The 57,671-nt window shown below is 40.7% G+C and carries 47 protein-coding genes, 1 tRNA gene and 1 riboswitch (1 of these 49 running past the window's edge); of the genes, 18 read left to right on the forward strand and 30 right to left on the reverse strand.

The window, feature by feature from the left end:
* Positions 1 to 127: 127 nt before the first annotated feature.
* From EDC51_RS01415 to EDC51_RS01430, 4 genes are all read right to left on the reverse strand, one after another.
* Positions 128 to 204: transfer RNA gene (locus tag EDC51_RS01415), tRNA-Val, on the reverse strand.
* Positions 205 to 291: 87 nt separating this feature from the next.
* Complete coding sequence (gene apaH / locus EDC51_RS01420) at positions 292 to 1,107, reverse strand: bis(5'-nucleosyl)-tetraphosphatase (symmetrical) ApaH (protein WP_131927971.1); 816 nt, start codon at positions 1,105 to 1,107, stop codon at positions 292 to 294.
* A gap of 71 nt (positions 1,108 to 1,178) precedes the next feature.
* On the reverse strand, positions 1,179 to 2,594 hold the full coding sequence (locus EDC51_RS01425; RefSeq protein WP_131927972.1) for a surface lipoprotein assembly modifier: 1,416 nt from the start codon (positions 2,592 to 2,594) through the stop codon (positions 1,179 to 1,181).
* A gap of 56 nt (positions 2,595 to 2,650) precedes the next feature.
* Positions 2,651 to 3,901: an energy transducer TonB gene (locus EDC51_RS01430; RefSeq protein WP_131927973.1), complete on the reverse strand. Its 1,251-nt coding sequence runs from the start codon at positions 3,899 to 3,901 to the stop codon at positions 2,651 to 2,653.
* A gap of 161 nt (positions 3,902 to 4,062) precedes the next feature.
* Here EDC51_RS01430 and EDC51_RS01435 point away from each other — a divergent pair, with 161 nt between their 5' ends.
* Positions 4,063 to 6,435, forward strand: coding sequence for a TonB-dependent receptor (locus EDC51_RS01435; protein WP_131927974.1), 2,373 nt, complete (start codon positions 4,063 to 4,065; stop codon positions 6,433 to 6,435).
* Positions 6,436 to 6,482: 47 nt separating this feature from the next.
* Here the strand turns inward: EDC51_RS01435 and EDC51_RS01440 are convergent, their stop codons facing one another.
* On the reverse strand, positions 6,483 to 8,459 hold the full coding sequence (locus EDC51_RS01440; RefSeq protein WP_131927975.1) for an exoribonuclease II: 1,977 nt from the start codon (positions 8,457 to 8,459) through the stop codon (positions 6,483 to 6,485).
* A gap of 167 nt (positions 8,460 to 8,626) precedes the next feature.
* On the reverse strand, positions 8,627 to 9,409 hold the full coding sequence (locus EDC51_RS01445; RefSeq protein ID WP_015432505.1) for an SDR family oxidoreductase: 783 nt from the start codon (positions 9,407 to 9,409) through the stop codon (positions 8,627 to 8,629).
* A 209-nt stretch (positions 9,410 to 9,618) separates the two neighbouring features.
* On the opposite strand from EDC51_RS01445, the gene rlmE reads away from it, so the two are divergent.
* The 8 genes from rlmE to tsaB all read left to right on the forward strand — a co-directional run bounded on the left by rlmE (position 9,619) and on the right by tsaB (position 20,038).
* Positions 9,619 to 10,245, forward strand: a complete 627-nt coding sequence (rlmE, locus tag EDC51_RS01450; protein WP_131927976.1) for a 23S rRNA (uridine(2552)-2'-O)-methyltransferase RlmE — start codon at positions 9,619 to 9,621, stop codon at positions 10,243 to 10,245.
* A gap of 145 nt (positions 10,246 to 10,390) precedes the next feature.
* Positions 10,391 to 12,250: an ATP-dependent zinc metalloprotease FtsH gene (ftsH, locus tag EDC51_RS01455; RefSeq protein WP_249038455.1), complete on the forward strand. Its 1,860-nt coding sequence runs from the start codon at positions 10,391 to 10,393 to the stop codon at positions 12,248 to 12,250.
* A gap of 166 nt (positions 12,251 to 12,416) precedes the next feature.
* Complete coding sequence (locus EDC51_RS01460) at positions 12,417 to 13,625, forward strand: aromatic amino acid transporter (RefSeq protein ID WP_015432508.1); 1,209 nt, start codon at positions 12,417 to 12,419, stop codon at positions 13,623 to 13,625.
* A gap of 155 nt (positions 13,626 to 13,780) precedes the next feature.
* Positions 13,781 to 14,263: a leucine-responsive transcriptional regulator Lrp gene (gene lrp, locus EDC51_RS01465; RefSeq protein WP_015432509.1), complete on the forward strand. Its 483-nt coding sequence runs from the start codon at positions 13,781 to 13,783 to the stop codon at positions 14,261 to 14,263.
* Between the two features lie 9 nt (positions 14,264 to 14,272).
* Positions 14,273 to 17,104 carry a DNA translocase FtsK gene (locus EDC51_RS01470; RefSeq protein WP_131927978.1) on the forward strand — a complete coding sequence of 944 codons (2,832 nt, stop codon included), beginning with the start codon at positions 14,273 to 14,275 and terminating at the stop codon, positions 17,102 to 17,104.
* A gap of 52 nt (positions 17,105 to 17,156) precedes the next feature.
* Positions 17,157 to 18,014, forward strand: a complete 858-nt coding sequence (ypfJ, locus tag EDC51_RS01475; RefSeq protein WP_131927979.1) for a KPN_02809 family neutral zinc metallopeptidase — start codon at positions 17,157 to 17,159, stop codon at positions 18,012 to 18,014.
* Positions 18,015 to 18,130: 116 nt separating this feature from the next.
* On the forward strand, positions 18,131 to 19,204 hold the full coding sequence (aroG, locus tag EDC51_RS01480) for a 3-deoxy-7-phosphoheptulonate synthase AroG (protein ID WP_131927980.1): 1,074 nt from the start codon (positions 18,131 to 18,133) through the stop codon (positions 19,202 to 19,204).
* Positions 19,205 to 19,345: 141 nt separating this feature from the next.
* Positions 19,346 to 20,038 carry a tRNA (adenosine(37)-N6)-threonylcarbamoyltransferase complex dimerization subunit type 1 TsaB gene (tsaB, locus tag EDC51_RS01485; protein WP_131927981.1) on the forward strand — a complete coding sequence of 231 codons (693 nt, stop codon included), beginning with the start codon at positions 19,346 to 19,348 and terminating at the stop codon, positions 20,036 to 20,038.
* A 64-nt stretch (positions 20,039 to 20,102) separates the two neighbouring features.
* Here tsaB and lysC read toward each other — a convergent pair whose 3' ends face one another.
* Complete coding sequence (lysC, locus tag EDC51_RS01490) at positions 20,103 to 21,455, reverse strand: lysine-sensitive aspartokinase 3 (protein ID WP_131927982.1); 1,353 nt, start codon at positions 21,453 to 21,455, stop codon at positions 20,103 to 20,105.
* A 96-nt stretch (positions 21,456 to 21,551) separates the two neighbouring features.
* A riboswitch (Lysine riboswitch) is annotated at positions 21,552 to 21,741 on the reverse strand.
* 201 nt (positions 21,742 to 21,942) lie between these two features.
* On the opposite strand from lysC, the gene mepA reads away from it, so the two are divergent.
* The 5 genes from mepA (at position 21,943) to EDC51_RS01515 (ending at position 28,683) form a co-directional block, all read left to right on the forward strand.
* Positions 21,943 to 22,767, forward strand: coding sequence for a penicillin-insensitive murein endopeptidase (gene mepA, locus EDC51_RS01495; RefSeq protein ID WP_131927983.1), 825 nt, complete (start codon positions 21,943 to 21,945; stop codon positions 22,765 to 22,767).
* Positions 22,768 to 22,856: 89 nt separating this feature from the next.
* Positions 22,857 to 24,764: a DNA topoisomerase III gene (locus EDC51_RS01500; protein WP_131927984.1), complete on the forward strand. Its 1,908-nt coding sequence runs from the start codon at positions 22,857 to 22,859 to the stop codon at positions 24,762 to 24,764.
* A gap of 42 nt (positions 24,765 to 24,806) precedes the next feature.
* A complete protein-coding gene (gene pepP / locus EDC51_RS01505; RefSeq protein WP_131927985.1) occupies positions 24,807 to 26,135 on the forward strand; it encodes a Xaa-Pro aminopeptidase in 1,329 nt (442 codons plus the stop codon).
* A 190-nt stretch (positions 26,136 to 26,325) separates the two neighbouring features.
* Positions 26,326 to 27,408, forward strand: coding sequence for a 3-phosphoserine/phosphohydroxythreonine transaminase (gene serC / locus EDC51_RS01510; protein ID WP_131927986.1), 1,083 nt, complete (start codon positions 26,326 to 26,328; stop codon positions 27,406 to 27,408).
* Positions 27,409 to 27,465: 57 nt separating this feature from the next.
* The gene (locus EDC51_RS01515) at positions 27,466 to 28,683 is read left to right on the forward strand and encodes a DUF711 family protein (protein WP_131927987.1); all 1,218 of its coding nucleotides are present in this window, start codon (positions 27,466 to 27,468) and stop codon (positions 28,681 to 28,683) included.
* 52 nt (positions 28,684 to 28,735) lie between these two features.
* On the opposite strand, the gene purK is transcribed toward EDC51_RS01515, so the two are convergent.
* The 8 genes from purK to purC form a co-directional block, all read right to left on the reverse strand.
* Positions 28,736 to 29,872: a 5-(carboxyamino)imidazole ribonucleotide synthase gene (purK, locus tag EDC51_RS01520; RefSeq protein WP_131927988.1), complete on the reverse strand. Its 1,137-nt coding sequence runs from the start codon at positions 29,870 to 29,872 to the stop codon at positions 28,736 to 28,738.
* The gene (purE, locus tag EDC51_RS01525) at positions 29,865 to 30,356 is read right to left on the reverse strand and encodes a 5-(carboxyamino)imidazole ribonucleotide mutase (RefSeq protein WP_131927989.1); all 492 of its coding nucleotides are present in this window, start codon (positions 30,354 to 30,356) and stop codon (positions 29,865 to 29,867) included. Before purE ends, purK begins: the two co-directional genes overlap by 8 nt.
* 512 nt (positions 30,357 to 30,868) lie before the next feature.
* On the reverse strand, positions 30,869 to 32,128 hold the full coding sequence (gene purD / locus EDC51_RS01535; protein ID WP_131927991.1) for a phosphoribosylamine--glycine ligase: 1,260 nt from the start codon (positions 32,126 to 32,128) through the stop codon (positions 30,869 to 30,871).
* Positions 32,129 to 32,314: 186 nt separating this feature from the next.
* Positions 32,315 to 33,913 (reverse strand): bifunctional phosphoribosylaminoimidazolecarboxamide formyltransferase/IMP cyclohydrolase, encoded by a 1,599-nt coding sequence (gene purH / locus EDC51_RS01540; protein WP_131927992.1) that lies wholly within the window; start codon positions 33,911 to 33,913, stop codon positions 32,315 to 32,317.
* A 57-nt stretch (positions 33,914 to 33,970) separates the two neighbouring features.
* On the reverse strand, positions 33,971 to 34,537 hold the full coding sequence (purN, locus tag EDC51_RS01545) for a phosphoribosylglycinamide formyltransferase (protein ID WP_131927993.1): 567 nt from the start codon (positions 34,535 to 34,537) through the stop codon (positions 33,971 to 33,973).
* A gap of 156 nt (positions 34,538 to 34,693) precedes the next feature.
* Complete coding sequence (gene purM, locus EDC51_RS01550; protein ID WP_131927994.1) at positions 34,694 to 35,713, reverse strand: phosphoribosylformylglycinamidine cyclo-ligase; 1,020 nt, start codon at positions 35,711 to 35,713, stop codon at positions 34,694 to 34,696.
* Positions 35,706 to 37,187 (reverse strand): amidophosphoribosyltransferase, encoded by a 1,482-nt coding sequence (purF, locus tag EDC51_RS01555; RefSeq protein WP_131927995.1) that lies wholly within the window; start codon positions 37,185 to 37,187, stop codon positions 35,706 to 35,708. The genes purM and purF overlap by 8 nt, the downstream gene beginning before the upstream one ends.
* 88 nt (positions 37,188 to 37,275) lie before the next feature.
* Positions 37,276 to 37,986, reverse strand: coding sequence for a phosphoribosylaminoimidazolesuccinocarboxamide synthase (gene purC / locus EDC51_RS01560; protein ID WP_125134899.1), 711 nt, complete (start codon positions 37,984 to 37,986; stop codon positions 37,276 to 37,278).
* A 187-nt stretch (positions 37,987 to 38,173) separates the two neighbouring features.
* Here purC and hisC point away from each other — a divergent pair, with 187 nt between their 5' ends.
* Positions 38,174 to 39,271 carry a histidinol-phosphate transaminase gene (hisC, locus tag EDC51_RS01565; RefSeq protein ID WP_131927996.1) on the forward strand — a complete coding sequence of 366 codons (1,098 nt, stop codon included), beginning with the start codon at positions 38,174 to 38,176 and terminating at the stop codon, positions 39,269 to 39,271.
* A gap of 44 nt (positions 39,272 to 39,315) precedes the next feature.
* Positions 39,316 to 40,611, forward strand: coding sequence for a 3-phosphoshikimate 1-carboxyvinyltransferase (gene aroA / locus EDC51_RS01570; protein WP_131927997.1), 1,296 nt, complete (start codon positions 39,316 to 39,318; stop codon positions 40,609 to 40,611).
* Positions 40,612 to 40,647: 36 nt separating this feature from the next.
* On the opposite strand, the gene dld is transcribed toward aroA, so the two are convergent.
* The 4 genes from dld to rnd form a co-directional block, all read right to left on the reverse strand.
* Positions 40,648 to 42,342 (reverse strand): D-lactate dehydrogenase, encoded by a 1,695-nt coding sequence (gene dld, locus EDC51_RS01575; protein ID WP_131927998.1) that lies wholly within the window; start codon positions 42,340 to 42,342, stop codon positions 40,648 to 40,650.
* Positions 42,343 to 42,515: 173 nt separating this feature from the next.
* Positions 42,516 to 44,651 carry a phosphate acetyltransferase gene (gene pta / locus EDC51_RS01580; RefSeq protein ID WP_125134903.1) on the reverse strand — a complete coding sequence of 712 codons (2,136 nt, stop codon included), beginning with the start codon at positions 44,649 to 44,651 and terminating at the stop codon, positions 42,516 to 42,518.
* A 124-nt stretch (positions 44,652 to 44,775) separates the two neighbouring features.
* On the reverse strand, positions 44,776 to 45,975 hold the full coding sequence (locus tag EDC51_RS01585; protein WP_015432534.1) for an acetate kinase: 1,200 nt from the start codon (positions 45,973 to 45,975) through the stop codon (positions 44,776 to 44,778).
* Positions 45,976 to 46,246: 271 nt separating this feature from the next.
* The gene (gene rnd / locus EDC51_RS01590) at positions 46,247 to 47,377 is read right to left on the reverse strand and encodes a ribonuclease D (protein WP_131927999.1); all 1,131 of its coding nucleotides are present in this window, start codon (positions 47,375 to 47,377) and stop codon (positions 46,247 to 46,249) included.
* A 203-nt stretch (positions 47,378 to 47,580) separates the two neighbouring features.
* Here rnd and EDC51_RS01595 point away from each other — a divergent pair, with 203 nt between their 5' ends.
* Complete coding sequence (locus EDC51_RS01595) at positions 47,581 to 48,783, forward strand: ROK family protein (protein WP_131928000.1); 1,203 nt, start codon at positions 47,581 to 47,583, stop codon at positions 48,781 to 48,783.
* A gap of 141 nt (positions 48,784 to 48,924) precedes the next feature.
* A complete protein-coding gene (gene bioD / locus EDC51_RS01600) occupies positions 48,925 to 49,644 on the forward strand; it encodes a dethiobiotin synthase (RefSeq protein ID WP_015432537.1) in 720 nt (239 codons plus the stop codon).
* A 28-nt stretch (positions 49,645 to 49,672) separates the two neighbouring features.
* Here bioD and yciH read toward each other — a convergent pair whose 3' ends face one another.
* From yciH to alaS, 11 genes are all read right to left on the reverse strand, one after another.
* Positions 49,673 to 49,984: a stress response translation initiation inhibitor YciH gene (gene yciH / locus EDC51_RS01605; protein ID WP_015432538.1), complete on the reverse strand. Its 312-nt coding sequence runs from the start codon at positions 49,982 to 49,984 to the stop codon at positions 49,673 to 49,675.
* A 31-nt stretch (positions 49,985 to 50,015) separates the two neighbouring features.
* Positions 50,016 to 50,708 carry an orotidine-5'-phosphate decarboxylase gene (gene pyrF / locus EDC51_RS01610; RefSeq protein ID WP_025267053.1) on the reverse strand — a complete coding sequence of 231 codons (693 nt, stop codon included), beginning with the start codon at positions 50,706 to 50,708 and terminating at the stop codon, positions 50,016 to 50,018.
* Between the two features lie 14 nt (positions 50,709 to 50,722).
* Positions 50,723 to 51,907 (reverse strand): lipopolysaccharide assembly protein LapB, encoded by a 1,185-nt coding sequence (gene lapB, locus EDC51_RS01615; protein ID WP_015432540.1) that lies wholly within the window; start codon positions 51,905 to 51,907, stop codon positions 50,723 to 50,725.
* Positions 51,908 to 52,195, reverse strand: coding sequence for a LapA family protein (locus tag EDC51_RS01620; protein WP_015432541.1), 288 nt, complete (start codon positions 52,193 to 52,195; stop codon positions 51,908 to 51,910).
* A 37-nt stretch (positions 52,196 to 52,232) separates the two neighbouring features.
* Entirely contained in the window at positions 52,233 to 52,514 is a 282-nt protein-coding gene (locus EDC51_RS01625) for an integration host factor subunit beta (protein WP_015432542.1), read from the reverse strand.
* 63 nt (positions 52,515 to 52,577) lie between these two features.
* Complete coding sequence (rpsA, locus tag EDC51_RS01630; protein WP_015432543.1) at positions 52,578 to 54,224, reverse strand: 30S ribosomal protein S1; 1,647 nt, start codon at positions 54,222 to 54,224, stop codon at positions 52,578 to 52,580.
* 93 nt (positions 54,225 to 54,317) lie between these two features.
* Positions 54,318 to 54,986 carry a (d)CMP kinase gene (cmk, locus tag EDC51_RS01635; protein WP_015432544.1) on the reverse strand — a complete coding sequence of 223 codons (669 nt, stop codon included), beginning with the start codon at positions 54,984 to 54,986 and terminating at the stop codon, positions 54,318 to 54,320.
* Between the two features lie 8 nt (positions 54,987 to 54,994).
* Complete coding sequence (gene degS, locus EDC51_RS01640) at positions 54,995 to 56,029, reverse strand: outer membrane-stress sensor serine endopeptidase DegS (RefSeq protein WP_131928001.1); 1,035 nt, start codon at positions 56,027 to 56,029, stop codon at positions 54,995 to 54,997.
* A gap of 44 nt (positions 56,030 to 56,073) precedes the next feature.
* Positions 56,074 to 56,961 carry a UTP--glucose-1-phosphate uridylyltransferase GalU gene (gene galU, locus EDC51_RS01645; protein WP_015432546.1) on the reverse strand — a complete coding sequence of 296 codons (888 nt, stop codon included), beginning with the start codon at positions 56,959 to 56,961 and terminating at the stop codon, positions 56,074 to 56,076.
* 43 nt (positions 56,962 to 57,004) lie between these two features.
* The gene (csrA, locus tag EDC51_RS01650; RefSeq protein ID WP_015432547.1) at positions 57,005 to 57,187 is read right to left on the reverse strand and encodes a carbon storage regulator CsrA; all 183 of its coding nucleotides are present in this window, start codon (positions 57,185 to 57,187) and stop codon (positions 57,005 to 57,007) included.
* A gap of 51 nt (positions 57,188 to 57,238) precedes the next feature.
* Positions 57,239 to 57,671, reverse strand: the end of a protein-coding gene (alaS, locus tag EDC51_RS01655; RefSeq protein ID WP_131928002.1) for an alanine--tRNA ligase. It continues 2,195 nt past the right edge of the window; 433 of the gene's 2,628 nt are visible here — the last part of the coding sequence; its start codon lies beyond the right edge, outside the window; the stop codon is at positions 57,239 to 57,241.

A 57,671-nucleotide genomic window follows, 5' to 3' on the forward strand; every position in this document is an offset into this window, starting at 1 on the left:
TTCTCTTTATTGCATATGTATATTGGCAAGTATAGCAAATGAAAAGAAAATAATACAGGAACAGCGAAATATAATTAATGATTTTCTAAATAAATTTAGGGATGCATTAGAAGAGATAGTAAGATAATGGTGCGACTAGCTGGACTCGAACCAGTGACCCCCACCATGTCAAGGTGGTGCTCTAACCAACTGAGCTATAGTCGCACTGAAGAAGTGAAAACAAGCGCATTATAGAGAATGAAACTAAGATTAGCAAGATTCAGATTCGTTTTTTGCTTTAAGTGCTTGTTTTTAAATCATATTGAGTCTTTTTTGTGTAAAAATTTGCTTATCCTCCCAACGAATCATTGTTAAATAGTTGCCCCATACACAACCTGTATCAAGCGCATAGATATGTTTAGGCGTTGTATAGCCGATAAGACTTGCCCAATGACCAAATATGATAGGATGATGAAATTTAGGGTTATCCAACTCAAACCATGCTTTTAATTCTTGAGGCGCTTGTTCGACTGGCAATTTGCATTCAAAGTCTAAGCGTTTGTCGGCATAGCAAAACCGCATTCGAGTACAAACATTGATTGTGTAACGCAAGCGTTCTATCCCTGTTAATTCTGGTGACCAACGATCAGGGCTATTGCTGTACATTTGCTGAAGCAATGCAGGATAATCATTGCTTTGTAATACATGTTCTACTTCCTTAGCGCAGTTTAGCGCGGTATCCAAATCCCATTCAGGACTAATACCCGCATGAACTAACACAAATTGATGAATGGGGTGCAGTGCTACAAGCGGTTGATTTCGCAACCAATTTTGCAAATCAGCGCGGTCTGGTGCATGGAAAATCGGATCAACTTTGTCCTTGGGTTTTACTCTTTTGATACCTTCAAGTGTTGCAAGGAGATGTAGATCATGGTTTCCTAATACAACGGTGGCTTGTTTACCAAGGCTCTTAACAAAACGTAAGCATTCGAGTGATTTATCACCTCGGGCAACTAAATCACCCGTTAGCCACAGTTCATCTTCTTCTGGGTTAAATTTAGCTTGAGCTAAAATTGCCTGAAATTCATCAAAGCAGCCATGTAGGTCACCGATAATATAAGTTGCCATAATTTTCCTAAAGAGATCGATTTTGCAAATTTTTTGCGATCTTAGACCGCTTGCACAGGGCTTTGCAAGCGTTAAAAGCGACTTTCGATGATCAGATTCGCATTTTTATCCGTGTAAGCATATAGGCTTGGTAAGTTGCTATGATGTTTAGCATAGCCAAGTTGCAGTTTGGGTGTAAACCCTAACCAATGCCAATCTCGTTTCCAAAGGGTAAGATTAATGCTGTTCACACGATCATGGCGAATTTTACCCAGATTAAGTTTGCCTCCCAGCACCGCAGTGTCTTTATAATGTCTGTCGGTGTAAGCTAGGGTCAGGCGGCTTGATAATCCAAGTGTTTGCCATTCCTGCTGCCAGCCGAAACGTAAGCTTTTGGTATCAGAACTATGTTGTTTCAATACGGTTTTATCTCGGTTGAAATCCGTGCCAATAAAGAAAAATTGTTGCGGATTACGTAGCCAGAGTAGGGTGGCTGAAGCAAGTTGATAGTTGCCATTATAAATGTGTTGGTCGAAATAGCGTTTTTTACCATACTCGAATGCAGTAGCAAGTTGCCAGCGAGAAGAAAGCCAATGCGCATGTTCTAGCCTTAATCCGTTTGTCCAGCGTTCTGATTGATGATGTTTCCAGCGTTTTTCATAAAATGGTAATACGCGGGTGGTTTGCTGTGACTTTTTGTAAGCATAGCCAAACAAAGCGCGATTGGTGATTTCATCGTAGCCATGATTATCCCAATAAAGTTCCCCCTGCGTTTGATTATCGAAACTAAGGTAATGCGAGCCAAGTAGGTTAAAATCTCTTTGTAGTCCAAAAGAATAGTGAATTCCGTGCGCAGTTTGTGGTAACAGGTTAGGCTGTTTCACATAGCCGGTATGCTCAATTTCAGTTTGTTTGGATGTGTTATTGATATTACCATCCCGTACATAGTGGGCAGAGAAATTGAACTTCCAAGCTTGTTTTTTCTCCAGATATTGCTGATACTGTTCAATCAGTTGCTGCACTTTATAAGGTAGATTTTCGGCACTTTTAGCTTTATCGAATTGTTCACTTGCCGCATTCGTTTGTTGATCATGTAGTGATGCAATTGCCAGTTCAATTCGTACGGTATTTAGTTCAGGTTGTTTAGCAAGAATAGTGCGAAACTCTCGAATAGCTTGTGAATAATTTCCTTTAAGTAGCGCGATTTTACCTTGAGCATAGCGCAATAAAATTGGGTCAATATGGGCAAAATCTTGATAAATTGTGACCAGTTTTTCCATATTAGTGAGCTGGCGAGTATAGATAGCTTGGCTGAGTAATTTTTCGGTTAATGCCTGATTAGCACGTAATTCAGCTTCGTTAAAAATGTGGCGAGACGATTGTTCCACTGCAAGCTGTAAGGGTGCCGATGTTGGTTTAGCGATATGTTCTATTTGGCTAGGTGTACTATTGGGATCTTGAGCAAAGAGTAATGTCGGAAAAAAAAACAGTAATGGAAATTTCTTCATTTCTTATCCTTAGAAAAAGAAAAGGGCTGTTACCAGCCCTTTTAGCTATGGCGAGCCTATTTTTCAGTTTTCACTGCACCAAATACAGCGTTATATTTAGTTATGCCGTTATCTTTTATATTATCTTCTTTTTCTAATTGTATAGACCCTACAGCATCGTTTAAAGTTGGTCCAACTAATTTTACTGAATAGTCTCCTTCTAAATCATCTTGTTTATCTGCGGTAGCTGTACCGTAGAAACCAATTTCATAGGTTGGCTGGAAAGCTGCTGGTGCAAGCTTGCTTTGTTCAAGAGTAATTTTACCTACACTATTACTATTTACTGTACCGGTTAATGTGCTGTTTTCCCATTTACTATCTAAATGCAGACTAAGGGTAACATCACCATCAATTTTAGGTGTCTCAACTACCGATTGTCCATTGATCTGTTTTTCCACACGGGCAATTACATTACCTTTATATTCAGCATCACCCAGTAGCTCATTATTCCATTTACCATTTTTACCTTGTAAAGTGTAAACCGTATATTCGGCACTATTAGTATTACTACCAGCCCCGCTATCTTCAGAAATACCATCACTGTCGCGACCGGTTTTTAGTTGCACGTGGAACAGATTACTATTTTCGGCATCAGTAAAAAGAGCACCATAGCTAGAATACGGTTGATTGATGTAGAGGTAGCTAATTTCTTGGCTATTACCAACCAATCTAGAGTCTTTATAGCTGCCTTGATGCAGGCCAAGGTAGTTATCGCCTCGATTGTTAAGAGATTTAATAAAACGACTGTCTTGAGTATTTTGACCTAATTCAAAACCAAGAGAATAGTTATATTCTGTATCTCCAAACTCTTGGCTGGCTCCAAGTGGTGATTTATCACTTTTTAGGTGGTAATCCGTATGATCTGCTCTTGCGCTACTTACATTAACTAAACTTCCTGTCTGACTTAATGCAACAACTCGCCATGCCTGGCCTTTGCTATCCTCATTAATACCAGAAGCGTACGGTTTATTCTTTGGTATATCAGGTTGTGCGGGTTGTTCTGGTTGAGCTGGTTTTTCTGGTGTAGGAACAACGGGCTCTGGCTGTTTTGGTGTTTCGGCTGGAGTAACCGGTTTTGGTTGCTCAGGTTTAGCAGGAATGTTATTGGCTTTATTCGATTCTTCCTTTTTATCCTTTTCCTTTGTGATTTGAATTGGTTGAGGCTCTGAATTTTTTGCTACCACAGATGGACCATGGCTAGATTTACAGCCAGTAATCACAAAAGAAACCGCAATTGCGGCAAGAGTAAGTTTAAATGTAGAACGCATGTTTTATCTCCGTTAGGTTAAATCCATAAAATTTTAATGGATATATTTCCTGCTTGGCAAGAGGGGAAAGATAAAAATATATAATTTTTTTATGGTTATTATTGTCAAGCCTCATATTTTGCAGTAACTTATTAACCATAATTATTTTATGGAGAATAAAATTGTTTAATAAAAAATTACTAGCTGTGTTGATTTCAGCCCAATTTAGCCCGCTTGTTTGGGCAAACAATAACGATGTTGCAGTGTTAGACGAAGTTTCAGTAGTTGGTAGTACACCGAGTATTTCGCAAGGAAGTGAAGTTACCTTACTGAAAGTCAGTGATAAAATTATTGCAGGTAAGGAATTTAAAAAGCGCTCAGCAACGCTGGGCAATGCGCTTGCAGCGGAGTTAGGTGTACACAGTAACCCGTTTGGCGGTGGCGCGAGTAAGCCAATTATCCGTGGCCAAGAAGGCGCGAGAATTCGTATTCTGCAAAACGGTTCGGATGTGATTGATATGTCAAACCTATCGCCAGATCATGCGGTGGTTGCCGATTCATTGCTTGCTAAACAGGTAGAAATTTTGCGTGGTTCCAGTACCTTGCTTTATGCCAGCAGTTCACCGGCTGGGATTGTGAATGTGGTAGATAAACGCATTCCAACTGAGATCCCAGAAAAGGGCTATGAAGTGGAACTCAATAGCCGTTTTGATACCGCTGCCAAAGAGAAAGTCGGCGCATTAGGAGCAACCTTTGGTATCGGCAAACATATTGCGGTGCGAGCCGAAGGGCTGACCCGCCACAGCGATAACTACCGTGTTCCAGGGATTAATTTAGGCGAACGGTTAAACTATGTACCGGATACTTATAATAAATCCAAAGTCGGTACGTTAGGATTGTCCTTTGTTGGTGAGCAAGGTTATATCGGTGCGTCATACAGTAAACGGCGGGATAACTATGGCTTACCAGGGCATAACCATAAATTCGATTTCTGTACTGGTCATATTTACGGCAATAAACGGGACAAATACGCCTATACCTATCTCTATCCGCATTTGATTGGCGAGGAAAACATTGGGAGCAATCCGCATTTCCACTGTGGAACTAATCATGCAGAAGATGGTACACACAGTCACGATAATCCATTCGGACACGATCACGACCATACACACCCTGGTCCATGGGTTGATTTAGAATCCAAACGATTTGATGTAAAAGCCGAGTTGCGTCAGCCATTCAAAGGTATTGATAAAATTAAAGTAAGCTACGCCGATGCCGATTATTACCATGACGAAAAAGATGCCGGTGTGTTAGCAACACGCTACCATAAACAGCTGAAAAAAGATCAGGATTATGGCAAACCGGTCAATATTTTCAAAAATCGAGGCAAAAATGCCCGCTTGGAAATCTATCATGCACCACTAGATGGTTTAACCGGTGTATGGGGCGTGCAGTACCAAACTCAGAAGAGCAGCATGCATGCACCGAAAGATCGTGAAGTGAAATTCCCGCTGGTTGAAAACACGAATAAACAGATGAGCCTGTTCGGTATTGAACAGTATATGTGGGATAATTTTGCTCTTGAATTTGCCGGACGAGTAGAAAAGCAGAAGATTGAAATTGAATACGATCGCAATGAAATCAAACGCTTGCAGGATCATTATCGCATTAGTGGTGGTCAACAGGTTGAGCCAGATCTGTCTCCTTATAACCAAAATGCTTATGCCTATTCCAGTACGCTAAATTGGTTTTTCCACCCAGATTATCAACTTTCATTTACTGCATCGCATAACGAACGTTTCCCAACGCCGATGGAGCTGTATTATCACGGACAGCATATTGCGACTAACTCGTTTGAATACGGCAATAAAGATTTGAAAAAAGAGCAATCTAACAATGTAGAACTAGGCTTAGGTTATCAAACTGAGCGAGTTGGATACAAAGTAAATGTTTATTACAACCACTTTAAAAACTACATTTACAATGAAAATTTATTCCGTGAAAATCAGTTGTTTATGCGTCGTTATAACCAGGCAAAAGCCCGTTTTTACGGCATAGAAGCTGAGGCAAGCTACCGCTTTAACAACAAATACCAAGCCACGATTTTTGGTGATATGGTAAGAGGCTGGCTGACCAATTTACCTCCACTGACGGTAAACAGCGATTACAGCGTATTTAAAGATTATTTACCAAAAGATGCTAAACCAGGTGAAGATTATTTGATTTATCGTGCTGATCAAAATACGCCTCGAACCCCTCCTGTACGACTAGGTTTTCGTTTTAATGCGGAGTTTACCCCAAATTGGTCAGGAGATTTAGAATTGATCCGTACCTTTACTCAACGCCGTACCAGCCAGTTGGAATATATCACGGAAGGTAATACGATGTTAAATATAGGTGTGGCATATAGTAATAAGTGGAAAGATTTGGATTACAAAATCAGCCTAAACGGCACGAATCTGCTGAATCAGCCAGTTTATATTCATACCTCCTACCACCAATTTGTGCCGCAAATGGGGCGTAACTTTATCTTAGGAATGGAAATGAAATTTTAAAGAAAACGAAGGCTTTCAGAGATGAAAGCCTTCTTTGTTTATATTAGCTAAAGCAATAATTCGCCGACAATACTGCGAGTTTCCAATCGTACTTCGGTTAATCTCAGCTTAACCGTTTGCCCAATTTGATAAGCTTTAGCACCTTTAATATAAAGTGCTAATTCTTCAGGCGTAAACAAGATTTCTTCTTTATTTGAATGAAGTGTCGAGCATGGCACAAAAATGGATGCACCGTTTTCAGTCACACGCACACGCAATCCACCACGAGAAACATCGTGAATTTCGCCCTCAAACTCTACATTTTTCTCTACCATCGGTTCAAGATAGCAAGCATAAAGCCAGTCAGCAATATCACGCTCAACGAGACGATTCTGTTTACGAGCTTCTTGTAAACGAGCAAGTATGCTCTCTTCTACTGCAAGCGGTGCTTTTTGCGCCAAAATTTGCTTAATGATGCGGTGGTTTACCATATCGCCATATTTACGAATTGGCGATGTCCAAGTCGCATAATGAGAAATCCCTAAGCCTAAATGTGGTGCTACGCTGTTTTTAAACTCTGCAAAGGTGAGATAACGGCGTAAACGCAACTCCAAGAAATTGGTTTGAGTCCGTTCGCTATACGCATCTATATCACGACGCATTTCGCAATAACCATCAAGTGTAGTTAAACGCTCTGGGGCATAACGTTCACTTAATGCTTCACGATTTTCATCATCTGCCAGTGTCTCTAATAAGAATTTGCGAGCAGGCTCTAAATTTTTACTATCAAAACCACTATGCGTATTGAATACCCCTGTACCAGCGTATTGTTCAAGATATTTCGCACAGCAAATGTTGGCAAGAATCATCGATTCTTCAATCATTTGGTTAGCAATACGGCGGAAATCTACGTGAATATCACGTACAGATCCATCTTCATTTAATTCAAACGAATAATCACCACTTTCTTTGAAAAGTAAGGCATTTTGTTTACGCCATTCAATACGAGCAAGGGTAAATTGATGCAACCACTCAATTTGCTGACGAGTTTCATTACTTTCTGGCTGCCAACTATTTTCTAGCTGCTCAATAAAATCTGATACATCGTTATAGGCTAAACGGTCATGCGATTTTACCCAAGCAGAAACAAAACGAGTTTCTCCGACAATTTCACCAGCTTTATCCGTTTCAATGAAAGCCACTAATGCAGGGCGTTTTTCATTTGGTACAAGCGAACAAAGTTCATCTGAAAGCTCACGAGGCAACATTGGAATGTTAAATCCCGGCAAGTAATTCGTAAAACAACGTTGGCGAGCATCTTTTTCCAAACGAGAATTTTCAGGAATATAGGCTGTTGGATCGGCAATGGCGACGACTAATTTCCAGCCGTTATCGGTTGGCTCAATATAGAGCGCATCGTCCATATCTTGCGTACTAGGGCTATCAATTGTGGTGAAATAAAGATGCGTCAAATCCTCACGATCTAATTCATCGTGCAATTCATAACTATCTTCCCCTTTTACTGGTTCACGAGGCTGTTCGTGGCGAGCAAGTGTTACCCACCAAGGGGCATAGTTATCATTTGCTTCACAAATAAATTGTGTAACCTGTGCAAAGAAAAAACGATCATCACGCAGAGGGTGCGTGCGAAGTTGTGCCACCACCCAATCATTTTCTTTGAGTTCTTGGCTGACTTTTTTATTCACATTCGCCCCAATGCGATTGTTAATGCTAGGATGATCTACGGCAAGTTGTAATTTACCGTCTTTGTTAAATTTCACCTGTGCAATAAAACGCTCAAGCATAGGCTCAATAAGGCTGTCAATTTCAACCTGTGCTTTATCGCCTTCACGCTTAACGACAGCTTTTACTCTATCGCCATGCATGACCTTTTTCATTTCTGGAGGCGGGATAAAAAAGCTTTCTTTATCGCACTCTAAAAAGCCATAAGCTTTGTCAGATGCTTTTACTACGCCTTCCACATACTCTTTGGACGCTTCAATTTGTTGTTTTAGCTGGGCTAAAAGGGGATTATTTTGGAACATAGTTTCATCAGTGATAAAATAAAAATTCCCCAAGTTATTTAAAATGGGGAAGTGTGGCTTCGACAAGCTCAGCCACCGCGAATATAAAAAATGTAGCTCAGATAGGCTCTGCTATCGTAGAAATAAAAATGGTCGTTGAGCTTGTTAAAACGACCATTTTTTATGGATTATTCAATATCACCCATCGCTACTGTGCTATAACCAGCATCAACGTGTACGACTTCGCCAGTGATACCGCCTGCTAAATCAGAACATAGGAATGCCGCAGAATTACCCACATCATCAATGGTTACACAACGGCGTAATGGAGCAGTTTTTTCAAAGCTAGACAACATTTTCTTGAAGTCTTTGATACCACTTGCAGCAAGAGTGCGGATTGGGCCTGCGGAAATCGCATTGACACGAATACCATCTTTCCCCATATCGGCAGCCATCACACGAGTTGCTGCTTCAAGAGACGCTTTTGCCAAGCACATTACATTGTAGTTTGGAATTGCACGTTCTGCACCTAAATAAGACAGCGTTAAAAGTGCCGAATTTGGATTTAAGTATGGGCGAGCAGCTTGTGCCATTGCTACAAAACTATATGCACTAATATCGTGCGCAATACGGAAACCTTCGCGGGTTGCAGCGTTTACATAATCGCCATCGAGCTGATCGCCAGGAGCAAAGCCGATAGAATGCACAAAACCATCAAATTTTTCCCATTTTTTGCTAAGTTCAGCAAAACAATTCGTGATGCTATCATCAAATGCCACATCCATTGGTAAAACAATGTCTGAACCAAATTCAGTTGCAAATTCTTCCACGCGAGCTTTCAATTTATCATTTAAGTAGGTGAAAGCCAGCTCTGCACCTTGTGCTTTCATTGCTTTGGCAATGCCGTAAGCAATAGAACGGTTGCTGGCTAAGCCAGTGATTAAAATACGTTTACCTGCTAAAAAGCTCATAATTAATTCCTTCTATAAAAATAAATCAATGCCCAAAGGCAAAACGGTGGGATTATAGCGAAAACTCGTCTATTCGAGCAAATACAAGCGGTGTGATCGGACGAGTTTTTTGCAAAAATTGCACTACACAAGCTTTTTTATCGGCTTTAACTTGAAATTAAGGATTTCAGCCTTATCATAAGCAACATTTTGGGTAACGGAATAAAGAAATGGGTAGAAAACGCAGTGCAAGTTCCTCTCGTTGGCTTGCAGAACATTTTAAAGATCAGTTTGTACAAAAGGCACATAAGCAGAAATTGCGTTCTCGTGCTTATTTTAAATTAGATGAAATCCAGCAAACCGACCGTTTATTTAAACATGGAATGACAGTGGTCGATCTTGGTGCTGCACCGGGTGGGTGGTCACAATACGTAGTGACCCAGATTGGTAGTAAAGGACGTGTGATTGCTTGTGATATTCTAGACATGAATCCTATTGTTGGTGTTGATTTTCTTCAGGGCGATTTCCGTGAAGAGAGTGTATTAAATGCGCTTTTAGAACGAGTGGGTGAAGAAAAAGTCGATGTTGTCATGTCAGATATGGCACCCAACTTTAGTGGTATGCCATCAGTAGATATCCCGCGTGCAATGTATTTAGTTGAATTAGCACTAGATATGTGTCGTCAAGTGCTCGCTTCTAAAGGGAGTTTTGTCGTAAAGGTATTCCAAGGTGAAGGCTTTGATGAATATTTGCGGGAAATTCGCTCTCTATTTAGTAGTGTAAAAGTGCGCAAACCTGAAGCTTCACGCGATCGCTCACGTGAAGTTTATATTGTGGCGACAGGCTATAAAGGCTAGTTGATAGTTTTTGCCGAATGCTATGAATATGGCAAACGATGGCAATTTATAGTACCCTTGCATAGATTTTTATTAAAAAAGAGGTAAACCCTTGAACGACTTATTCAAAAATATCCTGCTGTGGGTAGTGATCGGCGTCGTGCTGATGACTTCTTTCCAAGGATTTAACGACACTTTCTCCAACACTAATAAAGTTGAATATTCAGCATTTATTAACGATGTAAAAGAGAATCGTGTTAAAGCCGTCAATTTCAAAAATAATGACGAAGTGATTTCTGTCACCCGCAATAATGGCTCAGAATACCAAACAGTGATGCCAATTTATGATCGTGATTTACTTAATGATCTCCTTAATAAAAATGTCACTGTTGTTGGAGAACCTGCTGAGCGCCGTAGCTTACTCTCACAAATTTTGATTTCATGGTTTCCAATGCTGATGCTAATCGGCTTTTGGATGTTTTATATGCGTCAAATGCAAGGTGGTGGGCGTGGTGGTGCCATGGGTTTTGGTAAAAGTAAAGCTAAAATGCTTGCTCCAGACCAAGTTAAAACAAGCTTTGCAGATGTTGCCGGTTGCGATGAGGCCAAAGAGGAAGTTGCTGAAATTGTGGAATTTTTGCGAGATCCAAGCAAATTCCAAAAACTGGGCGGTAAAATTCCCAAAGGTGTGTTAATGGTTGGTCCACCAGGAACAGGGAAAACATTATTAGCAAAAGCGATCGCAGGGGAAGCGAAAGTACCATTCTTTACAATGGCAGGTTCAGATTTTGTAGAAATGTTTGTCGGCGTAGGTGCATCGCGTGTACGAGATCTCTTTGACCAAGCTAAGAAAAATGCCCCTTGTATCATTTTTATTGATGAAATTGATGCCGTTGGTCGCAAGCGTGGTGGCGCTGGTTTTAGCGGAGGACACGATGAACGTGAACAAACCCTCAATCAGATGCTAGTTGAAATGGATGGTTTTGAAGGCTCAGAGGGGATTATCATCATTGCTGCGACTAACCGTGCAGATGTTTTGGATAACGCTTTAACTCGTCCAGGGCGTTTTGACCGTCAAGTCACAGTTGATTTACCAAATGTAAAAGGACGTGAACAAATTTTGCAAGTTCACATGAAAAAAGTACCGCTTGCACCTGATGTTGATCCTATGCTGGTTGCTCGTGGAACACCAGGATACTCTGGTGCACAACTAGCTAACTTAGTGAATGAAGCGGCGTTATTCGCAGCAAGAGCGAATCAGAAAGTCGTTACCATGAATGATTTTGAAAAGGCTCGCGATAAAATCAATATGGGGCCAGAACGCCGTTCTAATACCATGACCGAACGCGAGATTGAAAATACGGCATACCACGAAGCAGGACACGTAATTGTGGGTTATTTGATGCCTGAACACGATCCTCTTAATAAAGTAACGATTGTTCCGCGTGGTCAAGCATTAGGCTTCGCTCAATTCTTACCGGAAGGTGACCGTGTTAGCGAAACCTTTACTAAGCTGGAAAGCCAACTTTCCACCTTATTTGCAGGGCGTATCGCGGAAGGGCTTATTTTTGGCGAAGATAAAATCACGACAGGAGCGTCATCTGATATTCACCGAGCAACTCAAATTGCACGCGCAATGGTTACTCAGTGGGGCTTCTCGAAAGAGCTTGGACCATTATTTTATCAAAATGAAGATGGCATGGGCGCAATTAAAGGCGTATCTGAAGATAGCCAAAAATTAATCGACCAAGAAATGCGAAAAATTATTGACCGTAATTATGCTCGTGCAAAACAAACTTTAGAGGATAATATTGATATTTTGCACGCAATGAAGGCTGCGTTAATCAAGTATGAAACTCTTGATCGTAAACAAATTGATGATTTGATGGCCCGCCGACCTGTTGGTGATCCAGCGGGTTGGAATGATAAAGGTGATAATAATCCACCACCATTAGATACAACTAAAATGGAAGATGAACCGAAAACAGCTGATGATTTCGACAATCTGACCAATCCTGGCCATTAACATATAACGTAGTTAAAAGCCGAGAGTGTAAACACATTCTCGGTTTTTTTATTTAAGCGCTATACAATAATTGTGCAATCGACTTTACATTGTAAAAAATAAATTACAACTTAATTTGCAGTTCTGATAGAATGCTTCCACTGTTTTTTAATTAGGAAATTTCACCATGCAAAATAAAACGTTGGGTAGTACCTTAATTGTTGCAGGGACTACGATTGGGGCAGGAATGTTAGCTATGCCACTTACCTCTGCTGAAATGGGCTTTGGTATGACATTAACATTATTGATTGTTCTTTGGTTATTGCTTTCATATAGCGCATTATTATTTGTTGAGCTTTATCAACGTGCTCCCGCTACTGATTCGGGTATTGCAACACTCGCAGAAGAATATTTTGGTATCGCAGGGCGCGTACTGGCTACCTTGTCGCTGGTTATTTTTATGTACGCAATTTTAACCGTCTATTCTCTTGGCGGTGGAAATCTACTTGCACCATTCCTTGAGTTTGCTGGTGAAAATGCCGAAAAAATTGCAATTATTGGCTTTGTAACCGTCTTTGCTATTGCAGTGACAGTCGGCACTGGCGCAGTAGATGGTGTTACACGTTTACTCTTTATCGGTAAGTTAATTGCATTTGCTCTAGTATTATTCACGATGCTGCCAAAAGTCACCCTTGAAAATTTAGGTGCAATGCCGTTACATCACTTTTTAATTATTTCGGCTAGTCCTGTTTTCTTTACCTCTTTCGGCTTCCATGTCGCGATTCCAAGCATCAATAAATATTTAGATGGCGATGTTCGCCGCTTACGCTTTGCAATCATTGCAGGTACAGCCATTCCATTAGTTGCTTATATTTTATGGCAAATGGCAACTCACGGAGTCTTTAGCCAAATGCAATTTGTTGAAATTATCCGCAAAGATCCAACACTAAATGGCTTAGTAGAAGCAACATTCCAAGCAACGGGCAGCAGTTTTATTAGTGGTTCCGTACGTATTTTCTCTGCACTTGCGTTAATTACCTCATTCTTAGGGGTTTCGCTTTCGCTTTTTGATTGCTTAGATGATTTATTAAAACGCGTAAATGTGAAAGCAAATCGCATTGTATTAGGCCTATTAACATTCGTGCCAGTACTTGCATTTGCCTTGTTCTATCGCGATTTCTTAGCTGTATTAAGCTATGCTGGTCAAATGTTTACTTTCTACGGATTAGTATTGCCTGTTGCAATGGTATGGGTAGCAAGAAAACGTTATCCGGATATGCCATACCGTGTTGCAGGAGGCTCAATTGCACTGATTCTTGCGCTCGTCTTAGGCTTAATTATTATCAATGTACCATTCTTAATTGAGGCGGGATTATTACCTAAAGTCGTGGGTTAATAGTCGTAAAGATAGCAAGCGGTCGAATTTGCAAAAAAATCTGCAAAATCGACCGCTTTGCTTTAGCATCTGCTAATAATTCAAATAAAGCCTTAGACCAAGTTGTTGGAACAAGCTACAATAGTATTAGTACAAATCTCTGAAAAGGTGTTGTTATGGAAAATAAAAAACTACCGAAAGCATTAGATGCTATCGATCTCAAAATCCTAAGTGAATTACAACGTAACGGTAAAATCTCAAATATCGAACTTTCTAAACGTGTGGGATTATCGCCAACACCTTGCTTAGAAAGAGTGAAGCGCTTAGAAAAACAAAATGTCATCATGGGGTATCGGGCGTTATTAAATCCAGAGTTACTAGATGCACCATTACTTGTTATTGTTGAAATTACGTTGGTCAGAGGCAAACCCGATGTATTTGAAGAGTTCAACCGTGCAGTACAACAACTTGATGAAATTCAAGAATGCCATCTTGTTTCAGGAGATTTCGACTATTTACTTAAAACACGTGTAGCCGATATGTCTGCATATCGGAAGCTACTAGGAACAACACTGCTACGCTTGCCGGGAGTAAATGACACCCGTACCTATGTGGTAATGGAAGAAGTAAAACAGACCAACTATTTGCTATTAAAATAAGGATAAGTCGTGTTAAAAGGACAAGAAAATTTAATCAAACTCGCCCTTTTTCTAACCATTGCATTTGGCATCTATTTAATTATCGCATGGGCGAGCTATAGTCCACTTGATAATGCATGGTCGGTTGCCAGCAGTGCCACACATACTGTGTTAAATAAAACCGGTATCTTAGGGGCTTGGCTGACCGATTTGCTATTGGCAATGTTTGGTAAAGTCGCCGTTATTGCGCCACTGGTACTCAGTTTTAGCGCTGCTTATGCGCTTGTTTTAGGGTTAAGCCCACAATTAACTTGGAAATCCATTAGCTTATGGCTTGCCAGCTTTAGTTTACTAATGATTGGGTTAAGCGCTTTAGCACATGTTATTTTACCTAATTCAGCCTATTATTTATCTGGTGGTTTTATTGGTGGTCTATTAGAGCAAGGACTTGGCAATGGCTTTGGTCAATTTGCCGTGCTATTTCTAGGTATGCTTTTTACCTCTATCGGCTTTTATTTTTGCTCTGGGCAGGTGCTATTACAACTTGCTAGCCGCTTATACGAATGGATCTTAAATGACAAAGAGAGTAAAACCGAGGAAACGGTTTCATCTTCCTCTGAACAAGCGGTTGAAAATGGCGAAAATCTTGCAAAGCCCTCAGAATCAGTCGCAGAGTTAGCAGCCTCTAATATTGATAAAGAAAGAGAAGAAAATGCAACGAATAACGTAGAAAACCAGCAACTGACAGATATCTCTCACTTCGTGCGCCCTAAAATTAGCGGCTTAAAATCATCAGTAGTCCCCGCACAAATCAACGATGATAGCCTAACAGATATTACCCAGTTTGATACAAACCGTGCGCAAGATTTACCAAAAGTAAATGTAGAAATGGGAGAAGATGATGCAATTTTCACACACAGTGTAGAAAATAGGAATGATGAAATAGATGCAGATCTCGCATTCGAATCGGTCATCATGCCAACAATTCGCCTAAATTCACAGCAAAATCAGCCAGTAGCAGCGGCAGAAGAGGCGGAAAAGATAACAAAACCACAATCACTAGAAGAAGCAAACCTGCAGGTGAATGTTCCTGTAGAGATGTTTGCAACACCTGAAGTTGTGGAAGAACCCGAATTCATGCAGCCAATCCCCAAAGTGCATGTTCGCCCATTAGAAGAACAAACGACAGATGAACGCATTGCAATTTTACGCGAAGTTGCGCAAAACGATGAAGAAGAATGGCAAGAGAAATTACCCCAAGTAAAGCCATTTGCTGCAGAAGCTGAGAAATTGATTGAAACAGCTAACAAATCCAGCTATCCAAATGGAGGATACGGGACAAGTTTAGTACACCCATTATTGCAGAAAAAACAGAATACGCAAAAACCCACCACACCATTACCGACATTAGATTTGCTCACCGCACACCCTGCAGAAAAACAGCAGATTACCGAACAAGAAATTCGTGAAATGTCGCAACGCATTGAACAAGAATTAGCAAATTTCCGAGTCAAAGCCACAGTAGAAGATGTGCTAGTAGGCCCTGTTGTTACTCGCTATGAAATTCAACCAGCGGCAGGCACGATTGCGGCAAAAATCACACGTTTAGAAAATGATCTTGCCCGAGCCTTAATGTTTAGTGCTATCCGCATTACCGAAAAGGTTGCTGGTAAGCCTTATATGGGCATTGAAGCGCCAAACCGTCATCGTGAAACAGTCTGGTTACGCGAAGTCTTAGATAGTGAAGAATTCCGCAATAGCCGTTTTACCTTACCAATGGCATTGGGTAAAGATATTAGTGGTAAACCTGTGGTTGTTGATATGGCAAAAATGCCACACTTGCTCGTAGCAGGGCAAACAGGTGGTGGTAAATCTGTAGGCGTAAATACAATGATCTTGAGTTTATTGTTTAAACTCTCTCCTGATCAAGTACGTTTCATTATGATAGATCCAAAAGTGGTTGAACTTTCTATTTATAACGATATTCCACACTTGCTTACGCCTGTTGTAACAGATATGAAAAAAGCCGAGAATGCGTTGCGTTGGGCTGTGGAAGAAATGGAACGTCGTTATCTACTTTTAAGTAGTTTAAGTGTACGTAATATTGAAGGCTATAATGAAAAAATTCGCCAAGCAGATGAAGAGTATGGTTATCCTATTCCAAATCCATTATGGAAACCTGGTGATACCATGGATGCGCTACCACCACCGCTTGAGAAAATGAGCTATATTGTGCTAGTTGTTGATGAGTTTGCCGATTTAATGATGTCCGCGGGCAAGCAAGTTGAAGATCATATTATGCGTATTGCCCAAAAAGCCCGTGCAGTGGGGATTCATTTAATCCTCGCGACTCAACGACCATCAACCGATGTCATTACAGGTGTGATTAAAGCAAACATTCCAAGCCGTATTGCTTTTACAGTGGCAAGCCAAATTGACTCCCGTACAATCCTCGATGCAGGAGGTGCGGAAAGTTTACTCGGACGGGGCGATATGCTTTATTCTGCCTCTGGTAGCCCTGAAATTATGCGTGTTCACGGGGCATTTATGACCGATGATGAAGTGCAACGTGTGGCGGATAACTGGCGAGCAAGAGGTAAACCTGATTATATCGAAAGCATTGTTGCCTCTAGAGATGAGGGCGAGAGTAGCGGAGAACGAAACGGAAATGATGAGGTCGATCCACTATTTGATGAGATCGCTCAGTTTATGATTGACGGAGGAGCAACCTCAATTAGCGGTATCCAACGTCGTTTCTCACTAGGCTTTAACCGTGCGGCACGCATTATCGACCAGCTTGAAGAGCAGGGCATTCTCTCTGCACCTGATAGCCGAGGTAAGCGAGAAGTATTGGCGAGATAATCTCAAACAAGCGGTTAATTTTTTCTAAAATTTTGCAAAAAGGATACAAATTATGCGTTTAGATGGACAAAGAGAAAGTCAAAATGTGATCGATCGTCGTAAAAGCCGTGGTTGTGGAATGCTAACTTCAGGACGAAAAAAAGGGGGCATTCTCAGTTTGCTCATTGTTTTAGTTGGAGCGTATTATGGTGTAGATTTATCGGGTATTGTGGGCTTAGGTAATGACATTAGCTATCAACAATCAGCCAGCTCACGTTTATCGCAGGTAGAAGAGGATCATTTAGCAAAATTATCAAAACAAGTCTTGGGTAATATGGAAGATACGTGGGGTAATTATTTCCGTCAAAATGGAATGAGTTATCGTCAGCCTAAGCTGGTTCTTTATACTGGGGTTGAGGCAACAGGGTGTGGAACAGGGCAAGCTGCAATGGGGCCATTTTACTGTCCTGCAGATGAACGGATCTATATCGATCTTTCCTTCTATGATGATATGCGTTCAAAAATGCGTGCCGGTGGTGATTTTGCGTTTTCATATGTGATTGCTCATGAAGTGGGGCACCATATCCAAAATCAATTAGGGATTTCACAACAAACTCAACAAGCACAACGTAACGCCAGAAGCAAAGCAGAGGCGAACAAAATATCCGTGATGGTAGAGCTGCAAGCAGACTGTTTTGCCGGCGTATGGGGGCATCAGATTCAGAAAGAGGGCAGATTAGATGAAGGTGATGTAGAAGAAGCCTTCGCTGCGGCTCAAGCCGTTGGCGATGACCGTTTACAGCAACAAAGTACAGGGAGAATTATTCCTGATAGCTTTACGCACGGCTCATCCAAACAACGATTAGAATGGTTCAGAAAAGGCTTATATTCTGGTAACCCGAGCGTCTGCAATACCTTTGCTGCTTACTAAAACTTCACTCAAACCGTTTGTACTACTTTAGTAGTGCGAACTGTTTGACATCCATTAGAAATTCTTATAGCTTAACTAGCACTATTTAGATTACCTAACAATAAGAGAGCAACACAATGTACAAAAGCAAAAATGATGATTTACGCATTAGCAAGATTGAAGAATTACTTCCTCCTGTCGCGTTATTAGAGCGCTTCCCCGTGAGCGACATTGCGGCACAAACTGTCGCAGATACACGCAATGCTATTCACAATATCTTACACGGCAAAGATGAGCGTTTATTGGTCGTAATTGGACCTTGTTCTATTCATGATCCTAAAGCAGCTTTAGAATATGCACATAAAATTAAAGCGATGCGTAACCTGTCTAAAATCAATCAAAACTTAGAAGTAGTGATGCGTGTTTATTTTGAAAAGCCGCGTACTACCGTTGGTTGGAAAGGGTTAATCAACGATCCTTATTTAAACGAAACCTATGCTTTAAATGATGGTTTACGTATTGCTCGCAAAGTGCTTTCAGATATTAATGATTTAGGCGTTCCTGCTGCCGGTGAGTTTTTAGATATGATTACCCCACAATATATGGCAGATTTTATGAGTTGGGGAGCGATTGGAGCAAGAACGACAGAATCACAAGTTCACCGTGAATTAGCTTCTGGCTTATCTTGTGCGGTAGGCTTTAAAAATGCTACTAATGGTGGCGTAAAAATTGCGTTAGATGCCATTGGTGCAGCAGAAGCGCCACACCATTTCTTATCTGTAACTAAATTTGGACATTCTGCGATTGTATCAACCGCAGGAAATCCAGACTGCCACATTATTTTACGTGGTGGTGACAACGGTACAAACTATGATGAAGAAAGTGTGAAAAAAGTATGTGCGGACATCAAAAAATCAGGTCGTCGCCCACACGTGATGATTGACTTCAGCCACGCCAATAGCCAAAAACAGTACAAGCGTCAATTAGACGTATGCCACGACGTTGCTGCTCAAATTGCAAACGGATCACACTTGATCTCGGGGGTAATGATTGAAAGCCACTTAGTTGAAGGCAGACAAGATTTAGAAGAAGGTAAAATCCTAACCTACGGGCAAAGTATTACCGACAGCTGTATCGGTTGGGAAGACAGTGAAAAAGTGCTATTTGAACTCGCTGAAGCGGTGGAAAAACGCAGAAATTCTGCAAAATAAAGTGTTAAAATATTGGGATTGCATTTTCCCTAAAACAAAAATCGTATCAAAGGCGGAGGTAATCTGCCCTATAAAACGATTAACGAAACCGTAGGGGCGAATCATATTCGCCCTTAGTTTATTTAAATTAGAAGATGAAAGATGAAACCAACCATTCTCGCTCTAGACACTGCAACTGAAGCCTGTTCTGTTGCATTACAATATCAAAACCAAATTACTCACACAGACGAACTCAGCCCAAGAACCCACACGCAACGTATTTTACCGATGGTTGATGAGCTACTCAAAACTCAACATATCAGCCTGAAAAATGTAGATTATCTTGCTTTTGGACGTGGACCAGGCAGTTTCACTGGCGTGCGTGTTGGTGTGGGCATTGCACAAGGTTTGGCACTCGGGGCAGAATTACCTGTTGTTGCGGTCTCTAATCTTATGACCATGGCAGAGCAGGCTTATCAACAATTAGGGGTAAAAGAAGTTGTTGCGCTGATTGATGCAAGAATGAATGAAGTCTATTTTGCTCAATTTTCAAGAGATGATAATGGCTGGCATGAAATTATCACAGAACAAGTTTGCTCCCCAGAAAAAGCGATTGAACAGATCCAACAAGATCGCAAACCAACTATTGTCGGTACAGGTTGGTCGGCTTATCCGCAATTTGCCCAAGCGAATCTAGCTGTTTCAGTGAGTGAAATCACTTTGCCATCCGCTCGTTTTATGTTGCCACTGGCAGAATTAGCAATCAAAGTAGGCAATACGCAGTCAGCGTTAGATATTGAGCCTATTTACCTGCGGAATGAAGTTACTTGGCAGAAATTACCACACAAGCGGTAGAATTTACTGGAAAAAGTGCAAAAAGAAAGGACAGCATAAAGCTGTCCTTTTCATCTTTTATAGATTATTCAAATAGCGCAGCGTGTAATGCGCGAATCACATTATCTGCTTCTTCCATTTTCACTAAAGTACAAACGTTATTGGTGCTTGCACCATAGCTAATTAAACGCACATTATACGGAGCTAATGTTTCAAATAACTGTTTAGCAATACCTGATTGTGTGTGTAAGTTATTGCCAATAATGGCGACTAAAGCTAAATCACTTTCAACTTGTACATGGCAATATTGACGCAATTCTTCCAATAATTCAGGTGAAAGCATGTCTGCACCTGAAGAAGCAGAGCCTGTTTTATCTAATGTTAATGCAACACTCACTTCAGAAGTGGTAACCACATCAACTGAAATTTTATGGTTTGCTAAAATAGCAAAGACTTTTGCTAAGAAACCTTGTGCGTGCAACATACTTAGGCTTGAAAGCGTGAGTAATACTTGATTACGGCGTAACGCTAATGCACGGAATGTTGGGCGTGGTTGCGGATCACGGGTTACCCAAGTGCCGCCTTGCTCTGGTGCTTTGCTTGAGCCTACATAAACAGGGATATTGCTACGCACTGCTGGGAGTAATGTTGATGGGTGTAATACTTTCGCACCGAAAGTTGCCATTTCCGCGGCTTCGTTAAATGCCATTGTATCAATACGTTTGGCTTGTGGCACAACGCGAGGGTCAGTGGTGTAAATACCTGGCACGTCTGTCCAAATTAACACATCGTTGGCATTCAATACTTCTGCTAATAGTGCGGCTGAATAGTCGCTACCGCCACGACCTAATGTCGTTGTTTTACCTTCATCATCGCGCCCGATAAACCCTTGAGTGATCACAATTTTACCACTCTCAATTAATGGCTTAATCACCGTATCAGATTGCTGTTGGGTTTTCGCATCATTTGGAGCAGCCTTGCCATAGTGGTTATTTGTCGCAACAACGTCACGTACATCTACCCAAACTGCAGGGAAATGACGTTCATTTAATAATTGTGTAAAAATTTTGGTGGACATCATTTCACCATGGCAAATTAACTCATCCGTTAATGCAGCGGATGTTGCAAGACTGGCAGATTCTGCTAATGCGGTAACGTGTTCTAAAAGCGCATCAATTTCCGCAGAAATAGTGTCTTTTTGCTGTAATTGTTCAATAATATTGTATTGAATTGTGCGAACAGCATCTAAAATCTCTTCACGGCGAGCCAATTCGCAACCGTTTGCCAATTCAACTAAATAATTGGTTACGCCAGCAGATGCCGAAAGTACCACAACTTTGGTGTTGGGATCTTGAGTAACAATATTTGCACAAAGAGTCATTGCATCAAAGTTTGCAACGCTAGTACCACCAAATTTTGCAACAGAAAGATGAGACATAATAAGAATTTCCTATAAAAATAAAATGTGTTTACAAAATTAGAGGTCGAAATTTGAGATAGGAAATTGTGATGAGTTACTTTTGGGTTTGTTGAGAACTTTAAGAGCACTCCATTCAAACGGCTTAAAACCGATTTAAACGACAGCTAATAGGATTCAACCTGCTTAGCCGATGTTCATTCCTGATCTAGTGAATTCACACCTCGGCAATCACTCCCATCACTTATTCTCAAACGGCCTAGTTACCTAAAATAAGTTGCCTGAGTGTTGCGCCTCTCCCGCTATAATTCGCATTATAACTTTTTTTCGCTTTGGGATACTTCCCAAAATAAAAAACGTGCATAGAAATAACGTTTTATTGCTATTCTGTCAAACAACATTTTATAAAAAAGATATGCCTGCCTAAATAATAGGCTTTTTGCTTTTATGGAACCCTTTTACTAGAATGTAGTCTGTCAATAATTACGGTTTTAATAAAGGACTTTCAATGAAATTACTCAAACTTGCCTTAGCTTCTTCGCTTGCAATATATTCTTTTTCTAGTTTTGCTACCCCGTGGGAAAGTATTAAGACCCCAGTAGCGGGTAAAGCACAATCTATTGGCGGCTACAGCAATGGCTGTATTATTGGCGCTCAACCACTCGAATTAAAAGGCGAAGGCTATCAAGTTATTCGTTATCAACGTAATCGCTATTATGGTCATCCCAATTTATTAGCGTACCTACAAAACCTCGGAAAAAAAGCAAAACAAGCAGGGTTACCGCCTATTTTAATTGGGGATATGGGTATGGTCGCAGGCGGACGTTTCTCATCAGGACACGCCAGTCACCAAACAGGGCTTGATGCAGATGTTTGGTTACGTTTCGGGCCTATGGACGATAAAACCGCCGCAAAACCAGATGGATTAGGTTTGCTTGTTGTTGATCGTGAAAAGCAAGTGATTAATTCAAATTGGAAGCCAGAGCACGCCAAATTAATTAAAATAGCTGCGCAAGATCCGCAAGTTGATCGTATCTTCGTAAACCCCGCAATTAAAGTACAACTTTGCTCAACCGCAGGGCAAGATCGAGAATGGCTACGCAAAATCCGCCCTTGGTATTATCACGATTCTCACTTCCACGTTCGTTTACGCTGCCCAGCAGATGCACCACATTGTGAAAACCAAGCGCCAGTGCCAACTGGTGATGGTTGTGGCGCAGAACTTTATTCTTGGTTTGAACCAGCTAAACCAAGCAGCACACCAAAATCTAAAACACTACCTCAACCCCCTGCACAGTGCCAAATGTTGCTTTCTGAACGTGGGCTAAATTAATCCATAATGTGGGGCATTGCCCCCTTTCTTAAATACAAGCGGTCAAAATTCGCTTAAAATTTGCAAATTTATGTTTATTGAAATTACCTATGCGTCTATTTATTGCTGAAAAACCTAGTCTTGGGCGGGCGATTGCCGATGTTTTACCGAAACCACACACCAGAGGCGATGGCTTTATTCAGTGTGGCGAAGGGGATACGGTAACTTGGTGTATCGGCCATTTACTTGAACAAGCCGAGCCAGATGCCTACGATGAACGCTTTAAACTGTGGCGAATGGAGCATTTGCCGATTGTGCCAAGCCAATGGAAGCTCATTCCCAAAAAAGAAACGCTTAAACAGTTTAAAGTGGTTGAAAAACTCATCAAACAAGCAGACCAAATTATCCACGCTGGCGACCCTGATAGAGAAGGGCAGCTTTTAGTGGACGAAGTATTCGGCTATCTCAATTTGGAAAGCGAAAAACGCAACCAAATCCAACGCTGTTTAATCAGCGATCTGAACCCTAATGCGGTGAAAAAAGCGATTGAAAAATTGCAAAATAATCGAGATTTTATCCCGCTTGCAACGTCAGCTTTGGCTCGTGCAAGAGCCGATTGGCTGTATGGAATTAATATGACTCGAGCCTATACCTTGCAAGGGCGTTGGGCAGGCTATAGCGGCGTGTTATCGGTAGGCAGGGTACAAACACCCGTGTTAGGCTTAATCGTTCGCCGTGATTTAGAAATTGAGCATTTTGTGCCAAAAGACTATTTTGAAGTACTTGCCCATGTCGTCGTGCCAGAAACGCAAGAACAATTTAAAGCTCAATGGCAACCAAGTAAAGCGTGCGAAGATTATCAAGACGATGAAGGACGGGTACTTTCCCGACCTTTAACGGAAAATGTGGTCAAACGCATTACCAATCAGCCTGCAAAGGTGGTGGATTATCAAGATAAAATGGAAAGTGAAACGGCACCATTGCCTTATTCGCTCTCTGCGTTACAAATCGATGCGGCACGTCGTCACGGTTTGTCAGCTCAAGCCGTACTGGATATTTGTCAAAAACTGTACGAAACACATAAACTGATCACTTACCCTCGCTCAGATAATCGTTATTTGCCGAATGAGCATTATGCGGATAGGCATAAAGTGATGGCGGCTATTTCGCATCATTTAACCGAATATACCGAAAAGCCAGAAGCAATTGATTCAAACCGTAAAAATCGCTGTTGGAATGACAGCAAAGTTGAAGCTCACCACGCGATTATCCCCACTGCACGACAAGGTAATGTAAATTTAACCGAAAGTGAACGCAATGTTTACCGCCTGATTGCTCGCCAATATCTCTTGCAATTTTGCCCCGATGCAGAGTATCGCAAAGGCAAAATCGAGCTGAATATTGCTGGGGGAGTATTTACAGCGTCAGCTCGAAATTTAATTGTGGCAGGCTGGAAATCGCTACTCGGCAAAGAAGATAGCGATGAAATTTTTGAACCACTTTTACCCAAAGTGCAAAAAGGGCAGACGTTGCATTGCGAAAAGGGTGAAATCGTAGAGAAGAAAACCCAACCACCACGCCATTTTACCGATGCGAGTTTAATGTCAGCAATGACAGGTATTGCCCGCTTTGTGCAGGATAAACAGCTCAAAAAAATTCTCAGAGAAACTGACGGCTTAGGCACAGAAGCCACTCGTTCAGGCATTATTGAACTGCTGTTTAAACGAGGATTTCTGATTAAAAAAGGGCGGAGCATTCACAGTACAGAAACGGGTAGAACCTTAATTCAAGCACTACCTGAAATTGCCACTCAACCAGATATGACAGCACACTGGGAAATGCAACTAACGGATATGAGCAAAAAACAGGTGAGCTATCAGCAATTTATGGCACAGCTGACAGGCAGATTACCCGATCTACTCAGATCGCCTAATAGCCAAGTATTACAGCAACTTGCCAAATTAAGTCCGCCGAAAAAAACGTGGTCAAAAACAAAAAAATCTCCGCAAAAAAGTTGATTGTGCTAGAATCCAAGCATTTTTTGATGCTTGGGTTTTACTATGGATCTTGCTTATCTCGCTAAACTTCCTCAATCTGAATTTACCGCTCGCCGTGAACGTGTATTTGCTCAAATGCAGGATAATTCTGCGTTGGTAATTTTTACTGAGAGTGAAAAACGTCGTAATCACGACTGCGATTATCTTTTTCGCCCTGATAGTTATTTCTGGTATCTCACAGGTTTTGCCGAACCACAATCTGCACTGTTGCTCGTTAAAAAAGCAGGGAAGTGCGAGAGTATTATTTTCTTGCGAGAAAAAGACCCACTAATGGAAACGTGGAACGGTAAGCGATTAGGCACGGCTCAAGCCCCAGCCGTTTTGGACGTGGATCAAGCGGTCGAAATTGAGCAATTTTCTGCAAAATTTGCAGAAAAAGTCGCAAATCTTACCGCTTGTTACTATGCTTTTGGCATACAGGAATGGGGCGATAAACTTATTTTTGATGGTTTGGAACAGATTAAAACCGCCCGTCAAAAAACGCCAATAAACTTGATTGATTGGCAGCCGATGTTGAGCGAAATGCGCTTAATTAAATCAGAATTAGAAGTCGCATTAATTCAAAAAGCTTGCGAAATTTCTGCACTCGCCCATATCCGAGCAATGAAACAGACTCGCCCTAATCGCTATGAAATGGAAATTGAAGGTGAAATTCAACACGAATTTACTCGTTTCGGGGCAAGATTTCCTGCCTACAATACGATTGTTGCAAGCGGTAGCAATGCTTGTATTCTTCATTACACTGAGAATGATCAAGTGCTAAAAGATGGCGATTTATTGTTGATTGATGCTGGGGCGGAGTTTGCGATGTATGCAGGTGATATTACCCGAACATTCCCAATTAACGGCAAATTCAGCCCAGCCCAGCGAGAGATTTATCAGCTTGTACTCAATGCTCAAAAAGAAGCGATGAAATTACTCGCCCCAAATTCGTCAATTAAAGTGGCTAATGATAAAGTGGTGGAGATTATGACCACAGGCTTAGTAGAATTGGGGATTTTAAAAGGTGATGTTGTCACGCTTATCCAAGAAAAAGCCTACCGCCGTTTCTATATGCACGGTTTGGGGCATTGGCTCGGGCTAGATGTTCACGATGTGGGGAATTATGGCGAAGATCGAAGTCGATCCCTAGAAATTGGAATGGTACTTACTGTTGAACCGGGATTGTATATCCCAAATGAAGAAGATATTCCTCAAACATATCGGGGAATTGGTGTGCGAATTGAAGATAATGTGCTGATTACCGATTATGGCTGCAAGAATTTAACCAGTGGCGTACCGAAGGAGATTGAGGATATTGAGAGTTTGATGGGAGTAAACTCCCCTCTTTAGTAGAGAGCAGAGGGAAATTTAACAGAATAGATAACGAAGAAATACTTTGTATAAACTAGAAAAACTCTCTATTCATTCTCTCACTTCGTAAATGACTATTGCCAAATCTCCCCTAACCCCTTTTTGCTAAAGAGGGGAATTTGATATAGATTTTCAACTTAACAAAAAACAACCAAAAGGAACAAACACAATGACGCAAATTTACAACTTTAGTGCAGGCCCAGCAATGATGCCAAAAGCCGTATTGGAACAAGCTCAAAATGAACTATTAAACTGGCAAGGTTTAGGCACTTCGGTCATGGAAGTAAGCCATCGTGGCAAGCCATTTATGGAATTGATTGGCGAAGCGGAAGCGGATTTCCGTAAGCTGTATAATATTCCTAGCAACTACAAAATCTTATTCTTACAAGGTGGTGCAAGGGGGCAGTTTGCAGCAATTCCGATGAATTTAATCGGTGAAAAAGGCAAAGCACTTTATTTAACCAGCGGACACTGGTCGGCAACCGCAGCGAAAGAAGCTCGCAATTTCTGTGAAATTGATGAAGTGAATATCTTGGAAGATAGCGAAACGCTAAAAGTGAAAAACTTAGATTTCAGCAATATCGCTGATCAATATGACTACGTTCACTATTGCCCAAATGAAACCATCAGCGGTGTGGAAATTTTTGATGTGCCAAATGTAGGTAATGCAGTACTTGTGGCAGATATGTCGTCAAATATCATCTCTCGTCCAATCGATATTGCTAAATTTGGTATTATTTATGCGGGTGCACAAAAAAATCTCGGCCCATCTGGGATTACGATTGTGATTGTACGTGAAGATTTAATTGGTAAAGCGCGCAAAGAAACTCCAAGTATCTGGAACTATCAAACGCAAGCGAATAGCGATTCCATGATCAACACCCCACCGACTTTTGCGTGGTATCTCTGCTCATTAGTGTTCAAACATTGGTTAAGTGAAGGTGGCATTGCAGAAATTGAAAAACGCAATGCAGAAAAAGCAGAGTTGCTGTATCGCTATATTGATAACAGCAAACTTTACCGCAATGTTGTAGCAAAAGAGAACCGTTCATTGATGAATGTAACGTTCACGACTGGTGATGATGAACTCAACGCAAAATTTATGGCACAAGCTCTAGAAAATGGTTTACAAGCCTTAAAAGGACATAAAGTGTTAGGTGGAATGCGTGCATCAATCTACAACGCAATGCCTGTTGAAGGCGTACAAGCCTTGATTGAATTTATGCAGAAGTTTGAGAAAGAGAATAGCTAATTAGTTATTTTGTTTGGGCGGATTATTTCCGCCTTATTTATTTGAGAAATTTATATAATGTCTTATACCGATAAATCTTTATGCCGTGTTCGGACCGTAACGTTATTTTTATCACTTAGTTCGGATCGTTCAACATGGGCGGGGCGTTTAAACTTCGCTAAGCAACAATTTGATAAGCTTGTACCAGCTATTCAAGCTAAAGGTTATACCGTGCAATCTATTCGTATTGTAACTAATGCCTTTGGGGAATACCTCAATTTAGCTTCATTAGAAACTGCAAAAGCCGATTTAGCTTACCTAAAACAGTTATTAAATGAGCTAAATGATACTGGATTACGCATTCGTTTTGCCATTGGTGAAGCGAAAACCAAGAAAGAAATGGCGATCTTACCTGATCTGATCGCAGAGTATGGGGATTTAGCCAATGCTTGCGTGAATGTAGCCCAAGATCAAAATGGGATTTTGGATAATGAGCGTATTACACAAGCGGCTGAAATTGTGCAAAAAATTGCAAAAATAACACCAAGGGGTGAAGGTAACTTCAACTTTACCGTTAATTTTAATTGCCAGCCATTTATTCCTTATTTCCCAGCAGGCTATCATTCATCAGATTTGCCTGATAGTCTTGTGATTGGCTTTGAAACACCTGATTTACTTTTGGATGTCATAAAAAATATCCCAAAAGAAAATCACAATGACTTATTATATCAAGCTCGTCAAGCAATGTCACAAGCTCTGCAATATCATGTTGATGAAGTGCGACAAGCGGTAAATTCTGCCGAATCTTCTGCAAATTTACACTTTGCTGGCATTGATAGTTCAGCGGCTCCGTCAAAAAATTGTGCTTCAATGTGTGAGCTTTATCAACAGCTTGGAGTGCCTTATTTTGGGGCAGCTGGAACAGTAGAAATTTCATCATTGCTCACTTCCGTGTTCAAATCCGTCAAAAATGTGCCTTTAGTGGGATTTTCTGGTTTAATGCTTGCGGTTGTAGAAGATACAGGTTTAGCAGCAGGAGCAAATACTGAATATGATATTCGGTCATTGCTAACTAATAGTGCTGTTTGTGGCATTGGATTAGATACTGTCCCTATCCCTGAAAATACGACAATTAGTCAAATTGCAGCTTTAATGCGAGATACGGGAACAATGGCATTCCGTTTAAATAAACCTTTAACTGTGCGTTTATTTCCTATTCCCAATCGGCATTCTGGCGAAATGACTTATTTTGAAAGTGATGATTTATGTAACGGGCAAGTTCTAGCAGTAAAGTAGATCAAAATAAAAAGCAGAGAATTTTCTCTGCTTTTCGTTATAACGTAACGGATTAGAATTTTTCTTTTACATCTACAAGACTTGCCAACCATTCCGCTTTTTCTGCTTCCGACCCCAATAAAGTGAAATGCCCCATTTTGCGTTGTGGTTTCGCATCACCTTTATTGTAAAGGTGGAACATTGCTTGTGGGTAGCGGTTGAAAAGTTCGGGGAGATCGGCAATGTGCTGACCGAGCAAATTCACCATCAATGCAGGGCGGTGTTGGTAAATTGGCTGTAAGGCTCTGCCTGTGATGGCAAGGATATGCTGATCAAATTGGGAAACGTTACAGGCTTCCATTGTGTAATGTCCGCTGTTATGGGGGCGTGGAGCGAGTTCGTTTACCACTAAGCCGCCATCTTTTTTCACAAAAAATTCAATCCCACAAACTCCTACTAATTCCCCATTTTCAGCAATTTTACGTGCATATTCTTGCACGTTCGCGACTTGTTCTGCGGAAAGTTGAGCGGGTGCGGAGCTGGTAAACAGAATGCCTTTGCAGTGTTCGTTTTGGCTAACAGGGAAAAAATCTACCGATCCGAGCTGATCTCTTGCCACCATTACCGACACTTCAAACTCAAACGGGCAGAATGCTTCGGCAATACACGGCTGTTGCAACAGTTTTTCCACTTCGGCTTGTTGGGCAAGCAATTCAGCCTGACGGTCAATTTTTATTTGCCCTTTGCCGTCATAGCCAAAACGAGCAGTTTTTATAATCACAGGGTAGCCGTGTGATTTTGCAAAATTTTCAATATCTTGCACCGCTTGCACTTCGGCAAAATTCACCACAGGCACACCAAGAGAAGCGAGCCACGTTTTTTCTTTAATGCGATCTTGCGAGGTTAAAAGCAGTTTTGTGCCTTGCGGTAGATTTGTCTGGCTATGCAGCGTTTGCAAAATTTCGCCGTTGATATTTTCAAATTCATAAGTGAGTACATCAACTTTTTTCGCAAAAGCGAGTAGGGCATCGGCATCGTTAAAATCGGCAACGGTGTGCCAATCAGCAACGGCAAAACCGCAAGATGTAGCGTTTGGATCAAACATTGCCACACGATAACCCATTTTTTGAGCGGATTGCGCCAGCATTTTACCGAGCTGCCCCGCTCCAATAATGCCGATAGTTGCGGTTGGAAGGAGTGTTTTAATCATTTAAATTCTCACTACTAGAAAGGGCGAGTTGATATTGCTCTTCACGGTAATTCACAAGAGCTTGGCGGATTTTTTCATCATTAACGGCAAGCATTCGGGCGGCTTGTAATGCCGCATTTTTCGCACCAGCAACCCCAATTGCCATTGTTGCCACAGGCACGCCAGCAGGCATTTGCACAATAGAAAGCAGGGAATCCACGCCACTTAATGTACTGGATTTAATCGGCACACCAATCACAGGGAGTAAGGTTTTTGCTGCAATCATACCCGGTAGATGAGCCGCTCCACCAGCAGCAGCGATAATAATTTCTACACCATTATCCGCAGAAGTTTCCGCAAAACGGAACATTTCATCAGGCATACGATGGGCTGAGACCACAGCTTTGCTGTAAGTGATGCCGAGTTGATCAAGCAATTCACAACAAAATTTCATTTGAGCCCAGTCGGATTGACTGCCCATTACGATGGTGATTTTTGGGATCATTGTTATTCCTTATTTTTGTAAATCTAGAAAATAGAGTTCGGTGCATTTACCTGTTACTTTTCTTTGCTTCGCCAAAGAAAAGTAACCAAAAGAAAGGCGACCCGAGCAAAATTGCTTATCCGCCCTTTGTTGCGATTTTCTTAACGGAAAATTTGTAAACTCGCCAACTACGTTGGCTCAAACAGTACAAATTTTCCTAAAAACCGCAAGTCGGTCGGGCAATTTTGATGGGACAAACGGTGCACTATTCGAGGTTTTTTACAAAATCTATTTTGCAAAATTTTTATTAAAAATCACCGCTTGTTACGACCGATCGGGTTCCCTTCTGAACCGCCTGAGCGACTTTGAATTTGCAGGAAAAATTCCTTGTTTGAGCCGTCAGGCGAGTTTGGAATTTTTCCGTTAAGCAAATTCAAACAAAGCGAAGATCTGCGGTTCAGCAGGGCGTGCTTTCTTTTGCTACTTTTCTTTGCACGAGCAAAGAAAAGTAGAGAGTATTTCAAAGTGAGAGATTAATTTCTCTGTAAATCCTTCCCAAACCCAATATCTCTCCGATAAAACGACTTCTCAATCTTCACTTTTTCAAGCAATTCATACACTGCTTTGCGTGCTGAAATGAGATCATCTTGTTGGGTAGTAACCATTAAAATACGCCCACCGTTTGCGGTGAGTTTGCCGTCTTTTTCGGCCACACCAGCAAAACAGACATTCTCCATTGGGAAATCATCGGCAAAATGGATTTTCATTCCTTTGGCGTAATCTTGTGGATAGCCTTCTGCGGCAACGATAACACCTAATGATGTTTTGTTGGAAAGTTTGACATCAATATCGCTTTTCGCAAGATGAGCTGAAACTAAATCAAAGAAATCGGTTTCAATTAACGGCAGTAAAATTTGTGTTTCAGGATCGCCAAAGCGAGCGTTAAATTCAATCACTTTAATGCCACTTTGTGTTTGCATTAGCCCAGCATAAAGAACACCAGTATAAGGCGTGCCTTCTTTCACTAATTGGGCGAGCAATGGACGTAGTACCTTATTCATAATTTCTTGCTCAATAGCACTATCCACCCATTGCAATGGTGAATAAGCCCCCATTCCGCCTGTATTTGATCCCTCATCATTGTCGTAAGCACGCTTGTAATCACGAGCAAAACCAATCGGGATAATGTGTTCGCCGTTTACCAATATGAAAAACGAGAGTTCTTCGCCTGTCATAAATTCTTCAATCACCACCGGACTATTCAGATCTATCATCATTTCACGTACGGTATTTTTGGCTTCTTCTAAGGTTTGAGCGATAACAACGCCTTTACCTGCGGCTAAACCGTCTTGCTTGATTACGATAGGCATTGATTGGCTTTCAAGGTAAGCGGTAGCTTTTTCCAACTCTTTTGCAGAAAAAGATTGATAACTTGCGGTCGGTACATTGGCTCTATCCATCACACCTTTGGCAAAGGCTTTTGAAGACTCCATTTGTGCCGCATATTGGGTTGGCCCTACGATGGGCAAATGATGAGCATTGAAATCGTCCACAATCCCTTCTGAGAGAGGCACTTCTGGCCCAACGAAAGTGAATGCGATATGGTTTTCTGCAACAAATTGACGGAGTGCAGGGAAGTCAGTGATGCCGATATTGACGCATTCAATTTTACTTGATGGCATACCAGCGTTGCCTGGTGCAACAAAAACGTTTGCGACTTTCGGGCTACGTTCAAATGCTTTGGCTATGGCGTGTTCACGACCCCCTGAGCCGATAATGAGCACATTGTTCATATTATAAATTCTCCTAAAAATCCCTCTCCCTTTTAAGGGAGAGGGTGGAGCAAATTCATAGAATTTGCGGAGGGAGAGGGATTTGCAAAATTTTTGCGGAAAACTACCGCTTGTTACCCTCTCTCTGCCAAAATTGCTGAATGCAATTTTGCCTGTCTCTCTCCCTAAAAGGGAGAGAGTAAATGATTAGTGTCTAAAATGACGAATCCCTGTTTTCACCATAGCGATATTGTGTGCGTTACACACGGCAACCGAATCCGCATCTTTAATTGAGCCACCTGGTTGAATAACAGCGGTTACGCCATAGTCTTTTGCCATTTCCATCGTATCGCCCATTGGGAAGAAAGCATCGCTAGCAAGCACTAACGGCTGTTCGTTAAATAATGGATGCGCTTTGGCTTGTTCAAGGGCGATATGCGCCGCACCAACACGGTTCATTTGCCCAGCACCGATACCAAGTGTCATATAACTATTACCCACGACAATCGCATTACTTTTCACGTGTTTGCAGACACGCATGGTGAAGTTAAGTGCGTGAAGTTCTGCGGTATTTGGTGTGCGTTCGGTCATCAATTCCCATTCTGCTGGTAGGCTGTTTGGGGTGTCTTTATGTAAGTCGTTTGAGTGGTCTGCACTTTGCTCTAAAATGCCGCCGTTTACAGACACAAATTCACGCTCGTAAGAGCGATCTTTTGCCGAGAAATCCAACGTCATTAAGCGGATATTTTTCTTTTGCGAAAGTAGTGCAAAAGCTTCATCATCAAAATGTGGTGCGATGATGATTTCTAAGAAAATGTTGTGCAATTTCTCTGCAAGCGTAAGAGTAACAGGGCGGTTTAATACGATAATACCACCGAAGATAGACACAGGATCGGCTGCATAGCAACGGTCAAAGGCTGTATTGATCTCATCGCCAATTGCCACGCCACAAGGGTTCATATGCTTAACGGCAACTGCACAAGGTTCATCAAATTCTCGGGCAATTTTGATTGCGGCATCGGCATCTTTGATATTGTTGTAAGAAAGCGCTTTGCCGTGTAATTGGGTTGCATTTGCTAATGAAAATTGAGGGGCGAACACGCTCGTGTAGAAATTCGCTTGTTGATGGCTGTTTTCGCCATAGCGTAAAGTCTGTTTGTTGGAATAGGCAAGGGTTAAGTGATCCCATTCATTTTTCGGGAAATCCACTTCGTTGTTAGCCTGTTCACGTGCAAGATATTCACCAATTAAGCTATCGTAATGTGCGGTTAATTGATACACCTTACGAGCTAAGTATTGACGGAAAGCAAGGCTGGTCTCGCCATTTTGTTCTAATTGTGAGATTAAGGTTGGGTAGTCCGCAGGATCGGTGACCACAGTAACAGAACGATGATTTTTTGCCGCACTGCGTAGCATTGAAGGGCCACCAATATCAATGTTTTCAATGGCTAAATCAAAGGTACAATCAGGGCGTTCAATGGTTTGACGGAAAGGGTAGAGATTGACAATTACATAATCAATATGAGCAATTTGATGTTCGGTCATCGCTTTTTGGTGTTCGGCATTGTCTCGCACGCCAAGCAAACCACCGTGAATTTTAGGGTGAAGTGTTTTTACTCTACCGTCCATCATTTCAGGGAAACCAGTGTAACTATCCACACTTTGCACAGGGATACCTGCATCTTTAATCGTTTGGAATGTCCCGCCAGTGGAAAGTAAGATAATGCCTTGTTTAACAAGTGCATTGGCTACATCTAACACGCCAGTTTTGTCAGAAAGGCTAAGAAGTGCGTATTGTTGAGTCATTAAAAATTCCTGTGTATCAATTTGAATGAATGGGCGTATGCAATACGCCCCTACAATTTATCGTTGTGAAACAATCTGCTGAATCGTTTTCGGATAAAGCTGATGTTCAATTTTATGGATTTCATTGGCAAGTTGATCTTGCGTCCAATTTGGATCGATTGTTAAAGCTTGTTGAGCAATAATAGGACCAGTATCCACACCACTATCGACCCAATGGATTGTCACCCCAGTTTCAGCTACTTTAGCACGGAACGCATCGCCAATTGCATCTGGCGTACCACCAAAGGCTGGAAGTAGAGAAGGGTGAATGTTGATAATTTGATTTGGATAGGCTTCGAGCATTGTGTTACCTAAAATTCGCATAAAGCCTGCTAAAATAACCAAATTGATCTGTTTTGGTTGCAAATAGGCAACGACTTGTTGCTCCCACTCTGTGCGAGTAATGCCTTGACGAGCAAGTACGAAGCAATCAATATTGGCAATCTTGGCACGCTCAATCACATAGGCTTGTGGTTGGTCGCAAATAATACAAGCAATTTTTGCAGAAATATCGCCATTTTGTACCGCTTGAATAATCGCTTGTACATTTGAGCCGTTACCAGAGGCGAAAAGGGCTAGGTTCATTTGGGGTATTATCTCCTGTTATTCCCTCTCCCTTTGGGGAGAGGGTGGAGCAAATTCGTAGAATTTGCGGAGGGAGAGGGGATAACCCTCTCTCTGCCAAAATTGCTAAACGCAATTTTGCCTGTCTCTCTCCCTAGAAGGGAGAGAGTATAAATATTATTTAATTAAACGCACCGTCGCAGTTTCATCTGCAACGACTTTACCCACCACTTTTGCACTTGGTACTTGGCTTAATACGCTGTCCACATTTTCCGCAGGCACAGCAATCACCATACCTAAGCCCATATTGAACACTTGATACATTTCATCTTCTGCGATGTTGCCGAGTTCTTGAATGGTTTGGAACACAAGTGGAATATCCCACGAGCCAAGTTTAATTTCGGCACATAAGCCGTCTGCGAACATTCTTGGCACATTTTCATAAAAACCACCGCCAGTGATATGAGAAATGCCGTGAATTAAGCCTTGTTGCACCAGAGGTAATACCTCTTTTACATAAATTTTGGTAGGGGTGAGTAGGGTGTCAATGAGTGTGCTTCCGTCAGCAAGTTTATCGTCAAATTGCCAGTTATGGTCTTTGAAGAAGACTTTGCGCACCAGTGAAAAACCATTTGAATGCACGCCTGAGCTTGGCAAGCCGATTAACACATCGCCTGCGACCACTTGGTTACGGTCAAAAAGTTTGGCTTTATCACCAATCCCCACACAGAAACCTGCAAGATCAAATTCATCTTCTTTATAGAGATCAGGCATTTCAGCGGTTTCGCCACCAATTAATGCCGCACCTGCTTGCACACAACCTTCGGCAACGCCAGCCACCATTTGCTCAATCTTAGCAGGATCATTTTTGCCTACGGCTAAGTAATCTAAGAAAAAGAGAGGCTCTGCACCTTGTGCTAACACATCGTTTACGCACATTGCCACACAATCAATCCCAACGGTATTTAAAATACCTGATTGTTGGGCAAGCAAAATTTTTGTACCGACACCGTCCGTGCCACTGACTAAAACAGGCTCTTCAAATTTGTGCCCAGCAAGGGAAAATAAGCCTCCAAAACCACCGATTTGGGAAAGCACTTCGGGGCGGTTGGTGCGTTCAATATGGCGTTTCATTCGTTTAACGGCTTCGTAGCCTTGTTCAATGTTCACACCAGAAGCACTGTATGCGTTACTCATCGACATTTTCTCCGTTTAAAATTTGGCGTTGGACTAGGGTTAATTGGCTCTCTAATTGAGCTTGATAATCGCATAATTCAGCGGGGTATTCTCCGGTGAAAGCGGCAACACATAGGCCGTTATTTGGTGCATCAAATTTTGTACCAATTCCTTCAATTAGACCTTGCACAGAAAGGAAACCTAAGCTATCACAGCCGAGATATTCCACCATTTCACTATGTGTTTTATTCGCGGCGAGCAATTCGCCACTGGTACTCATATCAATCCCATAGAAATTGGGGAAACGAAATGGCGGGCTAGCAATGCGTAGATGAATCTCTTTTGCCCCTGCTTCACGCAGTAACTGTACAATGCGCTTACAAGTTGTACCGCGTACGATAGAATCATCTACTAAAACGATAGATTTTCCACGGACTACACTGTTTACGGCAGAAAGTTTTTTACGTACTCCTTGTTCTCGTAAGGCTTGAGTAGGCGCAATAAAAGTTCGTGCGACGTATTGGTTTTTGATCAACCCCATTTCATAAGGCAAACCTGATTCTTCTGCATAGCCACTTGCGGCAGAAAGTGAAGAGTTCGGCACTCCAACGACCATGTCCGCAAGCGGAGCAGGGCACTCCCGTGCTAATACCTTACCAGTTTCTTTACGTACAGAATGGACATTAATACCGGCAATATCAGAATCAGGGCGAGCAAAATAGATATATTCCATTGCTTCAATTGCTACTTGCGTTTCATGGGTATATTGCTCAAGCCGAATACCATCATTGTTAATGACGACATATTGACCAGCATGGACGTTACCCACAAATTTTGCCCCGATAGTATCAAGTGCACAGGTTTCACTTGCTAGCACATATGCACCATTAGATAATTGCCCAATAGCAAGAGGGCGGAATGCATTTCTATCTACAGCGCCCATTAAGCCATCATTGGTTAAAATGACATAGTTAAAACCACCACGCAGCTGAGCAAGCGATTCTGCAAGTTTTTGCTCAAAACCAACCGCTTGACTTTGACGGATTAAATGGATTAACACCTCGCTATCACTGGTAGCATGAAAGACTGCACCGTTTTGTTCTAATTGCTTACGTAACGTTCTAGCATTAGTGATATTACCATTATGCGCAATTGCTATGTTTTGATCATGAAAGCGAAATAAAAATGGTTGCACATTCACTAAATCGTCTGAACCGCCACAAGTCGCATATCGAACATGACCAATGCCATTATTGCCCTTTAATGTGCCAAGGACATTGGGATCTTCAAATACCTGGCTGAGTAAACCAATACCACTATATTGATGAAAGTCTGCTTTTTGCGAAGTAACAATCCCGGCGCCTTCTTGCCCACGATGTTGTAGTGAATGTAAGCCATAATAGACAATTTGATTTGCATCTTCGTGTCCCCAAACACCGAAGATACCGCACTCTTCATTTAATGAGCGAGAGTGTTCATATTCGTATTCAAACATAAAGTTTCCGTAGAGACGAACCGAGGTGTTCGCCCAGATATTTTACCGATGTTTATTTGGGCGGGCACATAGGCCGCCCCTACAATAATTAAAGAGAAATATGTTTAGCTAAACGCTCATATACTTCTTGATAAACAGGAATAATATCGCCCAAATCACGGCGGAAGTTGTCTTTATCTAATTTTGCTTGGGTCGTTTTATCCCAAAGACGACTGGTATCTGGCGAGATTTCATCGCCTAAAATAATCTGCCCATCACTGGTTTTACCAAATTCAAATTTAATATCCACGAGGATAATGCCAATCGCATCAAACAATTCAACCAATTTCTCATTCACTTGGAGAGAGAGTTTTTCAATTTCTTGCAGTTCGTCCATTGTCGCAATGCCGAGTGCTGAAAGTTGGCTGTTATTTACCATTGGGTCGCCTAAAGCATCATCTTTATAACAAAATTCTACGATAGGGTGGTTAAGTGTTTTCCCCTCTTCCAACCCCATGCGCTTTGCAAATGAACCCGCCACACGGTTACGTACAATGGCTTCAACTGGCACAATAGTTAATTTGCGTACAATTTGGGAGGTTTCATCAACTTGTTTAACGAATTGGGTGGGAATCTGTTGGGCGTTGAGCCATTGGAAGATAAGTGAAGAGATTTTGTTGTTTAGTACACCTTTGCCTTCAATTTGTGCTTTTTTTTCGCCGTTAAAGGCGGTCGCTTGGTTAGAATAGACGACGAGCAGTTCTTCAGGATTATCGGTAGTGTAAAGGGCTTTTGCTTTCCCTTCGTAGAGTTTTTGCATAAGAAGTTACTCCAGTAGTGAAATGTCTGACGTGATTCTATCACGCAAACGGTTGCGCATTCAAGCAATCGTTTGCTTTATTTTTTCATTGAGCAATAAAGACGTTTATGGAAGAATAGCCGTACAGTGAGCACAATTCTTTAACAAGCGGTATAAAAATACCCCAAATTTACTAAAGGAAGACATAATGCAATATATCAACATCGCTAATGACGGCGTAAAAACCCTTTCTCCTTACCAAGCAGGCAAGCCTATTGAAGAATTAGAACGAGAGTTAGGTATTTCAAATATTATCAAACTTGCCTCAAACGAAAATCCATTTGGTTTCCCTGAATCTGCTAAGCAAGCAATCATCAATCAACTCAACGAGTTAACTCGTTATCCTGATGCCAACGGCTTTGAATTGAAAGCAACCATTGCCAAAAAATTTGGTGTGAAAGCAGAGCAGATTACTCTCGGTAATGGTTCAAATGACCTCCTTGAGCTTTTTGCCCACACTTTTGCAGATCAAGACGATGAAATTATTTATTCGCAATATGCGTTTGTGGTGTATCCACTGGTAACCAAAGCAATCAATGCCACAGCTCGTGAAATTCCTGCTAAAAATTGGGGACATGATTTGGAGGCTTTTTTGGCGGCAATTAATGAAAAAACCAAATTAATTTTTATCGCTAACCCAAATAATCCAACAGGCAATTTCTTGACCCATAATGAACTTGATGCTTTCTTGGCAAAAGTACCTGAAAAGGTCTTGGTAGTGCTTGATGAAGCTTACACAGAATTTACCGCAGAACAAGAGCGGGTGGACTCTTTCGCATTAAGTGCAAAATATCCAAATTTAATCATTTCTCGCTCGCTTTCAAAAGCTTATGGTTTGGCTGGACTAAGAATTGGCTATGCGGTCTCGAATCCTGAAATTGCTGATCTCCTCAACCGTGTTCGTCAGCCATTTAACTGCAACAGCCTTGCATTAGCAGCAGCACAAGCGGTCTTAAATGACGATGAATTTGTCAAAAAAGTGGCAGAAAATAACCGCTTGGAAATGGCTCGCTATGAGGCATTTTGCACAGCTCAAGGATTAGAATTTATTCCATCAAAAGGCAATTTCATCACAATTGATTTTAAGCGTCCCGCTCAAGCGATCTATGAAGATCTTCTACGAGAAGGGGTTATTGTTCGTCCAATTGCAGGTTACGGAATGCCAAATCAGCTTCGGGTAAGTATTGGATTACCAGAAGAAAACGAGCGGTTTTTTAGTGCTTTGTTGAAAGTATTGAATAAATAATCCCGACAAGTCGCAAAATTTTTACATAAGGAAACACAACATTAATGGAAAAACTAACATTACAACCTATTTCTTTAGTTTTGGGAGAAATTAATTTACCAGGTTCTAAAAGCCTCTCTAACCGTGCATTACTTTTGGCGGCTCTCGCACACGGCACAACAACGGTAACCAATCTTTTAGATAGCGATGATATTCGTCATATGCTCAATGCATTGAAAGCCCTAGGAGTGCAATATGACCTCTCCGAAGACAAAACAGTTTGTACAGTGCAGGGCGTAGGCGGTGCTTTTGAATGGAATGACGGGCTCTCACTCTTTTTGGGCAATGCGGGCACTGCAATGCGCCCATTGACTGCTGCACTTTGTTTAAAAGGGCAGAGTGAGGCTGAAGTCATTCTAACGGGCGAGCCTAGAATGAAAGAACGCCCAATTTTGCATTTGGTGGATGCTTTACGCCAAGCAGGTGCGAGTGTGCAGTATTTGGAAAATGAAGGTTATCCGCCAATTGCCATTCGTAATACAGATTTAAAAGGGGGCAAAATTCAAATTGATGGTTCAATTTCTTCGCAATTTTTAACCGCACTTTTAATGGCAGCACCGCTGGCGGAAGGCGATATGGAAATTGAGATCAAAGGCGATTTGGTTTCTAAACCTTATATTGATATTACGCTTGCAATGATGCAGGATTTCGGTGTAAGTGTGCAGAATAACGATTATAAAACCTTTTTTGTGCAGGGTAATCAGCATTACGTTGCACCGAAAAATCGTTATTTGGTGGAAGGTGACGCGTCTTCAGCAAGCTATTTCTTAGCCGCAGGAGCAATTAAAGGCAAGGTAAAAGTAACGGGGATTGGTAAAAATTCTATCCAAGGTGACCGCTTGTTTGCTGATGTATTGGAGAAAATGGGCGCAAAAATCACTTGGGGGGAGGATTTTGTGCAAGCAGAGCGTGGTGAGTTACGTGGGGTAGATATGGATATGAACCATATTCCAGATGCCGCAATGACGATTGCCACAACGGCTTTATTTGCTGAAGGTGAAACGGTCATTCGTAATATCTATAACTGGCGTGTAAAAGAAACCGATCGTTTAACGGCAATGGCGACCGAATTGCGTAAAATCGGGGCAACAGTAGAAGAAGGAGAAGATTTTATCCGTGTTCAGCCGCTGAAGTTAAGCGAGTTTAAACATGCTGAGATTGAAACCTATAACGATCACCGTATGGCGATGTGTTTTGCACTCGTCGCCTTGAGTAATACACCCGTGACAATTTTAGATCCGAAATGTACGGCTAAGACTTTCCCAACTTTCTTTGATGAGTTTGCTAAAATAAGTCTGTAATGTAACAAAGGGCGTATTAAACGCCCTTTATTGTCTTTACTCTTGCCAGAATTTTTTCTTCGAAGTATGCCCAATGCCTGGGTTGAAACTATTCGTTGGATCAAGTGCTTTATAGAATTTGCGTAATTCAGGTTTCGCTTCATATAAATGCCCTACATTATGTTCTGCAGGATATTGTGCTCCTCGTTTATCTAGCAATGCTAGCATTTGATGTTCTAGCTCCATACAGTCATTGCCTTTCTTGACAATATAATCTTGATGGAAAACGTGACACATAAAGTGGCCGTAGTAAAGTTTATGGCTAATTTTGTTATCAATTTCTTCGGGTAACACTTCAAACCATTCTCTGTCATTACGACGTAACGCAATATCTAATGCCACAATATCCTCGACTTCTTTATCGTGAATCGCACGATAGCGGACGGCCGCTGAAGCTACCGCAAAACGGTGAAGCATCGCTGCTTGGCTCTCTTCAGGATTACATTCAAAATAACCGCCTCTGGATTTATCTGAAAAGTATTGAGAAAGGTAGTTTCTAGCCTCTTGCACACCTTTTCCGCCCATTTTTACAATAAGATGATGTTCATATTGATCACGATAATTGCGTAGGCTCTCTGGCAAGTGTTGTGGTAAAACTTTGGAAACCGCTTGTAACAACTTATCGCTTAAATGAGCGGGTAAGAAATTCATTTTTTTAGCGATACGATCGACTTTCGCTTTCAAGGCAAATAGGGCAGGTAAGCGGTGTGTTCCCAGCTTTTTAATCACCCAAAATGTATCTTTACCGTAATTAGCAGCAATATCAAAGGCATCTCGATGAATATACTCACCGGAAATAGGTAAAGATTCAAAATTTGCCAACATATTACGGCGAATATCATTAAAGACATTTGTATCGTTTGTGCCAAGATAGAATACCGCAGTCTCTTTTTCAAGTGGGAATGTATCTAGACGTACTGCAAAAATCGCCAACTTTCCTGCACTACCTGATGCCTCATAGTGGCGTGCTGGATCCGCATTAAAACGAGCAGGGGAGTCTTCATCCACTTGGCGAACGTGATTACAGTAAGCGTGGTCGTGTCCTTTACCACAATCTTTCGTAATATCTTTACGTTGGTAGCGTTGCCCTTGTAGATTTTCAAGAATTTCTTCGGGGGTTTCGCCTAAATCAATGCCGAGATGATTTTTTAACTCAAGTGAGCCATCTTCATTTAATTGGGCAAAGAGTGCCATTTCGGTATAAGCCGGCCCTCGTTGTACCAATGCACCACCTGAATTATTACAAATCCCACCAATGACCGAAGCACCAATACATGATGAGCCAATAACAGAGTGGGGTTCTCGCCCGTGTTCTTTAAGCTGTAATTCAAGTTCGTTTAAGGTTGAGCCGGGTAAGCAGACTACTTGTTCAGCGTTGTTGATAAGCTGAATACCATTAATCCGCATAGCGTTAATGATAACAACATCACGATCGTAATCATCGCCATTTGGCGTTGAACCACCTGTTAATCCAGTATTTGCAGCTTGCGTAATCACAATCATGTCTGCTGCTACACAGGCTTGTAGCACTTGCCAAAATTCGAGTAGCGTGGCGGGTTTTACTACTGCAATCGCAGTGCCACTACCAAATCGATAACCGCTACGATAAGCTTCCGTCTTACTTGGCTCGGTAATCACATAGTTTGATCCGACAATGTTTGTCAGCTGAGAGATAAGTTGTGTTTTTGTCATAGCATACTCCTTGAACAAGCTAAGTGAGCAAAATTATAACAACTTGATAACATTTAAGAAGTCATTGAGTGCTATTTTGTGAAGTAGTTAGCAGAATTTCATTGCAATCGGTTAAAAATAGGTATTTTTTGCAAAAAAATACCCCCGCAAAGCGGGGGTAGGGGAGGAAATTATTATTGTGTTGCTTGAATTGCAGTTAATGCAATGGTGTACACAATATCATCAACTAATGCACCACGAGATAAATCATTTACTGGCTTACGCATACCTTGTAACATCGGACCGATAGAAACAAGATCTGCAGAGCGTTGTACTGCTTTATAAGTAGTGTTACCTGTATTCAAATCTGGGAAGACAAATACCGTTGCTTTACCTGCAACCGGCGAATCCGGCGCTTTGGAACGAGCAACATCTTCCATTACTGCAGCATCATATTGTAATGGGCCATCAATCACGAGATCTGGGCGTTTTTCTTTGGCAATACGTGTTGCTTCTTTTACTTTCTCCACATCAGCACCAGAGCCTGAGGTACCTGTAGAGTAAGAGAGCATAGCAACACGAGGATCAATACCGAATGCTTTTGCTGATTCAGCCGATTGAATAGCGATTTCTGCCAGCTGTTCTGCGGTTGGATCTGGATTTACTGCACAGTCACCATACACAAGCACTTGGTCTGGTAAGAGCATAAAGAAGATAGAAGAAACAATTGAGCTACCTGGTGCAGTTTTAATGATCTGCATTGGTGGACGAATGGTATTTGCGGTAGTGTGAACTGCCCCTGATACTAAGCCATCTACTTCGTTTGCTTCAAGCATCATAGTACCTAATACTACGGTATCTTTTAACTGTTCACGCGCAAGCATTTCCGTCATACCTTTGGCTTTACGTAATTCAACTAAGCGCTCAACATAATTTTCTGCAATGCTTTCAGGATCAATCACTGTAATGCCTTTGCCTAATGTTACACCTTGCGCTTCTGCCACACGTTCAACATCGCTTGGTTTTGCTAAGAGAACACACTCTGCGATACCGCGTTCTGCACAAAGCACAGCAGCTTTAACTGTACGTGGCTCATCACCTTCTGGTAGCACAATGCGTTTTTTCGCTTCGCGTGCTAATTCTGTTAATTGATAACGGAATGCAGCAGGGGAGAGGCGGCGTGCGCGAACAACGCCATTTGAAACGCTGTCAATAAAACTTGCATCAAACTTCTCTGAAACAAATTGCTTGATCGCATTGATGCGTTCTTTATCATCAACAGGAACTTCTAAACTAAAACTGTGCAGGTTTAATCCCGTTTGCCATGTTGTGCCTTCTACTCGGAAAATTGGCAAGCCTTTTTCAAATGCTGGTTCGCATAATTTTGCGATCTGGCTATCAATTTTGTAACCACCTGTTAAAAGAAGTGCACCAATTTCCACACCATTCATTGCAGCAAGGGCTGCTGCAACAATGACATCTGGTCGATCGGCTGAAGCAACTAATAAGCAGCCAGCTTTAATATGCTCAACCATATTTGGTAGACTTCTTGCACAGAAAGTTACACTGCGGATGCGGCGTTTTTGAATTTCACCTTCTTTAATGATTGAAGCACCGAGATGTTTTGCCAAATCCACCGCACGTGGCGCACTTAATTCTGCATTCCATTCGATACATGCAAGCAGTTTCACACTATCTTTACTGAAAAGTTTTTCTACTTCTGCCACGTTATTCGCACTGTGTTTGAAAGAGTCAAACATTTCTGCAAGATCAGGACGGGTGCGACCCGATTCATCAACTGGCGCATTAAATTTGTTAATCACAACACCTAACAGGTTAGGATTGTTACGACCACCAAACTGTGCAACGGCAGTATCAACACGTTCTTTTAGTTGCGCTGGGTTGTCTGCAAGCGGTGCAGCGACTAGCACAATTTCCGCATCTAACGTTTGTGCAATTTCATAATTAACTTTATGTGCATATGCACTAGTACGCGTTGGAATTAAACCTTCGATCACGATGATTTCATTGTTTTTTGCTAGCTGTTGATGGCGCTCAACAATTTTCTCAAGTAATACATCAGTTTGATTTTGACCAATTAAGGCTTCTGCCGCACTCAGCATAAATGGTTCACCAACTTCGGTTGTTTGTGAGGTACGAATGATGGCAGTAGAGCGGTCAATAATATCTTCACCACTAGAAGGTTGTGAAATTGGTTTTAAGAAACCAACTTTAGCGCCTTTTTGTTCAAGCGAATGTACTAAACCTAGACTAACACTGGTTACGCCTACGCCAGCACTGATAGGGATTAAAATAATTGTTCTAGACATTTTTTTATTCCATATTAACAAGCGGTATTTTTACAGAAATTTTTGCAAATTTTCATAAAAAAACGAGCGCTTGGTCGGGTAGTTAAAAAGAGAAAAAACCTGCCTCTCGGCAGGTTTGGGAGTATTATAACACTAAACGTGCAGTATCTTGTGCGATAACTAATTCTTCATTAGTTGGGATAACGATTGCTTTGATTGCAGAATCGTCAGTTGTGATAACACCTTCTTTACCAAAACGAGCTGCTAAATTACGTTCTTCATCTACTTTAATGCCGAATAATTTAAGTTGTTTTAAGGTTAATTCACGCACTAATGAGGAGTTTTCACCAATACCACCAGTAAATACAATCGCATCTAAGTGGTCGGCATCTAAACTCGCCATGTAAGAACCAATATATTTTGCTAAACGGTAGCAGAACACATCCATTGCACGAGTAGCCGGCTCTTCTTTGCCATAGTTATCTTCTGCATAGCGGCAGTCGCTAGTTACTTCTGTTAAGCCTAATAAACCTGATTTTTTCACAAGTGTATCTTCAACTTCTTGCACTGACATACCTAACGTATTGTGTAGATAGAATACGATAGCAGGGTCTAAATCACCAGAACGTGTTCCCATCACTAAACCTTCAAGCGGTGTTAAACCCATTGAGGTATCTACACATTTGCCTTCACGGATAGCAGCAACCGATGCACCATTACCTAAGTGGCAAGTAATGATATTTGCTTTTTCTGGCGCAACACCAACTGCTTTTGCAGCCTCTTGGCTAACAAAGTAGTGGCTAGTACCGTGGAAACCGTAACGACGTACGCCATGTTCTTTATAAAGAGAGTATGGAAGAGCATAAAGGTATGCTTTTTCAGGCATGGTTTGATGGAAAGCGGTATCGAATACCACAACATTTTTTTCTTTTAATGCAGGGAAGATTTTGAATGCTTCTTCAATACCAATTAAGTGAGCAGGGTTGTGGAGTGGTGCAAATTGTGTTGCATCTTTGATGCCTTGAATAACTTCATCAGTCACAATTGCAGAAGAAGTAAATTTCTCTCCACCGTGCACGATACGGTGACCAATTGCGCCGATACTGTCTTTTAATTCTGCACTTAAAATATTCGATGCTAAATAAGTTAAGGCTTCGCTATGTGCTGCACCTGCACCTAATTGTGCTTCACCTTTCTCACCATTTAATTTCCACTTAATACGGGCATTTTCAAGATTAAAGTTTTCCGCTAGGCCAGATAATTTTTCATCGCCAGAGATAGGATCTAAGATAGCAAATTTTAATGAAGAGCTACCACAGTTCAAAATAAGAATGTTTTTTGACATACGAATTACCTTATTGTGATATACAAAGAACCACGTTAACACGTGAATACTGCACTATGATACGCTTTTCAAATTAAAAAATAAATTGAAATTAATCGAAAAGGGGAATAAATATCTGAAAAATAAGTATAAATCAGAGTGATATACATATAAAAATAAATAGCGACACTTTCATTATTACCCAAATTAATTTAACATAATCTACGTTATGCGATATAAAATTAGCGGTTAATCCTTTGCAGTTTTTTGCATTTTTTTAACCGCTTGCTTATCAATTAACAACAATCTTTCTCAATGTTTCTAACAATTGTAGTCCAAATGCTCGCCGCCAACCAATTAATAATTCCGGTAATTTTTCTGTATTTTCTCCTTTCCGTTGCCAGCCAAAAAGTTGATTCAATTGTCGTTTGCTGGCAAGTAATTCTATCGGTAAATTTTCAGGCAAAATTTCGACTAAGCGACGTTGTAGCGCCTGGAGACTCGGTTTATATCCAACGAAATCCACAATGCGCATAATTTCATCAGGATAATCTTCTTGTGCTAAATGTTTACTTTGCTCAACAATGCGTAATAGCTTCTTGCCGTGAATTCGCACTTCATTTGGATGCATAAATTCCAGTAATGCCGATGTATGTTTTGGTTGCTCTTTGGCTATACGCCATAAACTCTGTTCTTTCACAATAAAATTGAGAGCTAAATCTCGCTTAATTGCTTCTTCAATACGCCATTTTGCTAATAAGTGTAACACAGAGAGTTGCTGAGCATTGAGTTGCCAAGCATTGCTAATATCCTTATAGGCTTTATCCAAATCTACCGGCAGACTCACTTTAGTACAAACACTACGGCATTCTTCTTGAACCGCATTTTCCCAAGGGGTTTGCGCAAGCGCTGTTGCGAGTTGATGATAAATGGGCAATAAATACCAAACATCTGCAGCTGCATACTGAAGTTGTTTCTCGCTTAATGGTCGAGCCAACCAATCTGTACGAGAGGCACCTTTATCTAATTCAGTATTTAGATAATGTTGCACTAATTTAGCAAATCCTACTGAAGTCCCGAGGCCTGCAAACCCAGCCATTATTTGCGTATCTAGCATTGGCACAGGCATTTGCTGAAAATAATGGTGAAAAACCTCAAGATCTTCACTACAAGCATGAAGTACTTTTAAGACTTTTGTGTCAGCAAGTAGCTGAACAAATGGCGTGAAATCATTAATTGCTAGCGGGTCAATAAGCGCAACATGATTTCCATCGAAAAGCTGAATAAGCCCTAATTGTGCATAATAAGTACGAATACGAATGAATTCTGTATCTAGAGTCACAACCGGCTGCATGCGTGCGTTATGACAAATTTCAGCAAGTTGTTGATCCGTTTCAATCCATTGATATGGTATAGGATGCATTTTTATACTCTCCTCAATATAGCAAGCGGTCGAAATTTAATGAAAATCTGCAAAAAATTTACGCATTTAATTCAATAAATAAAATAATTTTGTGAGCTTATTCTCATAATTGATGTAAAACAGTTGCGATTAGCAATTTTACCTTCAAAATAAAGAAATTATCTTCTGGAGCGCTAAACACGTTCCTTATAGGAGTATTATCTATGAAAATTGCATCACCAGAATATCGTTATCAACATTTAGGTCGCGTTTATCGATTAATTGAACAATTTGAGCTGATTTCCCGAACAGATTTAGCCAAGCTATCTGGATTTGCACCAGCCTCTATGACAATGCTAACTAAGTTGTTGATTGAGAATCAATTTATTATAGAACGCACATCTCAAAATTTAGCATCGCGGGGACGTCCAGCAGTAGGATTATCACTCTCCCCTTTCCATTGGGCTTTACTTTGTTTAACCGTTTCAAGCGATAAGGTAACAGTTGCATTATGCCAATTAAATGGCTCACCTATTACTCAAGAAACATATTCTTTTAGTGAGCAAGATTATGAACAACTTTCCTTGTTTATTTTGCAAAGTTTGCAACACTTTATACAGCACAATGCTGTTGAAACCGATAAACTTTTTGCGGTATCTGTAAGTGTAGTTGGGAAAATTAATGCAACTAAAGACACCATTGTACAACTCGGACACAAAGCTCTCACTTGCGAACTAAAAAGTACTTTAAGTTCTCTATTTAGCCAGCCAATATTTATTAATGAACATTTCCAACTTTGGTTTTTGGCCGAATCTACACTGGGCAATCTTATTAGCGATGATGATGTGATCTATTTACAATTAGATAATGATGTCAATTTAAGTGTATTACTAAAAGGAGCTTTATTACATCAAGATGAACATAAGCGCATGAATGTAGATAAAATGCTAATGCCTCAGTTCCCATTAAGTGATGAAATTGGTGCGGAATTGCCGCTGCCGGATCGCTATCAACTCAAAAATCAAGTGACATTCCCTGCTCTTCTACCTTTAATTGATCGCTATCTCCCTAATGCTTTTAATACAAGCCAAGAAAAAATAGATTGGTTTTGTGAACATGTTGAGCAACAAACACCTAATGCCATCAAAATTCTTGAACATATTACGGATAATCTTGCTTATATGTTAATGAATCTTATCAACCTGTTCTCTACTCCAAAAGTGATGATCAATTCACCTCTGCTAAGGATTAAACCGTTTTTATTTACTCTACTACACCAAAAACTACATAGCCAAAGGCTACTTGGTAATATCAATGTTGATCTCGTTACTAGCCAATATGATTGGGATAGTGCATATATTCCTGCTGTTGCGATTAAACTTGGATTATATGAAGGTACTCTCTTAAAACACTATATCCGCTTTTGATACCTATCTGAACTGGGATTTTGCTCATAAAATCCCATTTATTTAAACTACTTCTCCATTTATTGATCGAAAACAAAGCCTTTCTCTCCTTATTCGCTACACTTATAATAATTTGTAACTTTTTTGTAACAAGGTTGAAGTATGGCTTGTTTATTTATTACTGGAACAGACACTAACGTTGGTAAAACCGTTGTCACGCGAGCACTATTGCAATTACTTTCTCTCTATAATATCCCTATTGTAGGATACAAACCTATTGCCTGCGGGGGCGATGACTCTTTGCCCAATGAACCTCATCCTGCTGATTATGCCTGCGAAGATAATAGTGATGTGTTAGTCATTCAAAATAGTTGTCCACACAATGTGCAATATAAAGAAATCAATAGCTACTCCTTTATTCATTCGAGTACTCCCATCTTTGCAGCATTAGATGCAGTACATAGCATTGCAGTCGATAAACTAAATACCGATCTCAAGCGTTTGAGTAAGCGCTATCAAAATGTATTAGTAGAAGGCACTTATGGTTGGCTTACGCCTATTAATAAGGATGTGAGCTTTGCAGACTGGGTGAAAGAGAACCAAATGCCGGTAGTATTGGTTGTTGGCATCAAAGAAGGTTGTGTAAATCATGCACTGCTTACCGCAGAAGCCATTAAACAAAAAGGGTTGAATTTGGTCGGATGGGTCGCTAATCGGGTAAATCCAGGATTACGCCATTATGCAGAATTAATTGAATTACTAAGTCAAAAAATAGATGCTCCGCTGTTAGGCCAACTACCCTATATTTGGCATCCTGAACAAAAGGAGTTAGCGCATTTCATTGAAAATCCAGAGCCGCTATTGCATTATTTCCATAAATAAAAAAGGGCGTTTTGCCCTTTTTTATTCTCTAGCCACCAGCAAACTTTACTGTGAAACCTTTCTGCTCTAGCATTTGCTTGAGCTGATCTCGGTTATCGCCTTGAATCTCAATAATGCCATCTTTCACTGATCCACCACAACCACTACGACGTTTTAATTCTGAAGCTAAGGACATTAATGCTTTATCCGCTAAATCCAAGCCAGTGATGACACAAACCCCTTTTCCTTTTCTACCACTAGTTTGTCGCTGAATTCGCACAATACCATCACCTTTCGGACGAGTGGTTTTCACAACCTCTGGTTTAATTCTGCCTATTTCTGTTGAATACACTAAACTCATTTGTAAAATTCTCACTAAAATCTACCGCTTGTTAAACGATAGATTGATTAATTGATTTTAAGACCACAAGGGGATCTGTTGCTTGAGTAATTGGACGACCAATTACAAGATAATCTGCACCAATATCAATCGCTTGTTTTGGTGTCATAACGCGTCGTTGATCTCCTATGTCGCTACCTGCAGGTCGGATACCAGGGGTGACTAGTTTGAAATCTTTACCACAATGTGTGCGTAACACTTCCACTTCTTGAGGAGAACAAACTACCCCATCCAAGCCTGCACGTTGGCACAAATGCGCTAACCGAATAACTTGTTCCATGGGAGAGGCATTAATACCAATTTGAAGCAAATCAAGATCTTCCATGCTAGTTAAAACAGTCACGCCTATCAATAATGGCGCATCTTTGCCGTAAGGCTCAAGAATTTGCTTTGCAGTTTCCATCATTCTTAAACCACCTGAGGCATGTAAATCGACCATCCATACTCCTAAATCAGCGGCAGAACGTACTGCTCTCGCTACGGTATTAGGAATATCGTGGTATTTTAAATCTAAAAAAACATCAAATTTACGTTCTTGTAATTGCTTGATGAAATTTGTACCTAATGTAGTAAACATCTCTTTGCCGACTTTTAAACGGCAGAGAGAAGGATCAACCTGATCAACAAAAGCTAAAGCTTCTTTCTCTGTTTCATAATCAAGCGCTACAATAATTTTGTTTTGCATAAAAACTCCTGTTTCTAGATTTCATCAATGCTCTGTAATGGTTTAATACTTTCCCAACGACGACAAGAGGGGCAATGCCACATCAAACGATAACTTTGATAACCACAATTGAGACAACGATAATGAAAGCCTTTTTGAATACGACTTCCCACCATTTTATATAGCAAAGAAAGATGCTCTTTGCCTCTTCCCTCTTCCGTTTCATGTATTTGATAAAATATAAAACGATGAAATGTGGTTAAATTAGGATATTGTTTGACTTGTTGATATAACGCAGTTTGCGCAGCCTCTACACCATCTTTTTGTTCAATCAACGCAGCCAGAGCAAGATCAACACTGCTATTATGCTGAATCTGATTCGCTTTAATAAGAAATAGCTCAAAACTTTCTAAATCATCTGTTTGTATATAACATGTTTTTACTTTATCTAGAATTTCACTAATATAAGAAATATCTTGTGCTAAAATACGTTGATAATTGTTTAGTGCTGCATGATATTCTTCGCGAGCCAGATAAAAATCACCTAATAAAATAGAAGCTCGAGCACAATTTGGCTGGCAATCAAGCGCTTGGCTTAATATTTGGACAAACTCTTTTTCAGAGTGTTGTAATAAAGCATATTCACAATAAAAATGAGCCAGTGGTGTTTTATCAGTATCAGGTGATATTTTTAATAATTTCTCAGAGACATTAATCGCTTTACGCCATTCTCTAGTCTTTTGATAAATAACCGAAAGTTGTTCCAAAGAATTCACCGCAAACTCAGGCTCATCCAGTAAAGCTATATAATAATTCTCAGCCCTATCGTAAAAACCGACCGCCATAAAATCCTTTGCTAATTGCTGTTTAGCCAGTAATTTCTGTTCAAAAGAATAATTAGGATTGTTTTCTAAGCCTTGATGGATACGTAAAGCCCTATCAACTTCGCCACGTGAACGAAATAAATTACCAAGCGTAAGCTCTGCTTCAAATTGGGATTGAGAACTGATTTGATGCTCCGTTTCCTGCTTTTGGAGCATAGAGAGAAATAAATCAACAGCTTTATCCTGTTGATTTGATAACAGAAAATTTAACCCTGCAACATAGTCACGGGAAAATTGATTATTAATCGATTCTTGATCCTTTTTCGCGCTTCTCTGCCCCATATACCAACCATAAAGTGCGGCAACAGGCAATAAAAGGAACAACAGCTCAAGCATTTATTCAGCCTTTGGTAAACTTAACTCACTAATCTGCTGTGCTTGACGTTTTACTCGACGGTTTAATGCTACGTTCTGTAATTTAACTTTAAGGTAAAAGAAACCGGTAATAATCCAACCTAGAATTAAACCAAAACCAAATAAAATTGCAACAAGCGTTGAGAGCCTTAACTCGCTTTTTGCGATAAGATAATTAAATGTAATAATTTGATCGTTATTAACACCGATAGTCACCGCAACGAGCGCTATAGCTAAAATGATAACGATACCAAGTATATATTTCATCATGTACTCCGTTATTACATTACTCGAATATATAGAAATGTTACGACAAATCTACACGTTCTTTAAGTTCTTTCCCTGCTTTAAAGTGAGGAACATATTTTGAAGATAATTTTACACTATCACCTGTTTTAGGATTACGTCCCACTCGAGACTGACGATAGTGCAGTGAAAAGCTACCAAATCCTCTTACTTCAATGCGAGAACCCTTTTCTAGAGCAGCAATCATTTGCTCTAAAATTTCTTTAACGCATTCATCAACAGATTTGGATTGAATAGAAGGATTTTTAGCTACTAAATTCTCAATCAATTCTGATTTAGTCATTATTTCTCCTTAAAACTTATAAAAAGCGGATACACTTTTGTGTATCCGCTTTAGAAAGGTTAATTATTCGCCTTTTGCTGCTTTGAAAGCTTCTGCAAATGCGTTTGGCATAACCACTTCTTCTTTATTCACTTGAGCAATCGCAGCTGACTCTTCTGCTTGATCTTTTGCGCGTACAGATAAGTGAACAATGCGAGATTTGCGATCAACACCAGTGTATTTCGCTTCAACTGTATCGTTTACTGCAACTTCTTCAGTTAAATCAGCGGCACGGATAAATCCTTCAACGCCTTCGATTAATTCAACTTTAGCACCTTTTGCATCAACTTCTACAACTTTAGCTGAAACGATTTCACCTTTTTTGGTGCTATCAACAAAGTTTGTGAAAGGATCAGACTCTAATTGTTTGATACCTAAAGAGATACGCTCTTTAACTGCATCTACTTGTAAAACAACCGCTTCTACTTCATCACCTTTTTTGTAGTTACGTACAGCTTCTTCACCTGCAACATTCCAAGAAATGTCAGATAAGTGAACAAGACCATCAATACCACCTTCTAAGCCGATAAAGATACCGAAATCAGTGATAGATTTGATTTTACCTTTCACTTTATCGTTTTTGTTGTGAGTTTCTGCGAAGTGTTCCCAAGGGTTTGCTTTGCATTGTTTTAAGCCTAAAGAGATACGACGACGCTCTTCATCAACTTCTAACACCATCACTTCAACTACATCACCTACATTAACCACTTTAGATGGGTGGATATTTTTGTTAGTCCAATCCATTTCTGAAACGTGAACTAAGCCTTCAACTCCATCTAAAATCTCAACGAAACAGCCGTAATCTGTTAAGTTAGTTACTTTACCAGTTAATTTGCTGTTTACTGGGTGATTTTGAGCAATTGCAACCCAAGGATCTTGGCCTAATTGTTTTAAACCTAGTGATACACGAGTTTTCTCTTTGTCGAATTTCAATACTTTAACTGTTAATTCGTCACCTACATTAACCACTTCACTTGGATGTTTAACACGTTTCCAAGCCATATCGGTAATGTGTAATAAGCCATCTACACCGCCTAAATCAACGAATGCACCGTACTCAGTTAAGTTTTTAACAGTACCTTTAACTTCAGAACCTTCAACTAAGTTCGCTAATACTTCTTCGCGATCTGCACTGCTGGTTGATTCAATTACTGCACGACGAGAAACAACGACGTTGTTACGTTTTTGGTCTAATTTGATTACTTTAAGTTCTAAAGTTTGACCTTCTAGGTTCACTTCGCTGCGAACTGGGCGAGTATCAACTAAAGAACCTGGTAAGAATGCGCGAACACCGTTTAATTCAACAGTGAAACCACCTTTCACTTTACCGTTAACATAACCAGTTACAGTAGCTTGCTCTTCGAATGCTTTCTCTAAAGCAGCCCAAGATTCGTTGCGTTTTGCTTTTTCACGAGAAAGTTTGGTTTCACCGAAACCATCTTCTACTGCATCAAGCGCAACATCAACAACATCACCAACTTGAACCTCAAGTTCGCCTTGTGCATTGAAGAATTCTTCCGCTGGAATAGCTGATTCAGATTTTAAACCTGCATCAACGAATACAAGACCTTTTTGGATCTTAACAACAGTACCTTTAACGATAGAACCTAAACGGGTCTCTTGGCCTTTTAGTGATTCTTCAAACAGTTCAGCAAATGATAATTCAGACATAATTAATCTTCTTAAAAATAAAACGTCCACTTAGCATCCATTTAAGTGGGGTTGATAATAACAGTCTGCTATTCCATTAGCAGACAAACGGATTTACAAATTTTTATCGATATACGCTAACGCTTGTTGGATAACTTCCTCGATAGATAAATGCGTTGAATCTAAAATTAACGCATCATCAGCCGGAACAAGAGGCGCAACTGGACGATTTCTATCTCGATAATCGCGCTCTTTTATCTCGGCTAAAATCTCGTCAAAGTTAGCATTAAATCCCTTTTCTTGCAACTGTTTTACGCGTCTTTTTGTGCGTTCTTCAGCACTTGCATCTAAAAAGAATTTAATTTGAGCATCCGGAAACACGATTGTGCCCATATCTCGTCCATCTGCAATTAGCCCTCTTTCTGTACTAAAATCTCGTTGTCGTTGCAATAATGCTTCTCGCACTTTAGGGAATACGGCAACTTTAGAGGCATTTTGTCCAGCCTCCGCAGTGCGAATTTGGTCTCCGACATTTTCACCATCCAAAATCACCTTAATTTCACCCTGCTCAGGCACAAATTTAACATTAAGGTGAAGTGCTAATGTTGCAAGCGCATTCTCATCATCTAAAGAAACTGCTTGTTTAAGCGCAGCAAGCGCCAAAATTCGATAAATAGCACCAGAGTCTAAAAACTCAAAATTTAATTTTTCTGCTAATGCATGGCATAATGTTCCTTTACCTGCACCGCTTGGTCCATCTACTGTAATGACTACATGTTTCATTTTAATTCCTAATTCGTTTCTGGAAATTCGTCGATTACCACATCAAACTCTAGTAAAATACCTTGGCGAAGTACAACTATCTTCGCAAGATCCCCCGGTTTCATGTCTGCAATCATATTCATCATTTTCTCAGGGCTCTCTGCCTCAACATCATTAATACTAATAATTAAATCTGCTGTTCTTAAGCCTGCCTTTGCTGCAGGGCCATTCGCCGCTGTTCCTGTAATTAATACACCACTGTTGGAGAGTTGGAAGGTACTGGAACTGACACCAATATAACCCCGAATTACACGACCGTTTTGAATAATTTGTTTTAATACCTTATTTGCAATATTGATCGGTATTGAAAAATTCAACCCTTCAGCTAATTCTGCACTATTTTTGCCTAAACTTAAGGTATTAATACCTATAAGTTCTCCTGCAGTATTAATCAATGCGCCACCAGAATTCCCTTTGTTAATGGACGCATCAGTTTGAATAAAATTCTGTCGCATACTATCAGATAATGCATTGCGTCCAATCGCACTCACAATCCCCTGAGTAATACTTTGCCCTAAGTTCAATGGATTACCAATTGCCAGTACGACATCACCAATTTGAGGCTTTCTTTTCTCATTTTGAGGAATAGTCGGCAAATTATCCGCTTGAATTTTTAATACAGCAAGATCCGTTAATTGGTCAGTCCCGACAACCGCTGCACTATAGATGGCACCAGATTGCAGCGCGACAATAATTTTATCTGCGTTTTCAATTACATGCTTGTTAGTTAAAATATACCCAGATGAAGTCATAATGACACCAGAGCCAAGATTATTGATCTCTAGATCTTCATCATTATTCTGCGTTTGAGCTGTTTCAAAAGCTTGGCTATAAACATTGACAACCGCAGGAGAGGCTACTTTTACTGCACCATTATAACTTTCAATTTTAGATAGTGATGGGAATCGAGCACTATTCTTATTCACTAAAGGTGCTACATATAGAATGAGTATTGCAGAAAAAAGCCCAAAACCGACCGCTTGTATAATTTTTTTCAATTTCATAAAAACACAAGGGATAACTATAGCTATCCCTTATTTTCAATAAATTATAATGTTTCAGCTAAACGTTTCAGATAGTCTTTGAAATCTTGACCAAATTTATCATGATTTAGGCTATATTCAACGAATGCTTCCATATATCCCAGTTTGTCTCCACAGTCAAAGGTTTTTCCTGACATATGAAAAGCTTCTACGCACTGCTGATCAATCAACATATCAATCGCATCCGTTAATTGAATCTCATCACCTACGCCAACAGGCGTTTTTGCCAATAAATCCCAAATATCAGCAGAGAAAACATAACGACCAACCACAGCAAGATTAGATGGCGCTTCATGAACTGGTGGTTTCTCGACAATACGCACAATGGCAGCGGTCTCACCAGCGTTTAACTCAGAACCTGCACAATCAACCACACCGTAGCTACTTACATCTTCTTGAGCCACAGGCGCTACCATGATTTGGCTATTTCCTGTTTCTTTAAAACGCTGAATCATTGCTGCTAAATTTTCTCTCGACTGATCCGCAGTAAAATCCGCCAATAGCACGTCTGGGAGCACTACAGCAAATGCCTCATTCCCTACTAATGCACGACCACATAAGACAGCATGCCCTAAACCTTTTGCTTGACCTTGACGTACATGCATAATAGTCACATCTTTTGGCACAATAGAACGCACTTCTTCAAGCAATTGGCGTTTCACGCGTTTTTCTAGCATGGTTTCCAATTCAAATGATGTATCAAAGTGGTTTTCGATAGCATTTTTAGATGAATGTGTGACTAACACAATATCCTTAATACCCGCTGCAACACATTCATTTACAATATATTGAATAAGCGGTTTATCTGCAATGGTGAGCATCTCTTTTGGAATAGCTTTGGTCGCAGGCAACATACGAGTACCTAAACCAGCTACAGGAATAATCACTTTCATATAAGTTCCTTTTATATAAGAAATTCAGATAGACATTAAATTTCTAAGATTGTTTACATTCTGACGTTGATTTTATCTTTTGATAAATTTCCTCACGGTGAACACTCACATCTTTTGGGGCATTAACCCCTAATTTGACTTGTCCACCACGGGTATTTAACACGGTAATTTCAACATTATCACCGATTAATAGTTTTTCACCTACTTTTCGGGTTAATATCAGCATATATTCTCCTTTTATGTGTATGAGGGGAAATGCCCCCTCTAGATTGATTTATTATAGTTTTGTCGAAATACATTGTTCAGCGATAGCTAGCGCTTGTGGAATATTTTCCACTTGGGCGCCACCTGCCATTGCCATATCTGGGCGACCACCACCCTTTCCGCCTACTGCTTGTGCCATTAAACCCACCAATTCTCCCGCATTTACTTTTGCGGTCAAATCTTTGGTGACACCCACAATTAAACTTACTTTACCTTCACTTTCCGTAGCAAATGCAATCACCGCGGAACCTAATTGGTTTTTCAAATCATCAACCATTGTTCTTAATGCTTTACTATCTACCCCTTCAAGCTTCTGTACAACAACATTAACACCATTAATTTGTTTTGCAGATTTTGCCAATTCTCCACCCGCTTGCGCAGCTTGTTTCTCTTTTAATTGCTGTAACTCTTTTTCTGCTTTTTTGACTTTTTCTTGTAGCTGCTGG

The organism is Bibersteinia trehalosi, assembly GCF_004346205.1.
GTDB classification, from domain to species: domain Bacteria; phylum Pseudomonadota; class Gammaproteobacteria; order Enterobacterales; family Pasteurellaceae; genus Bibersteinia; species Bibersteinia trehalosi.

Coding starts and splice junctions, on each gene's coding strand:
- apaH (WP_131927971.1), bottom strand. CDS start 1,107: ATGGCAACTTATATTATCGGTGACCTACATGGCTGCTTTGATGAATTT.
- EDC51_RS01425 (WP_131927972.1), bottom strand. CDS start 2,594: ATGAAGAAATTTCCATTACTGTTTTTTTTTCCGACATTACTCTTTGCT.
- EDC51_RS01430 (WP_131927973.1), bottom strand. CDS start 3,901: ATGCGTTCTACATTTAAACTTACTCTTGCCGCAATTGCGGTTTCTTTT.
- EDC51_RS01440 (WP_131927975.1), bottom strand. CDS start 8,459: ATGTTCCAAAATAATCCCCTTTTAGCCCAGCTAAAACAACAAATTGAA.
- EDC51_RS01445 (WP_015432505.1), bottom strand. CDS start 9,409: ATGAGCTTTTTAGCAGGTAAACGTATTTTAATCACTGGCTTAGCCAGC.
- rlmE (WP_131927976.1), top strand. CDS start 9,619: ATGGGTAGAAAACGCAGTGCAAGTTCCTCTCGTTGGCTTGCAGAACAT.
- ftsH (WP_249038455.1), top strand. CDS start 10,391: ATGACTTCTTTCCAAGGATTTAACGACACTTTCTCCAACACTAATAAA.
- EDC51_RS01460 (WP_015432508.1), top strand. CDS start 12,417: ATGCAAAATAAAACGTTGGGTAGTACCTTAATTGTTGCAGGGACTACG.
- lrp (WP_015432509.1), top strand. CDS start 13,781: ATGGAAAATAAAAAACTACCGAAAGCATTAGATGCTATCGATCTCAAA.
- ypfJ (WP_131927979.1), top strand. CDS start 17,157: ATGCGTTTAGATGGACAAAGAGAAAGTCAAAATGTGATCGATCGTCGT.
- aroG (WP_131927980.1), top strand. CDS start 18,131: ATGTACAAAAGCAAAAATGATGATTTACGCATTAGCAAGATTGAAGAA.
- tsaB (WP_131927981.1), top strand. CDS start 19,346: ATGAAACCAACCATTCTCGCTCTAGACACTGCAACTGAAGCCTGTTCT.
- lysC (WP_131927982.1), bottom strand. CDS start 21,455: ATGTCTCATCTTTCTGTTGCAAAATTTGGTGGTACTAGCGTTGCAAAC.
- mepA (WP_131927983.1), top strand. CDS start 21,943: ATGAAATTACTCAAACTTGCCTTAGCTTCTTCGCTTGCAATATATTCT.
- EDC51_RS01500 (WP_131927984.1), top strand. CDS start 22,857: ATGCGTCTATTTATTGCTGAAAAACCTAGTCTTGGGCGGGCGATTGCC.
- pepP (WP_131927985.1), top strand. CDS start 24,807: ATGGATCTTGCTTATCTCGCTAAACTTCCTCAATCTGAATTTACCGCT.
- serC (WP_131927986.1), top strand. CDS start 26,326: ATGACGCAAATTTACAACTTTAGTGCAGGCCCAGCAATGATGCCAAAA.
- EDC51_RS01515 (WP_131927987.1), top strand. CDS start 27,466: ATGTCTTATACCGATAAATCTTTATGCCGTGTTCGGACCGTAACGTTA.
- purK (WP_131927988.1), bottom strand. CDS start 29,872: ATGATTAAAACACTCCTTCCAACCGCAACTATCGGCATTATTGGAGCG.
- purE (WP_131927989.1), bottom strand. CDS start 30,356: ATGATCCCAAAAATCACCATCGTAATGGGCAGTCAATCCGACTGGGCT.
- purD (WP_131927991.1), bottom strand. CDS start 32,128: ATGAACAATGTGCTCATTATCGGCTCAGGGGGTCGTGAACACGCCATA.
- purH (WP_131927992.1), bottom strand. CDS start 33,913: ATGACTCAACAATACGCACTTCTTAGCCTTTCTGACAAAACTGGCGTG.
- purN (WP_131927993.1), bottom strand. CDS start 34,537: ATGAACCTAGCCCTTTTCGCCTCTGGTAACGGCTCAAATGTACAAGCG.
- purM (WP_131927994.1), bottom strand. CDS start 35,713: ATGAGTAACGCATACAGTGCTTCTGGTGTGAACATTGAACAAGGCTAC.
- purF (WP_131927995.1), bottom strand. CDS start 37,187: ATGTTTGAATACGAATATGAACACTCTCGCTCATTAAATGAAGAGTGC.
- purC (WP_125134899.1), bottom strand. CDS start 37,986: ATGCAAAAACTCTACGAAGGGAAAGCAAAAGCCCTTTACACTACCGAT.
- hisC (WP_131927996.1), top strand. CDS start 38,174: ATGCAATATATCAACATCGCTAATGACGGCGTAAAAACCCTTTCTCCT.
- aroA (WP_131927997.1), top strand. CDS start 39,316: ATGGAAAAACTAACATTACAACCTATTTCTTTAGTTTTGGGAGAAATT.
- dld (WP_131927998.1), bottom strand. CDS start 42,342: ATGACAAAAACACAACTTATCTCTCAGCTGACAAACATTGTCGGATCA.
- pta (WP_125134903.1), bottom strand. CDS start 44,651: ATGTCTAGAACAATTATTTTAATCCCTATCAGTGCTGGCGTAGGCGTA.
- EDC51_RS01585 (WP_015432534.1), bottom strand. CDS start 45,975: ATGTCAAAAAACATTCTTATTTTGAACTGTGGTAGCTCTTCATTAAAA.
- rnd (WP_131927999.1), bottom strand. CDS start 47,377: ATGCATCCTATACCATATCAATGGATTGAAACGGATCAACAACTTGCT.
- EDC51_RS01595 (WP_131928000.1), top strand. CDS start 47,581: ATGAAAATTGCATCACCAGAATATCGTTATCAACATTTAGGTCGCGTT.
- bioD (WP_015432537.1), top strand. CDS start 48,925: ATGGCTTGTTTATTTATTACTGGAACAGACACTAACGTTGGTAAAACC.
- yciH (WP_015432538.1), bottom strand. CDS start 49,984: ATGAGTTTAGTGTATTCAACAGAAATAGGCAGAATTAAACCAGAGGTT.
- pyrF (WP_025267053.1), bottom strand. CDS start 50,708: ATGCAAAACAAAATTATTGTAGCGCTTGATTATGAAACAGAGAAAGAA.
- lapB (WP_015432540.1), bottom strand. CDS start 51,907: ATGCTTGAGCTGTTGTTCCTTTTATTGCCTGTTGCCGCACTTTATGGT.
- EDC51_RS01620 (WP_015432541.1), bottom strand. CDS start 52,195: ATGATGAAATATATACTTGGTATCGTTATCATTTTAGCTATAGCGCTC.
- EDC51_RS01625 (WP_015432542.1), bottom strand. CDS start 52,514: ATGACTAAATCAGAATTGATTGAGAATTTAGTAGCTAAAAATCCTTCT.
- rpsA (WP_015432543.1), bottom strand. CDS start 54,224: ATGTCTGAATTATCATTTGCTGAACTGTTTGAAGAATCACTAAAAGGC.
- cmk (WP_015432544.1), bottom strand. CDS start 54,986: ATGAAACATGTAGTCATTACAGTAGATGGACCAAGCGGTGCAGGTAAA.
- degS (WP_131928001.1), bottom strand. CDS start 56,029: ATGAAATTGAAAAAAATTATACAAGCGGTCGGTTTTGGGCTTTTTTCT.
- galU (WP_015432546.1), bottom strand. CDS start 56,961: ATGAAAGTGATTATTCCTGTAGCTGGTTTAGGTACTCGTATGTTGCCT.
- csrA (WP_015432547.1), bottom strand. CDS start 57,187: ATGCTGATATTAACCCGAAAAGTAGGTGAAAAACTATTAATCGGTGAT.